Source organism: Olsenella sp. An270, assembly GCF_002159735.1.
GTDB lineage: Bacteria > Actinomycetota > Coriobacteriia > Coriobacteriales > Atopobiaceae > Thermophilibacter.
In genome coordinates this window covers 1-57,026 of sequence record NZ_NFJF01000001.1, presented here as the reverse complement: position 1 = coordinate 57,026, position 57,026 = coordinate 1, and the positions used below count along the sequence as shown (strand labels likewise).

At 69.6% G+C, this 57,026-nt stretch carries 47 protein-coding genes and 1 tRNA gene (1 of these 48 running past the window's edge); 14 read left to right on the top strand and 34 right to left on the bottom strand.

Features of this window, described 5'->3' with window-relative positions; all coding sequences use genetic code 11:
• From whiA to B5F73_RS00215, 5 genes are all read right to left on the bottom strand, one after another.
• Positions 1-761, bottom strand: the 5' portion of a protein-coding gene (gene whiA, locus B5F73_RS00235) for a DNA-binding protein WhiA (RefSeq protein ID WP_087224698.1). The gene continues 196 nt to the left of window position 1, outside the view; only the first 761 of its 957 coding nucleotides appear in the window; its start codon is at positions 759-761; its stop codon lies beyond the left edge, outside the window.
• Between the two features lie 7 nt (positions 762-768).
• Positions 769-1,695, bottom strand: coding sequence for an RNase adapter RapZ (gene rapZ, locus B5F73_RS00230; protein WP_087224695.1), 927 nt, complete (start codon positions 1,693-1,695; stop codon positions 769-771).
• 51 nt (positions 1,696-1,746) lie between these two features.
• Entirely contained in the window at positions 1,747-2,805 is a 1,059-nt protein-coding gene (locus tag B5F73_RS00225) for a Gfo/Idh/MocA family oxidoreductase (protein ID WP_087224692.1), read from the bottom strand.
• 239 nt (positions 2,806-3,044) lie between these two features.
• Complete coding sequence (uvrC, locus tag B5F73_RS00220) at positions 3,045-4,994, bottom strand: excinuclease ABC subunit UvrC (protein WP_087224689.1); 1,950 nt, start codon at positions 4,992-4,994, stop codon at positions 3,045-3,047.
• Positions 4,995-4,996: 2 nt separating this feature from the next.
• Positions 4,997-5,965: a peptidoglycan bridge formation glycyltransferase FemA/FemB family protein gene (locus B5F73_RS00215; protein ID WP_087224686.1), complete on the bottom strand. Its 969-nt coding sequence runs from the start codon at positions 5,963-5,965 to the stop codon at positions 4,997-4,999.
• Positions 5,966-6,071: 106 nt separating this feature from the next.
• Here B5F73_RS00215 and B5F73_RS00210 point away from each other — a divergent pair.
• Positions 6,072-6,146: transfer RNA gene (locus tag B5F73_RS00210), tRNA-Thr, on the top strand.
• A 29-nt stretch (positions 6,147-6,175) separates the two neighbouring features.
• Here B5F73_RS00210 and B5F73_RS00205 read toward each other — a convergent pair.
• Positions 6,176-7,900, bottom strand: a complete 1,725-nt coding sequence (locus B5F73_RS00205; RefSeq protein ID WP_239379742.1) for a hypothetical protein — start codon at positions 7,898-7,900, stop codon at positions 6,176-6,178.
• A 162-nt stretch (positions 7,901-8,062) separates the two neighbouring features.
• On the opposite strand from B5F73_RS00205, the gene B5F73_RS00200 reads away from it, so the two are divergent.
• Both B5F73_RS00200 and B5F73_RS00195 read left to right on the top strand, forming a co-directional pair.
• Positions 8,063-9,301, top strand: coding sequence for an ATP-grasp domain-containing protein (locus B5F73_RS00200; RefSeq protein WP_087224680.1), 1,239 nt, complete (start codon positions 8,063-8,065; stop codon positions 9,299-9,301).
• 120 nt (positions 9,302-9,421) lie between these two features.
• A complete protein-coding gene (locus tag B5F73_RS00195; RefSeq protein WP_239379741.1) occupies positions 9,422-10,504 on the top strand; it encodes a DegT/DnrJ/EryC1/StrS family aminotransferase in 1,083 nt (360 codons plus the stop codon).
• On the opposite strand, the gene murJ is transcribed toward B5F73_RS00195, so the two are convergent.
• The 12 genes from murJ to hisG form a co-directional block, all read right to left on the bottom strand.
• A complete protein-coding gene (gene murJ / locus B5F73_RS00190; RefSeq protein ID WP_239379740.1) occupies positions 10,505-12,157 on the bottom strand; it encodes a murein biosynthesis integral membrane protein MurJ in 1,653 nt (550 codons plus the stop codon).
• A gap of 21 nt (positions 12,158-12,178) precedes the next feature.
• Complete coding sequence (locus B5F73_RS00185; protein WP_087224672.1) at positions 12,179-13,327, bottom strand: C40 family peptidase; 1,149 nt, start codon at positions 13,325-13,327, stop codon at positions 12,179-12,181.
• A 96-nt stretch (positions 13,328-13,423) separates the two neighbouring features.
• Positions 13,424-13,741 carry a phosphoribosyl-ATP diphosphatase gene (gene hisE / locus B5F73_RS00180; RefSeq protein WP_087224670.1) on the bottom strand — a complete coding sequence of 106 codons (318 nt, stop codon included), beginning with the start codon at positions 13,739-13,741 and terminating at the stop codon, positions 13,424-13,426.
• Positions 13,742-13,743: 2 nt separating this feature from the next.
• A complete protein-coding gene (gene hisI, locus B5F73_RS00175) occupies positions 13,744-14,127 on the bottom strand; it encodes a phosphoribosyl-AMP cyclohydrolase (protein WP_087224667.1) in 384 nt (127 codons plus the stop codon).
• 8 nt (positions 14,128-14,135) lie between these two features.
• Positions 14,136-14,903 carry an imidazole glycerol phosphate synthase subunit HisF gene (gene hisF, locus B5F73_RS00170; protein ID WP_087224664.1) on the bottom strand — a complete coding sequence of 256 codons (768 nt, stop codon included), beginning with the start codon at positions 14,901-14,903 and terminating at the stop codon, positions 14,136-14,138.
• Between the two features lie 116 nt (positions 14,904-15,019).
• The gene (locus tag B5F73_RS00165; RefSeq protein ID WP_087224661.1) at positions 15,020-16,204 is read right to left on the bottom strand and encodes an aldo/keto reductase; all 1,185 of its coding nucleotides are present in this window, start codon (positions 16,202-16,204) and stop codon (positions 15,020-15,022) included.
• A gap of 338 nt (positions 16,205-16,542) precedes the next feature.
• Positions 16,543-17,289: a 1-(5-phosphoribosyl)-5-[(5-phosphoribosylamino)methylideneamino] imidazole-4-carboxamide isomerase gene (locus B5F73_RS00160; RefSeq protein WP_087224658.1), complete on the bottom strand. Its 747-nt coding sequence runs from the start codon at positions 17,287-17,289 to the stop codon at positions 16,543-16,545.
• Positions 17,286-17,936: an imidazole glycerol phosphate synthase subunit HisH gene (gene hisH / locus B5F73_RS00155; protein ID WP_087224655.1), complete on the bottom strand. Its 651-nt coding sequence runs from the start codon at positions 17,934-17,936 to the stop codon at positions 17,286-17,288. The genes B5F73_RS00160 and hisH overlap by 4 nt, the downstream gene beginning before the upstream one ends.
• Complete coding sequence (hisB, locus tag B5F73_RS00150; protein WP_087224652.1) at positions 17,933-18,520, bottom strand: imidazoleglycerol-phosphate dehydratase HisB; 588 nt, start codon at positions 18,518-18,520, stop codon at positions 17,933-17,935. Before hisB ends, hisH begins: the two co-directional genes overlap by 4 nt.
• The gene (hisC, locus tag B5F73_RS00145; protein ID WP_087224649.1) at positions 18,517-19,608 is read right to left on the bottom strand and encodes a histidinol-phosphate transaminase; all 1,092 of its coding nucleotides are present in this window, start codon (positions 19,606-19,608) and stop codon (positions 18,517-18,519) included. Before hisC ends, hisB begins: the two co-directional genes overlap by 4 nt.
• A gap of 2 nt (positions 19,609-19,610) precedes the next feature.
• Entirely contained in the window at positions 19,611-20,996 is a 1,386-nt protein-coding gene (gene hisD, locus B5F73_RS00140; RefSeq protein ID WP_087224646.1) for a histidinol dehydrogenase, read from the bottom strand.
• Positions 20,993-22,660: an ATP phosphoribosyltransferase gene (hisG, locus tag B5F73_RS00135; RefSeq protein ID WP_239379739.1), complete on the bottom strand. Its 1,668-nt coding sequence runs from the start codon at positions 22,658-22,660 to the stop codon at positions 20,993-20,995. Before hisG ends, hisD begins: the two co-directional genes overlap by 4 nt.
• A 410-nt stretch (positions 22,661-23,070) precedes the next feature.
• Between hisG and B5F73_RS00130 the strand changes: the two genes are divergently transcribed.
• The 4 genes from B5F73_RS00130 (at position 23,071) to B5F73_RS00115 (ending at position 24,556) form a co-directional block, all read left to right on the top strand.
• Positions 23,071-23,526, top strand: a complete 456-nt coding sequence (locus B5F73_RS00130; RefSeq protein WP_143803100.1) for a hypothetical protein — start codon at positions 23,071-23,073, stop codon at positions 23,524-23,526.
• A gap of 99 nt (positions 23,527-23,625) precedes the next feature.
• Entirely contained in the window at positions 23,626-23,994 is a 369-nt protein-coding gene (locus tag B5F73_RS00125; protein ID WP_087224640.1) for a ribbon-helix-helix protein, CopG family, read from the top strand.
• Positions 23,995-24,021: 27 nt separating this feature from the next.
• Positions 24,022-24,288: a DUF4160 domain-containing protein gene (locus B5F73_RS00120; protein ID WP_087224637.1), complete on the top strand. Its 267-nt coding sequence runs from the start codon at positions 24,022-24,024 to the stop codon at positions 24,286-24,288.
• A 13-nt stretch (positions 24,289-24,301) separates the two neighbouring features.
• Positions 24,302-24,556, top strand: a complete 255-nt coding sequence (locus B5F73_RS00115; RefSeq protein WP_087224634.1) for a DUF2442 domain-containing protein — start codon at positions 24,302-24,304, stop codon at positions 24,554-24,556.
• 4 nt (positions 24,557-24,560) lie between these two features.
• Here B5F73_RS00115 and ybaK read toward each other — a convergent pair whose 3' ends face one another.
• Genes ybaK through B5F73_RS00100 form a run of 3 tightly spaced genes read right to left on the bottom strand, consistent with a single transcriptional unit; the run spans position 24,561 to position 29,136 of the window.
• Positions 24,561-25,061, bottom strand: a complete 501-nt coding sequence (gene ybaK, locus B5F73_RS00110) for a Cys-tRNA(Pro) deacylase (protein ID WP_087224632.1) — start codon at positions 25,059-25,061, stop codon at positions 24,561-24,563.
• A gap of 7 nt (positions 25,062-25,068) precedes the next feature.
• Entirely contained in the window at positions 25,069-27,954 is a 2,886-nt protein-coding gene (uvrA, locus tag B5F73_RS00105; RefSeq protein WP_087224629.1) for an excinuclease ABC subunit UvrA, read from the bottom strand.
• A gap of 60 nt (positions 27,955-28,014) precedes the next feature.
• Entirely contained in the window at positions 28,015-29,136 is a 1,122-nt protein-coding gene (locus B5F73_RS00100) for an MBL fold metallo-hydrolase (RefSeq protein WP_087224627.1), read from the bottom strand.
• Between the two features lie 71 nt (positions 29,137-29,207).
• Here B5F73_RS00100 and B5F73_RS00095 point away from each other — a divergent pair, with 71 nt between their 5' ends.
• From B5F73_RS00095 to B5F73_RS00085, 3 genes are all read left to right on the top strand, one after another.
• On the top strand, positions 29,208-30,083 hold the full coding sequence (locus tag B5F73_RS00095) for an Mrp/NBP35 family ATP-binding protein (protein ID WP_087224624.1): 876 nt from the start codon (positions 29,208-29,210) through the stop codon (positions 30,081-30,083).
• 1 nt (position 30,084) lies between these two features.
• Positions 30,085-31,257: an FAD-dependent oxidoreductase gene (locus B5F73_RS00090; RefSeq protein WP_087224620.1), complete on the top strand. Its 1,173-nt coding sequence runs from the start codon at positions 30,085-30,087 to the stop codon at positions 31,255-31,257.
• 143 nt (positions 31,258-31,400) lie between these two features.
• Complete coding sequence (locus B5F73_RS00085; protein ID WP_087224617.1) at positions 31,401-33,020, top strand: FAD-dependent protein; 1,620 nt, start codon at positions 31,401-31,403, stop codon at positions 33,018-33,020.
• Here the strand turns inward: B5F73_RS00085 and B5F73_RS00080 are convergent.
• The 9 genes from B5F73_RS00080 to rpsA form a co-directional block, all read right to left on the bottom strand.
• Positions 33,017-34,243, bottom strand: coding sequence for an Mbeg1-like protein (locus B5F73_RS00080; RefSeq protein ID WP_087224614.1), 1,227 nt, complete (start codon positions 34,241-34,243; stop codon positions 33,017-33,019). The two genes, B5F73_RS00085 and B5F73_RS00080, sit on opposite strands and share 4 nt — an antisense overlap.
• Positions 34,244-34,249: 6 nt before the next feature.
• Entirely contained in the window at positions 34,250-36,481 is a 2,232-nt protein-coding gene (gene uvrB, locus B5F73_RS00075; RefSeq protein ID WP_087224611.1) for an excinuclease ABC subunit UvrB, read from the bottom strand.
• Positions 36,482-36,493: 12 nt separating this feature from the next.
• Positions 36,494-37,138: a lytic transglycosylase domain-containing protein gene (locus B5F73_RS00070; protein ID WP_087224608.1), complete on the bottom strand. Its 645-nt coding sequence runs from the start codon at positions 37,136-37,138 to the stop codon at positions 36,494-36,496.
• Entirely contained in the window at positions 37,125-37,721 is a 597-nt protein-coding gene (coaE, locus tag B5F73_RS00065; protein WP_239379764.1) for a dephospho-CoA kinase, read from the bottom strand. Before coaE ends, B5F73_RS00070 begins: the two co-directional genes overlap by 14 nt.
• A 421-nt stretch (positions 37,722-38,142) precedes the next feature.
• Positions 38,143-38,766 (bottom strand): ABC transporter ATP-binding protein, encoded by a 624-nt coding sequence (locus B5F73_RS00060; protein WP_087224604.1) that lies wholly within the window; start codon positions 38,764-38,766, stop codon positions 38,143-38,145.
• Positions 38,763-39,554 carry an ABC transporter permease subunit gene (locus tag B5F73_RS00055; RefSeq protein ID WP_087224601.1) on the bottom strand — a complete coding sequence of 264 codons (792 nt, stop codon included), beginning with the start codon at positions 39,552-39,554 and terminating at the stop codon, positions 38,763-38,765. Before B5F73_RS00055 ends, B5F73_RS00060 begins: the two co-directional genes overlap by 4 nt.
• Before the next feature lie 2 nt (positions 39,555-39,556).
• On the bottom strand, positions 39,557-40,603 hold the full coding sequence (locus B5F73_RS00050) for a PhnD/SsuA/transferrin family substrate-binding protein (protein WP_143803099.1): 1,047 nt from the start codon (positions 40,601-40,603) through the stop codon (positions 39,557-39,559).
• A 91-nt stretch (positions 40,604-40,694) separates the two neighbouring features.
• Positions 40,695-41,105, bottom strand: coding sequence for a hypothetical protein (locus B5F73_RS00045; RefSeq protein ID WP_087224598.1), 411 nt, complete (start codon positions 41,103-41,105; stop codon positions 40,695-40,697).
• A gap of 223 nt (positions 41,106-41,328) precedes the next feature.
• Positions 41,329-42,534, bottom strand: coding sequence for a 30S ribosomal protein S1 (gene rpsA, locus B5F73_RS00040; protein WP_087224595.1), 1,206 nt, complete (start codon positions 42,532-42,534; stop codon positions 41,329-41,331).
• A 243-nt stretch (positions 42,535-42,777) separates the two neighbouring features.
• Here rpsA and B5F73_RS00035 point away from each other — a divergent pair, with 243 nt between their 5' ends.
• A complete protein-coding gene (locus B5F73_RS00035) occupies positions 42,778-43,515 on the top strand; it encodes an HAD family hydrolase (protein WP_087224592.1) in 738 nt (245 codons plus the stop codon).
• 289 nt (positions 43,516-43,804) lie between these two features.
• Here the strand turns inward: B5F73_RS00035 and B5F73_RS00030 are convergent, their stop codons facing one another.
• The 4 genes from B5F73_RS00030 to gltB all read right to left on the bottom strand — a co-directional run bounded on the left by B5F73_RS00030 (position 43,805) and on the right by gltB (position 52,279).
• On the bottom strand, positions 43,805-45,895 hold the full coding sequence (locus tag B5F73_RS00030; protein WP_087224589.1) for a glutamine synthetase III: 2,091 nt from the start codon (positions 45,893-45,895) through the stop codon (positions 43,805-43,807).
• 142 nt (positions 45,896-46,037) lie between these two features.
• Positions 46,038-46,214, bottom strand: coding sequence for a hypothetical protein (locus B5F73_RS09345; RefSeq protein ID WP_158094730.1), 177 nt, complete (start codon positions 46,212-46,214; stop codon positions 46,038-46,040).
• Position 46,215: 1 nt separating this feature from the next.
• Positions 46,216-47,685, bottom strand: a complete 1,470-nt coding sequence (locus B5F73_RS00025) for a glutamate synthase subunit beta (RefSeq protein ID WP_087224586.1) — start codon at positions 47,683-47,685, stop codon at positions 46,216-46,218.
• A gap of 1 nt (position 47,686) precedes the next feature.
• Positions 47,687-52,279: a glutamate synthase large subunit gene (gltB, locus tag B5F73_RS00020; RefSeq protein ID WP_087224583.1), complete on the bottom strand. Its 4,593-nt coding sequence runs from the start codon at positions 52,277-52,279 to the stop codon at positions 47,687-47,689.
• 193 nt (positions 52,280-52,472) lie between these two features.
• Here gltB and polA point away from each other — a divergent pair, with 193 nt between their 5' ends.
• From polA to B5F73_RS00005, 3 genes are all read left to right on the top strand, one after another.
• Positions 52,473-55,157, top strand: a complete 2,685-nt coding sequence (polA, locus tag B5F73_RS00015; protein WP_087224581.1) for a DNA polymerase I — start codon at positions 52,473-52,475, stop codon at positions 55,155-55,157.
• Between the two features lie 62 nt (positions 55,158-55,219).
• Positions 55,220-55,696, top strand: a complete 477-nt coding sequence (rnhA, locus tag B5F73_RS00010; RefSeq protein WP_087225769.1) for a ribonuclease HI — start codon at positions 55,220-55,222, stop codon at positions 55,694-55,696.
• Between the two features lie 77 nt (positions 55,697-55,773).
• Positions 55,774-56,706, top strand: coding sequence for a zinc dependent phospholipase C family protein (locus B5F73_RS00005; protein WP_087224578.1), 933 nt, complete (start codon positions 55,774-55,776; stop codon positions 56,704-56,706).
• Positions 56,707-57,026: the final 320 nt, after the last annotated feature.

The window sequence follows — 57,026 nt, the reverse complement described above, 5'->3', positions numbered from 1 at the left end:
GGGGCATGCTCGGCGCGCTCGATCAGCTCGAGCTGCTCGACCGCCGCACCGGTCGAGCGGGCCTGGTTGGCCATCTCGGCGTTCACGCGGCGGTTGACGTCGTTCTTGACGGACTTCTTCGCGCGGGCCACGTCCACGAAGCGCGCCGTCCTGAGCGCGCCCATCCCGCGCAGGAGCGTGCTCACGTCGTCGTAGCTCTTCAGGTAGATGGCGAAGGCCCCGCGGCGGCGGTTGAGGCGCGCGGAGGCGCCGAGCGCGCCGACGAGGGTCACGAGGTCGGAGGCGTAGTCCTCCCCCGTCACGGCGATCTCCAGGTGGAACTCCCCGCGCGGGTCGGCGATGAAGCCGCCCGCCATGAACGCGCCGCGCACGTAGGCGGAGCGCGCCGCCGCGGTTGCGACGAGCGCCGCGGGCACGCCGGAGGCGAGCCCGCGCCCCGGCGCGAGGATGCCCATGCGGACGAGGTCGCGGTCGAGCCCCTCCTGCTCGGGGATCTCTATCAGGTAGTTGCGCGTCTTGTGCAGCACGGAGCGCCGCACGGTGAGCGAGGTCTGGAGGTCGAAGAGCTTATGCGTGAGCTTGATCACGGTGCGCGCCACGGCGCCCGTCTCCGTTGCCACGCGGATGGAGTAGCGCCCCGACCCGTGGAAGGAGAGCGTGCCGCAGATGCGCACGAGCGCGGAGAGCTGCGCGAGCTCGGCCACGGGCGAGGGGGCCTCCACGCGAGAGAGCTCGTCTTTTACCTCAGCGGTGAACGACATGGCGCCCCTAGCTCGTCCGCACGTTGGCGAGCGCGAGGTCACGGTGCGAGATGCTCACGTGATAGCCGCCCTTCTCGAGGTAGGACGCCGTCGCCTCGGCGATGGCGACGCTTCGGTGCTGGCCGCCCGTGCAGCCCACCGCGATGGAGAGGTGGCTCTTGCCCTCGGTGACGTAGCCGGGCATGACCACGTCGAGCAGGCGCTCCCAGGCGTCCATGAACTTCTCGGTGGTGGGGTTGCCCAGGACGAAGTCGGCGACGATCTGGTCCTTGCCCGTGAGGGTGCGCATCACCGGGTCGTAGAAGGGGTTGGGCAGGAAGCGGACGTCGATCATCAGGTCCGCCTCGACCGGCATGCCGTGCTTGAAGCCAAACGAGAAGACCGACACCTCCATGAGCTGCTGGTCGGTGAGCTCGGAGAACGCGCGGCGCAGACGGGAGCGCAGGTCGGCCGTGCGCAGGCGGCTCGTGTCGATCACGAGGTCGGCGGCGTCGCGCACGGCGGCGAGGCCGGAGCGCTCGCGGGCGATCGCCCGGTCGAGCGACTCGCCCGGCGCGGCCAGCGGGTGGCGTCGGCGGTTCTCGTCGTAGCGGCGCATGAGGACGTCGTCCGAGGTGTCGAGAAACACCACGGAGCAGGAGATCTCGTGCTCGCGCAGGCGCGTGACCGACTCGGCGAACTCGTCGAAGAGCCCCTGGCTGCGCAGGTCGCAGGTCACGGCGAGGTGGCGGCCCACGCCCGAGTTGATGCCCACGAGCTCGGCGAGCTGCAGGAGCAGGCGCGGCGGGAGGTTGTCGATGCAGTAGTAGCCCATGTCCTCGAAGACGTGGAGCGCCTGTGTGCGGCCCGATCCGCTCATGCCCGTGATCACCACCACGTCGGGCACGCGGGCGGCACCCTCCGCGGCGCGCATCTGCTGGCCGTCTGCTGACATGGGACCTCCTCTCGGCTGAGGTTCAGTATAGCCCGCGCCCGGGGCGAGACCCTAGCGCTCCTCGGGGTAGACGACGCCCCAGTCGGCGCGCAGGCGCGTCATGAGCTCCATGACGTCGGACGCGCAGCCGAGAAGCGCGCGCTTCTCGGCGTCCCCGGCCACGGCGGCCTCGAGGTCGGCCATCTCGTAACAGAGCGCGTAGGCCTCCTCGCCGCACGCCACGGTCTCGCGCCGTCCGTCCTCGGTCCAGACGATGGTCGCCGCGTCGGCGCGCGGGTACTCCTCGACCTCAACGTAGCAGCGGTCGAAGGAGAGCACCGCGCGCTTGGGCTGCTTGGAGTGAAGCGTGAGCGAGACCACGCCGATCTGTCCCTCGGCGTTGCGGCAGACAACGCCGCCCGCCTCGTCCACGCCGGTCGAGGCCAGGTTGCCGAGCGAGACGACCTCGGTGGGCTGGCTCTCCATGAACAGGCGCATCAGGGAGAGGGCATAGACGCCGATGTCGAGCATCGCGCCGCCGGCGAGGTCGATGTTGTAGAAGCGGTTGGTGAGGTCACCGTACTCCTTGTAGCTGCCAAAGTTCAGCTGGGCGAGGTTCATGCGGCCAAACTCGCCCGTGCGGGCCCGGCGCAGCAGCTCGACGTAGAGCGGCATGTGCAGGATCGTCGTGGCGTCCATGAGGACCACGCCGTTCTTCTCGGCCAGCGCGCGGGCCTCGTCGAGCTCGGCGGAGTTGAGCGTGATGGACTTCTCGCAGAGCACGTGCTTGCCGGCAGCGAGGGCGCCGCGCAGGTAGCGGATGTGGGTGTTGTGCGGCGTGGTGACGTAGACGGCGTCCACCGCGGGGTCGGCGTAGAGGTCCTCGAAGCTGTCGTAGACGCGCTCGACGCCGTGGCGCTCGGCGAAGGCGGCGGCCTTCTCGCGCGTGCGGTTGGCCACGCCGTGGATGCGGCGGCCGGCGAGGGCGAGCGACTCCGCCATCTGGTTGGCGATCACGCCGCAGCCAATCACGGCCCAGGTGAGCTGCGGCGCGACGAAGACGTCGTCGGGGAACGGGCGGTCCTTCGCGGCCTCGTAGGCGGCAGCGGCGGCGGTTGCGGCGTCAGGCATGGGGAGGACTCCCTTCTCGCTTGTCCTTGTCGCCCCCATGGTAGTCGATGCCCCGTCGGACACCGCATGAGGTTATGCGACATTCGCTCGGTTATGCGGCGTGCGCAGAGGGGCTCCTCCAGCTTAGCAAGGCGTCTGGCTGGGATGATGTGAAGGCGACAGACGTCGCATACCCTCGGCGATGTCGCATAACCTCTTTGGGGCGAGAAGGACAGGGCGGCGAGAAGGACGCCCGCGCGTCACTCCCCTTCCGCGGGCTTCTCGGCAAGCTCCTCGGCGGCGCGCAGGGCCTGCCAGACGGCATGCGCCACATCGGCGGGCACGCCCGGCGTCGCGGCGATCTCCTCCTCGCTCGCGGCGCGCAGCCGCTTCATGGACCCGAAGCGCCTCATGAGGGCGCGGCGCCGCTTGGGGCCGACGCCCGGGACGTCGTCGATCGCCGAGCGCGTCATCGCCTTGTCGCGCAGCTCCCGGTGGAACGTGATCGCAAAGCGGTGGGACTCGTCGCGCACCTGCTTGATCAGGTAGAGCGAGGGCGATCCGGAGGGCAGCACGACCGGCGTGTCGTCCCAGGGTACGAAGATCTCCTCGTCGGACTTGGCCAGGCCGCACACCGGGATGTCCAGCCCCAGCTCCTCGAGCTGTGCCATGGCGGCCGTGAGCTGCGGCTTGCCGCCGTCCACGACGAGCAGGTCGGGACGGCTGCCAAAGCGCTCGTCGGCCATGCGCTCGGGCGCGTAGCGCCGGCCCAGCACCTCGGACATGCTCACGAAGTCGTTGGCCTCGGTGAGCGGCGTCTGGATCTTGAAGCGGCGGTACTGCGACTTGTCGGGACGGCCGTTGGTGAAGACCACCATCGACGCCACGGTGAAGTGGCCGTGGAGGGTGGAGATGTCGAAGCACTCGATGCGCATCGGCGGGGCGTCCAGCGCAAGGGCGCTCTCCAGCTGCAGCAGCGCCTGGTTGGTGCGGTCGTCGGCGTAGCCGGTCTTGACCATGTAGCGCATGAGGGCGTGGCGCGCGTTGGCCGAGGCCATGTCGAGCAGGTGGCGCTTCTCGCCGCGGCGCGGCCTGTGGAGGTGCACGCCGTGGCCGCGCTTCTCGGCGAGCCACCCCTCCACAACCTCGGCGTCCGCGAGCTCGCAGTCGAGGTCCACCTCGGCGGGGACGTCGGCCGTCTCGTCGTAGTAGCGCTTGACGAAGCCGCCGACGAGCTCCTCCTCGCCCACGTCGAGGCCCTTGTCGAGGATGAACTCGACGGAGCGCACCGTGCGGCCCTCGCGCACCACGAAGACGCAGGCGCAGCTGATCGTCTCCTCGCGGTAGAAGCCGATGAGGTCGGCGCTCACGTTTGACGAGAAGACCACCTGCTGGCGGTCGTCGAGGGCGTCCAGACCGTCGAGCCGGGCCTTGAGGCGGCCCGCGCGCTCGAAGTCGAGGTTCGCCGCCGCCTCGCGCATCTGGTCGGTCAGCTCGCCGACGATCTCGCGACGGTTGCCGGCGAGGAAGCTCTCGACCTGGCGCACGTGGCGCGCGTACTCAACGGTGTCGATCATGCCCGCGCACACGCCGGGCCCGCGTCCCACGTGGTAGTCGAAGCAGGGGCGGCAGCGCTGCGCGAGCACCAGATTGGCGACCGCGGCCTGCGAGGGGTCGCGGTCCAGGATCCGCTTGGCGCGCTTCCACTCCGCGCAGGTCGCCGTACAGATGGGGACCACCTTGCGGAGGGTGTCGATCGTCTCGCGGGCGGCGCGGGCGTCGGTGTAGGGGCCGAAGTAGCGCGTGCCCTTGCGGTGCCTCTCGCGGGTGTACTTGATCGCCGGGAAGACGTCGGACTCGGTGATCGCGATGAAGGGGTAGCTCTTGTCGTCCTTGTAGTCGACGTTGAAGTAGGGGTGGTACTGCGCGATGAGGTTGCGCTCCAGCACGAGCGCCTCGTGCTCGGAGCCCACGACCACGTAGTCGAAGTCGCGGACCACCTGCATCATGAGCGGGATCTTCTCGCGCTCGTCGGAGAGCGTCACGTACTGGCGCATGCGGGCGCGCAGGCTCTTGGCCTTGCCCACGTAGACGACCTCGCCCTTGGCATCCTTCCACAGGTAGCAGCCGGGCTCGGTGGGAACCTGCGCCACGCGCTCGGCGAGAAGGGCGAGGTGGTCGTCGGGGACGTCGGCGGCACGGCCGGCCATGGCTACTTGAACAGCTTCCGGTACAGCTTGAGGGCCGCGTCCCACACGCGGTACAGCGGGGAGAGCGGGCGGTCGAACGAGCCGACCCACACGGTGGGCTCGTCGACGAAGAGCATCTTGAAGGTGCTCACGCCGCCCTCGAGCAGGCCGTTCAGGTCGTACAGCCGGGACCCGCCGCGCTTTGCGGTGACGATGGCCTCCCACTTGAGCAGGTAGTTCGCACGCAGCCGCTTGCCCTCGTCGGTCACGCCGCCCCACAGCTCGAAGGCCGTGCCGGACGTGGCCACGTTCCACAGGAAGGCGAGCGCCCTGCCCTCGAACTCGGCGACGAAGACCTGGTTGACGTCGTCGCATGCCGACATCGCCGTGCGATAGTACTCGTCGGGATGGAGGGCGAACTCGTCGGTGTCGGCCGTGTGGTGGTAGATGTCGAGGATGGCGTCGAGGTCGGCCTCGGTCGCCCGGCGCACGGTGACGCCGGAGCGCGCCGCCTTGCGGATGTACTGGCGCGCCTTCTTGGAGTGGAGGCCGGCCATGATCTCGTCCTCGGTGGGCGTGAGGTCGATCGCGGCGGTGCGGGGCAGCAGGACCTTCTCGGAGCGCTCCCAGCGCGCGCCGAGGGAGAGCTCGCCCTCCCTCACGGCCGGGTCGATCTTGAGGGAGACGGCGGAGAGGCTCTCGCGGCACCACTCCGCGACCGCGTCGGCCACCTCGGGCAGGCGGTCGGGGGACGCCACGGGGCCGCGGGGGGCGTAGCAGATGTGGCCGAACGGCCACGGGAGCTTGCGCACGAGCACCTGGCAGGCGCCGTCGACGCACCCGTCGCGCTCGATCACGATGCGCCGGGCCGTCCACGAGCCCGTCCTCTCCTTGAGCTCGCCCCATCCCCATGCCTGCATGGGGTGCCCGCCGCGCTCCTCGACGAGCGCGTCCCAGTCCTCAGCGGACGTGACCTCACGAAACTCCGTCATGCGCCGTATGTCCCCTCGATGTGTGGTTTAGCTGTGTCGTAACTCTACCACGGCGCGCTCTGCTTGCATCAACTCGACACACCGCTATACTGGGGCACGCTCACACGCCGATGTAGCTCAACGTCAGAGCACCGGTCTTGTTTTCCGGGGATGCAGCGTTCGACTCCTGCCGTCGGCTCCATGTTCTTCTCGGCCGCCCTCGCGGCCTTTTTATTCAGACGATGAGGCAACAGGCTCACTCACGTAGCGCCAGATCGCAACCTGCTCTCCGGTCTGGGTGGTCTCGCCGAGCGTGTCAAGACGCTCAGCGCGCACATCCGACCCCGTGTGTTCCGTGAGATACGTGGCGATGAGATCGGCTTGGCTCTCGTAGCTGGCCGTCACCATGTCCTCGCTGTCCACGAGATTGGAGAGGTAGCCGCTGCGCGAGAGGCCGGAGCGCTCGAGATAGGTCTGCCACGACGGGGTGTAGTACTCGTAACCACCAATGAACACGGCGTTGTCGGGCTGCTCCCAGGCATCAAACGCAAAGATGTCCTCGTTGGTAAGGATTCCCTGGGTCTGCGTGAAGAGCACCGTCGTGTCCGCGTTGCTTGCGAGGTAGGCCTCCGCCGCAGAGGTCATGTCGTTGGCAAGCGAGGCCTGCAGCGGCCGCACATAGGTGAGCCAGAGCAGGCCCAGCACGCCCGCATATGCCACAACCCCGGCAGCGGGCACCACCCATCCCAGGAAGACGCCCTCAGGACGCCCCTCGTCTTCCTCGGGAGCAAGGCAGCACACCACGAGCGCAAACAGTGCGACCACGAAGACCGGAAGGAACACATGGACCTTCAGGCGGGCGCGCAGGAATATGAGGAGAAACTCGAGCAGTGCGAGCACGGGCACCGAGAGCGTGAGCGCACGGGCGGCACCACGGTAACGGCGCGACGCGCAGATGAAACCCGCGGTGGCAAAAAGCACAATGACAAGGCCGAGCACGAACGCGGTAAAGGACGGTCGGGCGAGAATACCCTCGACCATCGTGTTGAGCCCGTAGCCGCTCACCACCTCTCCGACTTTCTGGAAGGTCTCCAGCGAGTAGGTGTCGGCGTCCACGAAGAGGAAGCCGTAGATCATGTCTACGTCGGTTTGCGAGAGCTCGGGAGCAACCCGTTGGATGTCATCGTAGTCCACCACAGGGTAGTCGGCGACAGCCTGTGCCGCCCTAAACGTGGGTTCGAACTCCTCCCAGCCGGGAGTGAGATGCCAGGCAAGCATGCCCGCCACCCATGAGACCCCCATCGCAGCGACTACCCCGAGCGCCATGAGCATCGTCGCGAGATTGCGGTTCCGAACGAGCGCCCAGACGAGGAAGGGTGCGAACAGGGCGAGCGCAGCGAGGCCAGACTCGGGGCGAAGCGAAAAGCCGAGAATAATGAAGGAAAATGCCAGCACGTCCGAGGAACGCACCCCCGTCGGGCGACGGAACGCGGCGCGACGAAGCACGAGGGCGACGCCCGCCGCGAGGGCAAGGAACGCGACTATCGTGTAGGTAAGGTATACCGTGACCATGATCTCGCAGAGCGAGAGCGCGCAAAGCAGAAAGATCCTCAACGGGGCGTGAGCGCGAGAGAGGAGGGTGATTACGTCCATTACCGCAAACGAAATCACAATGAGGGCGAGCAGTGAAATCGGAAACCACGGGACTGTAGGAAAGAGCGCGTAGAGCCCGGCCAGCGGGGCGCTGAAGCCCACGAGCGAGTAGAGCATCAGGAACCCGGGTGTATCGAAGTAGGCACCGCGAGCGTAGAGGTCCTGCATGAAGTCGTCAGGCATCGCATACTTGGGCACCTGAACCAAGCAGACAAGCACGACGATCGCGACGGAGACGCCCAGACAAAACGCCACCTGCCTCACGGAGGCACGACCGTCCGTCGTCTCTGACGCATCTCTCATATGCCTGCAACTCACCATGCCCGCCCCTCTCGACACACCGTCTCTCCACATCTTATCCAATCACACCGGAGTTGGTCGGCAAACTGGTCACTAGGCTACAATCGGGTGCGCAAGCACGCGCCCGTCTGGCCGGCGCGCGAACCCTCGGACGAAAGACTCCCCATGGCACCCTCGCCCACCCGCACTGACTTCCTTCCCGTCGTCCTCGGCGGCGACATCGGCGCATATGCGCTCTGCCGCGAGTTCCACGAGGCCTACGGGGTGCGCCCCGTCATCATGAGCACGGGCTTCATCGGCGCCATCGCACACTCGAAGATTCTGTCGACGCACACCGTCCCCGCGCTCACGCGCGAGGAGCTCATCTCTGGCCTTGCTCGGATCGCCGCCGAGCGTCCCGGCGTCACCCTCTTGCTCGTCGCCAACACTGACCCCCTCATCGAGCTGCTCGAGGAGGTTCACGACGAGCTGCCGGAGCAGGTCGTCTGCCCCCTGCCTCCCCGTGCCGCCTTCGACGCGGTATGCGACAAGGGCGTATTCACCCGACTGTGCGGCGAGCACGGGTTGGACACCCCACGCACCGAGGTGGTCCGCCTTGCCGGTAACGAGAGAATCGCGCCGAGCGAGCTACCCTTCCCCGTCATCGCCAAACCTGCCGTCTCCGCTGGCTACTACCCCACGCTTATGAAGGGCTTCAAGAAGGTCTACTACATGACTGCCCAGGAACAGCTCGACGAGCTGTGGCGCAACCTCAGGGCCTCCGGCTATTCCGGGGACTTTCTCGTTCAGGAGCTCATCAGCGGCGACGACACCTACATGGACTCGCTCACGCTCTACATCGGTCGCGACGGCGGCGCCCGGCTGCTTGGCGCCGCACAGGTTCTGCTCGAGGACCACGCCCCCGCCATGCTCGGCAACCCCGTGGCCATGGTCATCCGCGAGAAGCCCGAGCTGTGGGAGCGTGCCGCGGCGCTGCTATCCGAAGCAGGCTACCGTGGCTTCGCCAACTTCGACATCAAGCGCGACCCCGTAACTGGTCGCGAACTCTTCTTAGACTGCAACCCGCGCATCGGACGCAACTCCTACTATAACGTCGCGGGCGGCGTCAATCCCATGGAGGTGCTCGTACGTGACGTCATCGATGGGGAGAAGGACGAGACCCGCATTGCCGACGACGAGGCGCTCTACACGCTCGTCCCCGTCTCGTTACTGAGACGCTACGTGCGCGAAGAGGCGCTTCTCGCCGAGGTTGACGACCTGGTCGCACGCGGGAGGGTCTTCGACCCGCAGCGCTACGACCGTGACCGCGGACTGCGCCGCATCATTGACGTGGAGCTCACCGAGAAGAACCACATCCGCAAATTCGCCCAGTACTACCCCAAACCCACCGACACCTCTTTCTAGCGGGAGGAGACGCGCATGGCCGGGAAGAGCCCCAGGCTCGAGGAGCTTCGCGAGGCATTTGCCCGTAGGACACACACATCGGCTCAAGACTGGTTTCCCGTCTTCAAGGCACGCTACGGGATGAGGGAGGTCTTTCGCGCCGCCGCTGACGTCCACGGGGACGGCAGCGTGGTGACCACGCTCTTCACGGGCTGCACCGCAGTCGACTCGATCATCTCGGCTGGTCTCTCACCTCGCTACGACGCCATCGACCCGGCAACGCTTACCGTGGACACCGGAGCGCTCGTCCTGGACGCTTCCGTTCGAGCGGTGATACTCCAGAACTCCTACGGAATCATCGACGAGCGTGCGAGCGCGGAGTGTGCCGTCAAGACGCACGAGGCGGGCGCTTTGTTCATGGAGGACAGCGCGCACTGTGTCATGCGCATGGCACGCGACGCGGAGGGCCAGCCGCTCGCCGACGTCTCGATCCACTCGCTCGGCATCGAGAAGCAGTTCTCCATCGGCTTCGGCGGGCTCGTATGGGTGAACCCGGACATGCCCGACGCCGCGCTGCACGAGCGTCTCGTCTCGTCACTAAGCTCCCTCGACGAGCCGCCGGCACGACTCGGGCGCAACGCCCGTCGCTACGGCACGCAGAACCGGGTGCTCGTCCACCTGCCCGGCTCTCTCGGGAGGGCGCTGCGCGCTTGGCTGACGCAGACAGGCCGGCTCGAGCCGCCCGTGGCCGCCGTCGAGCAACGCGGTCAGCTTCCCTACCCCTCTTACCTGCCCAGCGCGGAAATCACCGAGCGAATCCTCGCTGCGGTCCCAGGCATAGATGAGGACGAGGCCATGCGACGCGTCTGGGTGAACGGATACGCCAGAGCTCTCGAGGGCCGGAAGGGGATTTCCATTCCCGCCGGGGCTCTCGGAGTGGGTCGGACTCAGCCGCTCACTCGGTTCCCGATCATCCTTTCCAGTGAGCCTCAGGCACGTGAGCTCATCGATGACCTTCGCTCCCGGGGGTTCTACTGCGTGGACTGGTATCGCGTGCCCTTCTACCCGGGCGCGACCGACCTTGCGGCCTATAACATGTCCGAGACGGACGAGGCGTATCGGAGCTTCCGGGAGACCTACGGCGGCATCGTGGGACTCCCCACCGACCTCGACCCCTCCCGTCAGAAGGACGTCGTCGAGATTGTGCTGAGGCACCTGGGCTAGCTAGCGGCGGACGCGAGCGAGAACCCGCCCCAGACGATCAAAGAGCGCGTCGAAGAAGGGTGCCTCGGAGACGTGGGCTGCGTGCGCACTTCCGTAGCAGGCCACGAGCGCGACCGAGCCGGCGACGAGCGTGTAGATTATGTTGGAGAGCATTCCCTGCGCGGCTCCGAACAATGAGCCCATACCAAAGAGGACGAGCGCTCCCGCTGCGGCACCAAGCGCCCCGAAGCCGAGGGCGCGCGCGCAGGAAACCAGGATCGAGCGCATCCCGAACGGACCGATTTCCTTTCGTACGGAGACGAAGGAGATGACGTCTACGGCAATGAACAGGAACGTAGAGCTGAAGGGCACCACATAGAGGCCGTAGAGCGGCGTGAGCACAATACAGAACGCTACCTGGATCGCCGCGGCGACGACCGTTGCCAGCGCGTAGATCCGCATGCGCATGAGCGATGAGCAGATCTTCTGGAAGTAGGTGGAGACGCCGTAGAACGGCAGGGCGATCGCCTGGAACTGGAGGTAGGTCGCCGTGAGGGCGGCGTCATGCGCGTCGAAGCCCCCGATGATCGCGATGAGATAGGGAGCGAAGACGACAAGCAACAGCGTGCAGGGAATCAGCGTGAAGGCGATCTTGCGTATGCCCGACGCGACCGTGTGACGGTAGGCGTCCATCCTGTCCGCCACGCGGAAGTTGGAGAGCTCGGTGAACATGGTGGTGGAGATGGGGATCGCCAGGATCGAGTACGGCAGCACGTACCAGACACGAGAGTAGTAGGCGATCGCGGCACCGTTGGCGGTCACCTGCAGGGCACAGGAGGACTGAACCGCGTTGGTGGGGAACGATGCGAAGGTCACGACGAGCGTCGGCAGTCCGATGGCGAGCGTCTCGCGCAGGGCGGGGTCGTGCAGGTTCACACGGAAGCGCAGGCGCACGCCGTGGCGCCTGAGCGCGGGGAGCTGGACGAGGACCTGCGACGCCACGCCGAGGGGATTGCCCACGGCGAGGACGATGAGTGCCTGGTCCCACGCCATGACCCCCGAGTTCACCAGGTAGGCGTAGATGGAGAACGACGCGATCGTGATGACGTTGTTCAGGATGGGCGCGGCGTTGCTCCAGACGTAGTCCCGCTCGGCGTTGAGGACGCCCGAGATGACGGAGGACGCGCCGTAGAGCATGACCTCGAAGGCGAAGAAGCGGAAGAACCAGACCGCGAGGTCGAAGTCGAAGTCCGCGCTCGCGCCCGCAGACTGCGTCCACACGAGCGGCACGGCGAAGACGAGGCAGAGCACCGAGAGGGCGCCCATCGCGAGAAGGACGAGCGAGAGGAGGTTGGAGGCGTAGTCCGCCGCGCCGCCGCTGCCCAGCCGGCGCCGGACGGAGAGGTAGACCGGCAGAAACGACGTGATGAGCATCCCGCCCATGACGAGCTCATAGAGGAAGTTGGGCAGCGTCGAGGCGACGGTGTAGCAGCTCGCCACCGCCATGAGCGCGCCGGAGAGGGCGTTCGCCTGCGCCATCGTCCTGCCGAACCCGGTGATGCGACTCACGATGATGAGCAAGCTCGCGCCGTTCGCCTTGCGAGCGGCGAGGCTCTCGACCTCCTCCTCGCTCTCCTCGGCAACGGCAGTGGCGCTCTTCTCTGCGTCCGTCATGTCTCCCCTCTCGCCCATGCGCTACACCGGCGAGCCGCCGCCGACGTAGTTTCCGCCCGTGCCGAGGGTGGAGGTGATCACGCCCACGCCCGGGGAGGAGGCGTGCACGTAGCGACCGCCGCCGATGTAGACGCCCACGTGGTAGATGGCGGACGCGCTGCCGCCGTTGCCCCAGAAGACAAGGTCGCCGGGCTTCAGGCTCCCGATGTCGTAGACGAGGTGGCCCTTGCGGGCGACGAGATTGTACTGCTGCTGGGACTGGTGAGGTATGCTGACGCCCACCTGCGCGTAGGCGTAGGAGGTGAGACCCGAGCAGTCGAAGGACCCGGGCCCGCCCGCAGCCCAGACGTAAGGCTTGCCCACCTGGGCCAGCGCGATGTCGACGACGCTCGAGGGCGCGTTGCCCGAGTCGGTGTTGGTGTTGCCGCTCGCGGAGCCTCCGGCGGAACCGCCCTGCTGCTGTTGCTGCAGCTCCTGCTGGCGACGGGCCTCCTCCTCGGCAATGCGGATGGCCTCCTCCTCGGCGAGCTTGTCCTTGAGGTCCTGGTCGAGCTCCTCGTAGTAGCTCTCCTGCGCGGCGACGCGCGCGTTGACGTCGTCCACGTGCGCCTGTTGCTCGGCCACGAGCTCGGACTGGGCGCTCTCCTGCTCGGCAAGCTGCTCCTGCTGCCGCTGGAGCGCGTCCTGCTGCTGCCGGAGCTCCACGCGATCCTCCTTGACCTGCTCCACGAGCTCGGCATCGTAGTCGGCGATGCGATTGGCGTAGAAGAGGTTGGAGAAGAGCTCGTCGAAGTCCGAGGAGCCGAGAACGACGTCAAGAAGCGACGTGCCCCCGTGCTTGTAGCTGTCCGAGAGACGGTCGGAGATGGCCTGCTGACCCTGGGCGATCTCACGTTCCTTCCGGGAGATCTCCTCCTCGGTCCGCTCGATCTCCTCCTCGGTCTGCGCGATCTGGCCACGCGTCTCCTCGAGCTCTGCGGTCACGGTCTGGAGCTCCCCGTTGGCGAGCTCCAGCTCCATCGTGTACTCCTGGAGCTTGGCGTAGGCCTCGTTCACGCGCGCCTGAATCTCCGCAGAGGTCTCGGCGCGGGCGGGCGACGGGAAGAGGGCCAGCGCGAGCGCGAGCGACCCGGACACGAGGGCGGCGGGCAGGGTGCGACTGAACTTCATGTGCGAACCACCTTTTCGTTTCGTTGTCGCACATCATAGCAAACCGCTCCTTCAGGGCGCCCGCCCTGGCGAGCCTCCTCAAATCGAACGGAAAGGCTAGTGACGGCGGGCGTCCAGCTCCCCGGCGAGCTCCTCGGTCGAGACGCCATAGCGCTCGAGGGTGACGAGCAGGTGGTACACGAGGTCAGCAGCCTCGTAGCGTATGTGGTCGTGGTCGTCGTCCTTGCATGCCATGACGACCTCCGTCGCCTCCTCGGTGAGCTTCTTGAGGAGGCTGTCCTCCTTGCCCGAGAGCAGGCGCGCCGTGTAGGAGGTCTCCGGCGAGGAGCCCCTCCTGTCGCGGATCACCGCAGCGAGGCCGGAGATGGTCTCCCCGAGGTCCCCGTTGACGACGTTCTCAGTGCGCTCACCCATGCCTACTCCCCGTCCCTCTCGGCCGTGCCCGCCATCTCTCGGAAGAAGCAGCTCCGGTGTCCCGTGTGACAGGCAGGGCCCGGAGAGTCCACCTCGACGAGCAGCGTGTCGGCGTCGCAGTCAACCAGGACGCGGCGGACATGCTGCATGTTTCCGCTGGTCGCTCCCTTGTTCCAGAGCTCCTGGCGACTGCGGCTCCAGAACCACGTGGTCCCGGTCTCGAGCGTGAGGGCGAGCGACTCCTCGCTCATCCACGCGACCATGAGGACCTCGCCGGTTCCCTCCTGCTGCACCACGGCGGGCACGAGACCGCGCTCGTCGAACCGCACGCTCGCGACGTCGACGCCCAGCCGCTCGACCTCCTCGCCGGCGTACCTCTCGGCCATCATTCCCCCTAGAAGTCCAGGCGCACCGGGATGCCCTGGCTCGCCATGTATTCCTTGACCTGCCTGATCGTGAACGTGCCAAAGTGGAAGACGCTCGCGGCGAGCACGGCGTCCGCCTCGCCCTCGAGGATGCCCTCGGCGAAGTGCTCGAGCGTGCCCACGCCGCCCGAGGCGATCACCGGGATCGGCACGGCACGCGAGACCGCGCGGGTGAGCGCGAGGTCGAAGCCGTCCTTCGTGCCGTCTCGGTCCATGCTGGTGAGCAGGATCTCCCCGGCGCCGCGGCGGGCCGCCTCCTCCGCCCACGCGACGGCGTCGATGCCCGTGGCCACCCTGCCGCCCGCGAGGTAGACCTCCCAGCGGTCCTCCCGACCCACACGCTTGGCGTCGATCGCGCAGATGACGGCCTGGCTGCCGAAGGCTGTCGCCGCGGCGGTGATGAGGCTCGGGTCGCGCACGGCGGCCGAGTTGAGCGAGACCTTGTCGGCGCCCGCCGCGATCATCGTGCGACACCCCGCGACGTCGCGGAAGCCGCCCCCCACCGTGTAGGGGATGCGCAGCTCGGCCGCGGCGCGACCGGCCAGGTCGATCGTGGTCGCCCTGTCATCGGAGGTGGCGGTGATGTCGAGGAACACGATCTCGTCGGCGCCCTCGTGGTCGTACTTGCGCGCGAGTTCAACGGGGTCGCCGGCGTCGCGCAGGTCCACGAAGTTGACGCCCTTGACCACGCGGCCGTCGTGGACGTCCAGGCATGGTATGACGCGCTTGGTCAGCATGGCTTCCTTTCGTCGATGCCGGCGAGCCGCCGCCCCAGGCGGAGGGTCCATGCTGGCAAGCTTACCGCGAGATCGGGGCGGGCGGCCCTCTTGCACACGGGTCGTAACATGGGCGGCTAGCGCAGACGCGACCAGGCCTTGAGGGCCCAGCCCACGGGACCGGGCTGGAACCGGCGGCCGACGTCGGCGAGGCGCGCGGGGATGTCGATGTGCTGGGGGCACTTGCGCGCACAGGCGCCGCAGCGCACGCAGTTGCTCACGAGCTTGGGCTCGCTCGTGCGGACGGCGCTCGCGGCGTAGTACTGCCACGCGCCCGAGAACCAGCCGTGCGCGTAGCTCGCGTTGTAGGCGGAGAACGAGCCAGGGATGTTGATGCCCTGCGGACACGGCATGCAGTAGTTGCAGCCCGTGCATCTCACGCGGTTGGCGCGCTCGAACTCGGCGACCACCCGCGCGACCACCTCGTGCTGCGCCGGCGTGAGCGAACCGGGGAGCGCCCGCTCGGCGATTGCGGCGTTCTCGTCGACCTGCTCGGGCGCCGCCATGCCGGAGAGCAGCATCGTGACCTCCGGATGGTCCCAGACCCAGGAGAGCCCCCAGGCGGCCGGCGTCTCGAGCCCGGGCTCGGAGGCGTCGTCGAGGATGCGCCGGGCCCGGTCGGGCAGGCGATCCGCCAGACGTCCGCCCAGCAGCGGCTCCATGACGAACACGGCGAGGCCGCGCGCGGCGGCCGCGCGAAGGCCCGCCGTCCCCGCCTGGTAGCTCTCTCCGACGTAGTTGTACTGGATCTGGCAGAAGTCCCAGTCATAGGCATCCAGGACGACGGGAAAGTCCCCGGCGCTGCCGTGATAGGAGAAGCCGACCTGCCGGATGCGGCCGGCGTCGCGCTGGCGGGCGACCCACCCCTCGATGCCGAGCTCGCGCAGGCGATCCCACTGCCCGGGGCTCGTGACGTTGTGGATCAGGTAGTAGTCCACGTGGTCGGTGCGAAGGCGGCGGAGCTGCTCGTCGAGGATGCGGTCGAGGTCGGGGGCGCCACGGACCGAGCCGTGCGGGAGCTTGGTGGCCACGAGCACCCGGTCTCGCACGCCCAGCTCCTCGAGGGCGGCGCCCACGCAGGCCTCGTTGCCCGGGTAGAGGTAGGCCGTGTCAAGGTAGTTGATGCCGCGCTCGACGGCACGGGAGATGATGTCGCGGGCCTGGCGCTGGTCGGGACGGCCGAGCGCCCCGGGGAAGCGCATGCAGCCGAGACCGAGCGCGGATATGCGCTCTCCGTTTTTGGGGTTCACGCGATACTGCACGGCGACCTCCTGTCGCGTCGAAGACCCGTCCCTCGTGAAGCGGTCCGGCGTCAGTTTATCGCACCATACGTCTGGCCTCTCGCCGCCGGGCGTCAGATGACGGGCTTATTCGCGTCAAAACGGTCGCTCGTGCTGCATTCAGGGTGGTCGCGGGATCAAAAACGTCGTTCGTGTAGCGTGTTTTTGTCCAGTTTCGCGGAATTGATTCGAGTCTTTATTTCCTTATATGGGCAAACGTCGATTATCAAAAATTGAAGGCCGGTTTTTTCGGAAAACGACGCTGCACGAACGAGGGTTTTGATCTTCGGAGTCGCCCAAATGTCGCACGAGCGGGCTTTTTATGCACCGCGGGACCCTGAGACGGCGAGCGCGTCGGCGAGAGAGAACGATCCCTCGTAGAGGGCGCGTCCGGTGATGGCCCCTTCGACCACGTCCGGGCCGAGGTCTGCAAGCGCGCGCAGGTCGTCCAGGCTCGCGATGCCGCCCGAGGCCACGACGGGAAACCCCGCCACCCCGGCGACGTGGCGGTAGGCGTCGGCGTCGATGCCGCACCGCATGCCGTCACGCGCGACGTCGGTGAACACGAGGTGGCGGTAGCCGAGGTCGGCGAGGCGCGCCACGAGCTCGTCGGCGGAGAGCGAGGCGCCCTCGCGCCATCCGTTCACGCGCACCTCCCCGGCGCGGGCGGCGACGTCCGCGACCACGAGCTCGCTGAACTCTCGAGCCGCCTCGGCGGCGAAGGACGGGTCGCGCACGAGGGCCGTTCCGATGGCGATCCGGCGCACGCCGAGACCTGCGAGGCGCTCGACGGCGCCCATCGAGCGCACGCCGCCCCCCGCGTCCACCGAGATGCCGTCGACGACGCATATCGCACGGATGGCGGCGTCGTTGGCCGCGCGGGCGGCCTCGTCCTCCTCGAGCGTGGCGGAGAGGTCGACCACGTGCACCCAGCTCGCGCCGGCGTCACGGAACTCCTCGGCGACCGCCGCCGGGTCGTCCGAGTAGACGTCCATGCGGGAGCGCTCTCCGTTGGCGAGCCGTACCACGCGTCCGCCCACCAGGTCGATCGCCGGAAAGAGGATCATGCGGCACCCCCTGCCAGACGCACGAAGTTGCGCAGGATCCGAAGGCCCACCGCGGAGCTCTTCTCGGGGTGGAACTGGACGCCGTAGGTGTTGGCGCCGTCCCAGACGGCGGAGGCGAAGCTGCGCGCGTAGTGCGTGCGCGCGGTGACCACCTCGGGCGGGACGTCGTCCGCCAGGGCGAAGGAGTGCGTGAAGTAGACGTGCGCGCCCTCCGCGACGCCATCGAAGAGCGGGCACGCGCGGCCGCGGGGCGTGAGGTCGAGCTGGTCCCAGCCCACGTGGGGAACCTTGAGTCGGGGGGACTCGAGCCGCGTGGCGGAGCCGGCGACCACGCCCAGGCCCTCCTCCCACGAGCCGTCGCCCGTCTCGTTCCCGCGCTCGAGGAGGAGCTGGAGGCCCAGGCAGATGCCCAGGAACGGCACCCCCCTGCCCAGCGCGGAGAGAATCGCCTCGCGCTGCCCGCTCTCGCGCAGGTACGCCATGGCGTCACCAAAGCTCCCCACGCCGGGGAGCACCAGGGCGTGCGCGGAGGCGATCGCGGCCGGGTCGTCGGTCACGAGGGCCGACCCGCCAGCCTCGACCAGGCCTCGCTCGACGGAGCTGAGGTTCCCCTTGTGGTAGTCGATGACGACGATCGGCGCCGTCACAGCGAGCCCTTCGTGGAGGGCACGCCGTCGACGCGCGGGTCGCTCTCGACGGCCTCGCGCAGGGCGCGCGCCGCCGCCTTGAACGTGGCCTCGATGATGTGGTGCGCGTTCTCGCCAGTGACGAGCCGCAGGTGCAGCGTGATGCCGGCCTCGCGCGCGAGCCCGACGAAGAACTCCTTCGCGAGCTCGGTGTCGAAGGTCCCCACCTTGGAGGGGCCGATCGGGACGTCCCAGTAGAGCTCGCCGCGACCGGAGAGGTCCACGGCTGCCATGACGAGCGCCTCGTCGAGCGGGACCATGACCGAGCCAAAGCGGCGCACGCCGCGCCTGTCGCCGAGCGCCTCGCGCAGCGCCTGGCCGAGTGCGATGCCGGTGTCCTCCACGGTGTGGTGGTCGTCCACCTCGGTGTCGCCCTTGACGCGCACCGTGAGGTCGACGAGCGAGTGGCGCGCGAGGGCGTCGAGCATGTGGTCGAAGAAGCCCACTCCCGTCTCGACGTCGGCGACCCCGGTGCCGTCGAGGTCCACGGAGAGGCCGATGTCCGTCTCCGAGGTGGCACGGACGACCTTGGCGGTCCTTGTCATGATTCCTCCCTTGTGAGCACCGCGAGCGCGTCGAGGAGGGCGTCGTTCTCCTCCCGCGTGCCCACGGTGAGCCTGAGACAGTCGTCGAGCCCCGGCGTGGACGAGAAGTCGCGCACCAGGATCGAGCGCTCGTCGCGCAGCCGCTCCCACGTGCGGTGGGCGCCCGGGACGCGCGCCAGCACGAAGTTGGCGGCAGAGGGCCACACGCGCACGCCGGGCAGCGCGGAGAGGCCCGCCGCCAGACGCTCCCGCTCCGCCACGATGTCGGCGACGACGGGCGCGAGGAGGTCGCGGCGCTCCACGAAGGCGAGCGCGACCGCCTGGGCGAGCACGTCTACCGAGTATATCTGGCGCACGGCCCCCAGGGCGTCCACGACCTTGGAGTCCGCCACGAGGTAGCCCACGCGCAGGCCGGCGAGGGCGAAGGCCTTGGAGAGCGTCCGCAGCACGATGAGGCGCGGCCTGTCCGCGACGAGCGGCACGAGGCTCGCCTCCTCGCCGGCAAACTCCACGTACGCCTCGTCCACGAGCACGAGCGCCTCGGTCTCGGCGAGCAGCCGCTCCACGAGGCCACGGTCGACGAGGCCACCCGTGGGGTTGTTGGGTGAGGTGAGGATCACGAGGGCCGCGTCACGTGCGGCGGCGAGAAGGGCATCGGCGTCCACGGAGAAGTCCTCCGTGTCGCGCGGGACGGCCACGACGGGCGTCTCGCACATCGCGGCGAAGTTGGCGTACTCCGCGAAGTCCGGCGGGCAGGTGACGACGGCACGCCCGGGCCCGCCGAAGGCGAAGAGCAGGTTGAAGAGCAGCTCGTCGCCGCCGTTGCCCACGATAACGTGGGCGCGGTCCGTGCCGTGGCGCTCTGCGAGGGCGTCACGCAGGGCGTTTGCCATGGGGTCCGGGTAGCGGTTGAGCGGCGTGGCAGCCGAGGCCGCCGAGGCCGCCTCAGCGAGCTCCTCCGGCAGCGGGTGCGTGTTCTCGTTCGCGGAGAGGTTCACGCGCACGGGCGAGAAGCGCGGGTCATAGGGCTCGAACCCACGCAGCGCGGGACGCAGGCGCGCCGTCACGTCGAGGGTCTTATCGGCCATGGCTAGCCCCTCCGCTCGAAGCCGGGCAGCGGGACGCCCGCCGGCGCGGGCAGCGCCTCCGGCCAGGCGACGCGCGCCACGTCGCGGACGTCGACCTCGGCGCCCTCCGCGGCGCGGCGGCGCAGGCCGACGGAGAGGGCATGGGCCCAGAGTCCCTCGGCCTGGGCGATGGTCTGCGTTGCGGGGGCGTCCGCGAGCAGGCCCTCGGGCGTGTAGCAGATCACGCTCGAGCGCTTCTGGAAGTCGTAGACGCCGAGCGGGTTGGCCCAGCGCGCGGTGCCGCCCGTGGGCAGCGTGTGGTTGGGGCCGGCCACGTAGTCGCCCAGCGGCTCGGAGCTCCAGGGCCCCACGAAGATCGCGCCCGCGTTGCGCACGCGTCCGAGGAGCCCGAGCGCGTCCGCACAGTGGAGCTCCAGGTGCTCGGGGGCGATCACGTTGATCGCGTCGACGGCGGCGTCGAGCGTGTCGCAGACCACGACCACGCCGCGGTCGTCGAGGCTCGCGCGGGTTATCTCCTCGCGCGGGCTCTGGGAGACGAGCAGCTCGACGGCGGCCAGGACGCGCTCGGCGAGCGCGGTGTCGCAGGTCACGAGGTAGCAGCTCGCCATCGGGTCGTGCTCGGCCTGTGCCATGAGGTCGGCGGCGACCACCTCGGGCGCGGCGTCGGCATCCGCGAGCACGCACACCTCGGAGGGGCCGGCCACCATGTCGATGCCCACGTCGCCGGAGACGTAGCGCTTGGCAGCGGCCACGTAGGCGTTGCCCGGGCCCACGATCTTCTCGACCGCAGGGATCGACTCGGTGCCGTAGGCCACGGCGGCAATCGCCTGGGCTCCGCCCACGGCGTAGACCTCGTCCACGCCGGCGAGCGCCGCGGCGGCGAGGGTGTAGGCGGAGAGCGTGCCGTCCGCCTGCGGCGGGGTGACCATGACCACGCGCTCCACGCCGGCCACCTTGGCCGGCATCGTGTCCATGAGGACCGTGGAGGGGTACTGCGCGCGCCCACCGGGCACGTAGACTGCGGCGGAGGCAACAGGCGTCACCTTCACGCCGAGCATCGTGCCGTCCGCGCGGGTGGTGAACCAGGACTGCTCGCGCTCGCGCTCGTGGAAGTCGCGGATCTGGTCGCGCGCCCGGGTGAGCGCGGCCAGAAACTCGGGCGGCACGAGGTCGAGCGCGCCGGCGACCAGCTCGTCCGGCACGCAGAAGTCCCGCGGGCACGCGCCGTCAAAGCGCAGGCAGTACTCGCGCACCGCGGCGTCGCCGCGCTCGCGCACGTCGTCGACGATCTTCTCGGCCGCGGCCATGACCTCGGCGGGAAGGACCCCCGAGCGGTTGAGGTCGGCCTGCGTGAGGCGCGCTCCCCCTTCGAGCGTTACCGTCCTCATGACGCACTCCCCTTCCTGACCTCGGCGAGACGAGCCGCGAGGTCGCGAATCCTCTTGTCGCAGCGATACGCCGCCGGCCCCGCGAAGAAGCGCGCCGAGCACTCCATCACGTCGTCGACGATCACGAGGTCGTTCTCGGCGAGCGTGGTGCCGGTGGCGGTGATGTCCACGATGCGGTCGGTCATGCCCACGATCGGGCCCAGCTCGATGTTACCGTGCAGCGTGACGATGTCCACCTGCTGGCCTATGGAGTCGTAGTAGCGGCGCGTGATGCGCGGGTACTTGGTGGCCACGCGCACGGTGCCGCGCCAGGCGTAGTTGCGCTCGGCCTCGCCGGCGCGGCCCGCCGGCTCCGCCACGACGAAGCGGCACGCGCCGTAGCCCATGTCCACGAGTTGGAGCAGGTCGAGGTCTGCCTCCACGAGCGAGTCCGTGCCGCAGAAGCCGCAGTCGGCGCCGCCGTGGCCCACGAAGGCCGGCGCGTCCTGCGCGCGCACGATCACGTACTCCACGTCGCCCTCGCGCACGACGAGGCGGCGTCCCGGGTCCTGAAGCTCGGCGGTGGGCAGTCCGGCGGCGGCGAGGGCGCGCACCGTGTCGGCGAAGAGCGAGCCCTTGGGCACCGCGACGCGCAGCGGGCGCTCCGCCAGGCGCACGCCCGGCGTCACCACGCCCGACTCCCCCGGCTCCCCGAGCACCTCCTGGAGGCGCTCGAGCGAGAGGGCGAACCCGCAGGCGACGAGCCCCGGGCGCCCCAGGTTGGCAAGGACCGCGTCGTAGCGGCCGCCCGAGGCGAGGCTCGCGGCGATGCCCTCGGCATAGCCCTTGAAGATGATGCCGGTGTAGTAGTCGAAGGAGTTGATGATCGAGAAGTCAAAGGAGACGCGACCCGCCTCGAAGAGGTCCGCGAGCTCGGCGGCGAGCGCCGCGAGCTCGGCGGTGCCGCGACACGCCTCGGGCACGCCGGCGCCGGCGAGAAGCGCGTCCAGCCGCGCGATCACCTCCGTCCCGCCGCCCATGCGGCAGACCTCGGAGAGGGCGCGCGCGGCCGCGGGGTCGAGGTCCTTCTCGGCCGCTATGACCTCGTCGAGCGTGACGAGGTCGGAGTCGTGGACGAGCGCGCGGACGCGCTCGGAGAACGCGGGGCTCGGCGAGCAGGCGTCGAGCAGCGCGGTCACGGGCACGGGCGAGCCGAAGACGATGCGCCACGCGGGGACCTCGAGCGTGGAGAGGGTCTCGGCGAGCAGGCGCACGACCTCGGCCTCCGAGGCGGTGCCGTCCGTGGCCACGAGCTCCACGCCCAGCTGCGTGAACTGGCGCGGCTGGCCGCGCAGGCTCGGCTCCTCCCGGACGACCGGGGCGCTGTAGCGCAGGCGCGCCGGGAGGTCCCCCGACGCGACGCGCCCGGCGACGAGACGCGCCACGGGCAGCGTGAGGTCGGGGCGCAGCATGAGCAGCGTCTGGTCGGTGTCGAAGAGCTGGAAGGCTGAGTCCTTGATGCGACCGCCGCGCTCGAGGGCGGAGCGGTCCTCCAGAAGCGGCGTCTCGACGGGCAGGTACCCGTGCGCCGAGAAGCATTCCCGCACCACGTCGCAGATGCGCTCGCGGGCGAGCGCCTCCCGGGGAAGGATGTCGCGGAATCCGCGGGGCGTTCTTGCGATCACGTTGGCTCCCTTCGGCCTGCCCGCTCGTCGGGCGTTGCGTCGACTACTTTAGCACACTAAAGTGCCGACGCAAGGCCGGGGTCGTTTCGCACGACTCCCCGCTCCGATAACACGCAGAATCCAATTCGATTTCATATACAACCAGTTGGGATTTAGAAAGAAGTCGGATTCTGCGTGTTATATGGGTCTCGAGACGCACCGCGCCACGGAAACGCCTCGTAGGAGCGAGCCGAACGCACGAAGGACCACCTGCGGGCGAGAAGGACCCTCATGCCGATAGATCGTCGAATCGACAGTCGTCCCCGACCCCTTCAGCTGGGGCGTCAGCTAGGTGTCAGGGACGTGCAAGACAGCGCCGACGCCTCCCCTGCTACGCTCGGCACCCCGTTGGCGAGAGAAGGGAGACGCACATGGCACTGCACTGGGAAGAGGCTCGGGTGATCGTGACCTGCGGCGACATGAGGGAGCTGGGGGAGGTGCCGGACGACGCGATCGTGCTCACCCTCAAGCCCGAGGAGGTGGACGACCCGGAGGCGGTCGAGGCCGTGCGCAACCTCGTGCTCGACCGGACGATCGAGCGGCGCCGCCAGGTCCTGAGCGATGTCTACGAGCTTGGGCTGTCCATGCCCGAGCCCGTCACGGACGAGGTCGAGGGCGAGCCCGACGAGGCCGCGCTCGCCGAGCAGAGGCTGCTCGAGAACCTGAGGGAGCGCGAGGAGGACGTCGAGGACGACCTGGGCGACGAGCACGACTGGGTGGGACCGCGGCCCTCCCTCTCCGAGGGAGGCCTGTGGCTCGGCGCCGACGCCGGGAGGGGCGTGAGGATCTTCATCAGCCACGTCGAGGAGCTCGTGGTGCACAACTGAGACGGCGCCCGGCGGGCGGCGGCGACTCGCCGCCCGCCAACCTGCACCTTGCACCTCCCTCTATTTACGTATAACGTTTTGTTTAACGAAAGGTGCGCCATGAGGAAGGTCCCCATCCGGATCCATGAACGCATCCATCGTCGACATCCGGAGCTCTCCGCAGCCGACGTGCTGACGAACTATGGGAGGTGCAACGTGAAGTACGTCACACAGGGAGGCGACGTCCTCACCGATCAGGACATCGAGGAGATCGCCGAGCGCCTCGAACGCGGAGAGCTCCCCGGGAAATGGGGCCGTATCCTAGTGGGGCGCCCGCGCATAAGCTCCGAGCAGCTCAAGCTCATCGGGGTCAAGGTCCCCGTGTCAAAGGTGCAAGCCTTTGACGAGAAGGCCGCTCGAAACGGACAGACGCGCTCGCAGCGGCTCCGTCAGCTCATCGAGCGCGACCTGGAGGAGGACAGCGCCTAGTCAAACAAGCCCAGAGGGGACGCGCGCATGCCAGTACTCAGCATGTTCTTTGGGATCATCGTTCGCATGTACCGTGAGATAGGGGGTCGTCATAACCTTCCGCACATTCACGCGGAGTTCTCGGGAGACGAGGTGGTCGTCGCGCTCGACGGAACGGTTCTTGAAGGCCTTCTCCCTCGTAATAAAATGAGGTTGCTTCTTGCTTGGATGGAGATTCATCACGACGAGCTGGAGGCAAACTGGTCGCTCCTCGAACGGGGCGAGCAGTTCTTTCGCATCGACCCCCTCTCGTAGGAGGACGCCACTCATGCTGCAGCCTCGTCTGACCTCCGTGAAGCCCCTCGACACGCTTCGCCTCCTGCTCGTCTATGAGGACGGGGACACCCGCGAGTTTGACGTGGCCCCCTACGCGAACGGACCTTGGTACGGGGAGCTCGCTGACGCCGCATACTTCAGGAGCGTCCGCATTTCCGACGGAGGGACGGGCATCGAGTGGCCCCACGGGCAGGACATCGCCCCCCATGAGCTCCACGACCTGAGCAAGCCGGTTACGCAGTCGTGACGCCCTAGTCCCGGACGATGTCGGCGAGGGTGGCGTCGCAGAAGCCGACCAGGTCGTCGGGGGCAATCACGAGGCTGAGGCCGCGCCGGCCGCCCGAGACGTGGATCTCGTCGAAGAGCTGGGCCGTCTCGTCGATCAGCGTCGGGAAGCGCTTCCTCATGCCTACCGGCGAGCAGCCGCCGCGGACGTAGCCCGTCACCGGCTCGAGGTCGCGTACGTGCATGAGCGAGAGGCTCTTCTCGCCCGCCGCCGCGGCCGCCTTCTTGAGGTCGAGCTCGTCGGCCACCGGCACGCAGCAGACCACGTGCTCCCCCGCCGGCGTCACGCACACGAGCGTCTTGAAGCTCGCCGCCGGGTCCTCGCCGAGCATCTGCGCGATGTGCAGGCCGAGCTCGCTCGACGTGTCCGTCTCGTCGACCTCGTAGGTCTCGTACGAGAAGGGCACGCCGGCGGCCTCGAGCTCGCGCATGGCGTTGGTCTTCTGGAACTTGTCCCTGCGCGCCACGGTGCCCCTACCTCAGCTCGTTCTTCGCCCGGTCGCGGGCGCGGTCCCGCGCGAGGACGTCGCGGAGGAACTGGCCGGTGTAGCTCTCCGGCACCCGCGCGACCTGCTCGGGCGTGCCGTAGGCCACCACGGTGCCGCCGCCGTCGCCGCCCTCGGGGCCCATGTCGAGCACGCGGTCGGCCATCTTGATGACGTCGAGGTTGTGCTCGATGACCAGGACGGTGTTGCCGGCGTCGACGAGCTTCTCGAGCACGTCCACGAGCTGGCGAACGTCCTCGAAGTGCAGGCCCGTGGTGGGCTCGTCGAGGATGTAGAAGGTCTTGCCGGTCTGCTGGCGGTGCAGCTCCTTGGCGAGCTTGACGCGCTGCGCCTCGCCGCCCGAGAGCGTCGTGGCGGGCTGGCCCAGGTGGATGTAGCCGAGGCCCACGTCGTAGAGGGTCTGGAGCTTTTTCTTGATGCGCGGGATGTTGGCAAAGAAGGCCAGCGCCTCGTGGACCGTCATGTCGAGCACGTCCGAGATCGACTTGCCGTGGTAGAGCACCTCGAGCGTCTCGCGGTTGTAGCGCTTGCCGTGACAGACCTCGCAGGGCACGTAGACGTCCGGCAGGAAGTTCATCTCGATCTTGATCTGGCCGTCGCCCTTGCACGCCTCGCAGCGGCCGCCGGGCACGTTGAACGAGAAGCGCCCCGGGCTGTAGCCGCGCGCACGGCTGTCCGGCAGCGACGCGAAGAGGGCGCGCAGGTCGTCCCAGAGCCCGATGTAGGTCGCGGGGTTGGAGCGCGGGGTCCGGCCGATCGGCGACTGGTCGATGTCGATGACCTTGTCGATCTGGTCCACGCCCTCGAGCTTCTTGTACGGTCCCACGACGCGCTTGGAGCGGTGCACGGCGTTGGTGAGTGCGGGCGCGAGCGTGTCGGTGACGAGCGAGCTCTTGCCCGAGCCCGAGACGCCGGTGACCACCGTGAGCGTGCCGAGCTCGATCTTGGTGGAGACGTTCTTGAGGTTGTTGGCGGAGGCGCCGGTGATCTTGATCTGCCCCTTGCGCGGGTTGCGGCGCTTCTCGGGCAGGCGGATCTGGCGCTCACCGGTGAGGTAGGAGCCCGTGATCGAGTCCGGGCAGGCGGCGATTTCATCCGGCGTTCCCGCAGCGACCACGCGCCCGCCCAGCTCGCCGGCGCCGGGACCCATGTCGATCACGTAGTCGGCGGCGCGGATGGTGTCCTCGTCGTGCTCGACCACGATGACGGTGTTGCCCTGGTCGCGCAGGCGCTTCAAGGTCTCGATCAGGCGGTTGTTGTCGCGCTGGTGCAACCCGATCGAGGGCTCGTCCAGGATGTAGAGCACGCCCATGAGGCCGGCGCCGATCTGGGTGGCCAGGCGGATGCGCTGGGCCTCTCCGCCGGAGAGCGTGGCGGCCGCGCGGCTGAGCGTGAGATAGTCCAGGCCCACGTTCACGAGGAAGCGCAGGCGGGCGACGATCTCCTTCACCACGGCGCCGGCGATGAAGCGCTGGCGGTCGGTGAGCTCGAGGGCCTCGAAGAAGGCGAGCGCCTCGCGGCAGGAGAGCTCGCAGACCTGCCAGATGTTCTTCTCGCCCACCGTGACGGCCAGGATCTCGGGCTTGAGGCGCGCGCCGTTGCAGGTGGAGCACGGCACCTCGCGGATGTACTTCTCGAGGTGCGTCCTCATGGTCTCGGAGGTGGTCTCCTGGTACTTCTCGAAGAGGATCTTGCGCACGCCGGAGAAGGTGGTGAACCAGTGCGTGTTGCGACCGTCGCGCGTGAGGTAGTCCACGCGGACCTTGGTGGCGCCCAGGCCGTCGAGAAGGGCGGACTGGACCTTCTTGGGGAGCTCTGCCCACGGCGTCTCCTCCGAGGCGCCGAGGTGGCGGCAGACGGCGGCGAGCACCTGCGGGTAGTAGTTGGAGTGGCCGAAGAGGCTGCCGAAGACGCCCCCCGCGACGGAGAGCGTGGGGTCCTCGATCAGCGCCTCGGCGTCCACGACCTTGCGAAATCCCAGGCCGTCGCAGTCGGGGCAGGCGCCGTAGGGGGCGTTGAACGAGAAGTCGCGCGGCTGGAGGTCGTCCATGGAGTGGCCGTGCTCGGGGCAGGCGAGCGCGAGCGAGTAGCTGATGAGCTCGCCGGGCAGGCGCTCCGGGTCGTCGCGGTCGGGCAGGAGGTAGAAGCCCACGCGGCCGGCGGCGAGCTTGGTGGCCTGCTCGACGGCCTCGGCGATGCGGCCGAGCGAGTTCTCGCGCACCACGATGCGGTCGACGACGACCTCGACGTTGTGGCGGTTCTTCTTCTCGAGGCGAATCTCCTCGTCGCCGAGCTCGCGCACCTCGCCGTCGATGCGCACGCGCGAGAAGCCCTCGCGGCGCAGGTCCTCGAAGAGCTTGGTGTACTCGCCCTTGCGGTCGAGGACCACGGGGGCGAGCACGAGGGCGCGGCGGCCCTGTGCGCGCTCGAGGACCTTGTCGGCCACCTGGTCGGTGGTCTGGCGCTCGATCACGCGGCCGCACTCCGGGCAGTGGGGCGTGCCCACGCGCGCGAAGAGCAGGCGCAGGTAGTCGTAGATCTCGGTCACGGTGCCCACCGTGGAGCGGGGGTTTCTCGACGTGGTCTTCTGGTCGATGGAGACCGCCGGCGAGAGGCCGTCGATGGAGTCCAGGTCGGGCTTGTCCATCTGGCCGAGGAACTGGCGCGCGTAGCTGGAGAGCGACTCCACGTAGCGGCGCTGGCCCTCGGCGTAGATGGTGTCGAAGGCGAGGCTCGACTTGCCCGAGCCGGAGAGGCCCGTGATGACGACGAGCCTGTCGCGCGGTATGTCGACGTCGACGTCGGCGAGGTTGTGCTCGCGCGCGCCGCGGATGACGATCGAATCGTGGGCCATGGGACCCTCCTCGGATGTGCCGGCCGGACCAACCTTTTGATTGTATCCCGCGCGCGGCGCCTAGCCCACGGCGACGTAGCGGTTCACGCCGGCACCATCGCGCTCGCGGCGGACGGCGCCCGTCGCAACGAGGTGGTCGAGATGCGCGATGCTCTCGGAGACGAGGAACCAGCGCGTGAGCGCCGGCGTCTGCGCCCAGTGGTCGAACGGGGCACGCCAGCCCATCGCCGGCACGAGCTCGAAGCCCGTCTGGCCGGGCGTCTCGCGAATCGCCGCCAGGGCGCGGGCGCTGCGGCGCTCGTGGTGGGCGGCGTTTGCGAGGCAGCGCTCGGCCACGCTCCCCTCCTGCAGGCCGTGGCCCAAGAGCGCCCGCTCGATGCCCGTCCCCGCAAGGCGCCGCAGCGTTGCGAGCTGCTCCCCCATGGGGTCCTCCCCCTCGCCCCAGAAGCCGATGCACGTGGAGCACAGGAAGAGCACCGCGTCACCGAGAAACGCCGTGCGCGTGCGCGGCTCCCAGAGCGCGCAGTGGCCCGGGGTGTGACCCGGGGTGGGGACGACCTCGAGGGACCAGCGACCGCAGCGGAGCGCCTCGCCGGCGGCGACCGTCGAGAAGGCGATCCTCTCGGTCTCGAAGTTGACCGCGTGGTCCCAGATGACGTCGGCGAGCTCGACGGACTCCGTCGCGCCCACGCCCTCCGCGCTCATGCGCGCCACCATCTCGTCGCGCCACGCGGGGACCGCGAGGCGACGCATGTCGGAGAGCACGCCCTCCGGGACGACGGCGCGGACGCCCGCCTCCGTGAGCTCCCGGGCGAGGCCGGCGTGGTCCATGTGGGCGTGCGTGCAGACCAGCGTCGTGCGCTCGGGGTCCACGCCCAGGCCGAGGAGCGCGCGCATGAGGCGCGTGTCGTTGAAGTCGTCCGAGGTCCCCGCGTCCACGACGAGCGTCTCGTCGCCGTCGCGCAGCACGAAGGCGTTCACGGAGGGCAGGAACGTGTCATGCATGAGCAGCTCGACGCGCCAGACCTCGGGCTCGTCGAGCACGCGGCTGCAGGTGAAGCCGTCTCCGTCGAGCGTGAAGCAGTTCTCGCCGCAGCCCTGGCCCCACGTTCCGTCGAGCGCGTCGCCGCCCATGTGCGCCTCCCTCGCAGCCGTCCCGTTCTTCTCGCCAGTATGAACCATCCGAGGGCGCCTCGGGTAGAATCAACACGTTGCCAAACTTCGCCCCGAGGGGGCGCGTCGAGAGGAAGGCCATGGACCAGAACGAGCAGGACAAGCTCCGCCAGGAGGTCGACGAGGTGCTGCACGGCCAGAGGCAGCCCGAGCCTCCCGCCGGCTTCCAGCAGAACGACTACTCCAACATCCACCACGTCATCGGCGTGATGTCGGGCAAGGGGGGCGTGGGCAAGTCGCTCGTGTGCGGCATCCTGGCCGTCGAGCTGGCGCGCCGCGGCGCCCGCGTGGGCATCCTCGACGCCGACATCACCGGCCCCTCGATCCCGCGCATGATGGGCCTCGCGGGCGCGCGAGCTCGCGGCGTGGACGAGCTCATCGTCCCCGTGCTCACGCGCGGCGGCATCGAGGTCATGAGCGCCAACCTCGTGCTCGAGCACGAGAGCGACCCCGTGATCTGGCGCGGACCGGTCGTGGCCGGCGCCATCAAGCAGTTCTGGGAGGACTGCGCCTGGGGCGAGCTCGACTACCTGCTCGTGGACATGCCCCCGGGGACGGGCGACGTGGCGCTCACCGTTTTCCAGTCTCTGCCGGTGGACGGCGTGGTGATCGTGAGCTCGCCGCAGGACCTCGTGCAGATGGTCGTCGGCAAGGCCGTGAACATGGCCAACATGATGAACGTGCCGGTGCTCGGCCTCGTGGAGAACATGGCCTACGTCGAGTGCCCGCACTGCGGCGAGAAGATCTATCCCTACGGGCCGTCGCGCCTGGAGGAGACCGCCAAGGCCTTCGACGTGGAGGCGCTGGGGCAGCTCCCGATGGACGCCGCGCTCGCGGAGGCATGCGACACCGGCACCTTTGAGGGGAAGCTCCCCGAGGGACTCCTGCCCGACGCCGTGGACGTCGTCGTGCGCACCGCCGAGTTCATGGACGCCCTGCACGGCCAGGGCGCGTAGCGTGGCGCGGGGGCCGAGAAGACCATCGAGGTCGCAGGCGCGCGAGGCGGCCCTCGCCGCCGCGGCCTCCGTGCGCGTGCCCGCGCGCTGTGACGTCTGCGTGGTCGGCGGCGGGGCCGCCGGCCTCGCCGCGGCGATCGCGGCCGCCGAGGGCGGGGCGTCCGTCGTGGTGCTGGAGCGCGCCCCCGAGTGCGGGCGCACGATCCTCGCCACCGGCAACGGGCGCTGCAACTTCTCCAACGCGCGGCTCTCGTGGGAGCGCTACAACGACCCCGCCTTCGTCGAGGCGGTCTGCGGGCCGCGCTTTGGCGAGAACGTGCTCGCCTTCTTCGAGGGCTGCGGCCTGGCATGGGCCGAGGAGGGCGGGAGGCTCTACCCGCTCTCGCGGCAGGCGGCCTCGGTGCGCGAGGTGCTGCTCGCCCGAGCCGGGAGGGCGGGCGTGACGCTGGCGGCGGCGCGCGAGGTGGGCGGCATCGCCCGCGAGGCGGGATCCTGGCGCGTGACGTTTGCGGGCGCGACCTCGGGCGAGCTCGAGGTGCGCTCCGTGGTGCTCGCGGTCGGGGGCGGCGAGGGTCTCGCCCGCTCGCTGGGGCTTGCGTGCGCGCCCTTCGAGCCGGTGCTCTGCTCGCTCGCCTGCGAGGCGCCCGAGGTCGTATCTCTCGAGGCGCTCGACGGTCGGCGCGCCCACGCGGCGGCACGGCTCCTGCGCGACGGGACCGAGGTCGCGCGCGAGGAGGGCGAGGTGCTGTTCCGCGGCTACGGGCTCTCGGGGATCGTGGTCTTCGACCTCTCTCGCGCGGCGCGGCGCGGCGACGTGATCTCGCTCGACCTCACCTGCGGGCTCGACGAGGGCGTCGCCCGGCACCTCGCCGAGACGGCGGGTGGCTGCGCCGGGCTCCTGGACCCCCTGATCGCACGCGCGCTGGGCGACTCGCTCGACAGGGCACGCGACCTGCGACTCGTTGTGCAGGGGCCTGCCGATCCCGAACGCGCCCAGGTCACGAGGGGCGGGCTGCTCACCAGCCAGTTCGACCCCGCCACGCTGGGGGCGCACGGGCTGCCCGGGTTCTTCGCCTGCGGTGAGGCGCTCCATGTAGACGGGGCCTGCGGCGGCTTCAACCTCGCCTGGGCGTGGAGGAGCGGCCTCGTGGCGGGCGCCGCGGCGGCACGGTGAACCCAAAGCTCGCCCTCTGGCACACCCCCTCTCGCGGTTTGGGTTCGCGCGGCTGCGGTTTTTGCGCGACGCCCCCGGAATGCGTCGCATAATGAACCCAAACCGGAATTGGGTTTGGGTTCAGGGTCATAAGAAGGGCATCCATGATCGAGGTCTCCGGCATTCGAATCCCGCTCTCCGCGCTGGACGGCAGCGACGAGCGCGAGCTGGCGGCGTGTCGCCGCGCACTGGCGCGCAAGCTGCACGTTCGCGAGTCGGACATCGAGCTCCTGGAGCGGCGGCGGCGCTCGATCGACGCCCGGAAGCGCGGCGACGTGCAGCTCACGTTCACGCTGCGCGCCGAGCTCGCCCCGGGCGCGCGCGTGCGTGCCGACAAGGGCGTCAAGCTCGTCGACGAGCGGCCCTTCACCTTCCCCGCGCCCGTTGCGCATACCGGGAGCAGGCCCGTCGTCGTGGGCGCGGGCTGCGCGGGGCTCTTCTGCGCGCTCTCGCTCGCGCGCGCCGGGCTCGAGCCGCTGCTCGTGGAGCGCGGCGATGACGCCGCCCGTCGCGCCGAGGCCGTGCGCCGCCACAACGAGACCGGCGAGCTCGACGTCGAGAGCAACATCCAGTTTGGCGTGGGCGGGGCCGGGACCTTCTCCGACGGCAAGCTCCAGACCGGGACCAGGAGCCCTGCGCACCGCCTCATCCTCGAGACCTTCGTCGCGGCGGGCGCTCAGCGGCAGATCCTCTGGGATGCCAAGCCCCACGTGGGCAGCGACGTGCTCCCCCGCGTGGTGACCGACATCGTGCGGCAGATCGAAGAGGCGGGCGGCGAGGTCCGGACTCGCTGCCGGATGAGCGACCTCGACGTCACGGGCGGCCGGGTGCACTCGGTCACGCTCGCCACCACGGGCGACGACGGCGTCGAGCGGGAGGAGCGCGTCAGCGCGAGCTGCGTGGTCCTCGCCTGCGGCCACTCCGCCCGCGACGTCTTCGAGCTGCTGCGCGACCGCGGCGTGGCCCTAGAGCGCAAGACCTTCGCCATGGGCGTGCGCATCGAACACCTGCAGGCGGACATCGACCGCGCCCTCTACGGGCCGGCGGCCGGGCATCCCGCCCTCGGGGCGGCGCCCTACGGCCTCTCCTGTCACCTCCCGTCGAGCAGGAGCGCGTTCTCGTTCTGCATGTGCCCCGGCGGCTACGTGGTCTCGGCGGCGAGCGAGCGCGGCGGCGTCTGCACCAACGGCATGAGCCTCTCCGACCGGGCCGGCACGAACGCCAACGCGGGTCTGCTCGCCAACGTCTTCCCCGAGGACCTCCCCGGCGACGACGCACTCGCCGGCGTCGAGCTGCAGCGCGCGTGCGAGCGAGCCGCCTTCGCCGCCGGCGGCGGGGCCTACGTCGCCCCCGCCCAGCTCGTCGGCGACTTCCTCCAAGGCGTGCCCTCCAGCGCGGGCGGACGTGTGCGCCCGACCTACCCCCGCGGCGTGAGCTGGGGCGACGTGGCGACGTGTCTGCCTCCCTATGTCGCCGGGACCCTGCGCGACGCCATCCCCGTGCTCGGCCGCAGGCTCCGCGGCTTCGACGCGGCGGACGCGGTGCTCACCGGCGTGGAGACGCGCTCGAGCTCCCCGGTGCGCGTCACGCGCGGGGACGACGGCCAGAGCGTGTCCGTGCGCGGCCTCTGGCCCGTCGGCGAGGGGGCGGGATACGCGGGCGGCATCATGAGCGCCGCCACCGACGGCATCCTCGCGGCCCAGAAGATCGTGGGGAGCCTCTAGCCCTCCGACGGGGGCGTCGGGTTGGAGAGCTGCGCCATCCTCTCCTCGAGCGAGGTCATCCTCCCCTGCTCGAGTGCGGCGAAGTCGGGGAGCTCGAACTGCGGGAGCTCGAGCTCGGGCATCTGCGGCAGCTCGAAGTCAGGCATGACGGTGCGGACGAGAAGGGCGAGGGCGCGCGTGATGTTGGCGCGCTCCTCTGGCTCGAGCTTGCCGAGCTCGCGAAGCATCGCGGGCACCGTGGTCTGCCAGTTCTCCCCCAGCTCGCCGAAGGTGTCCTTGCCTCCCGCCCCGATGACCGAGAAGAGCGTGTCCACGAACCCCGCGCGCTCCTCGTGCGTCATGCTCGCGATCCACTCGTTGAGCGTCTTGTCCACGAAGCTCGCGCCCCGGCCTATCCCCTCCGCGTAGGAGAAGTCCGTGCCCTCGACGACCCACGAGAACGGGTTGTGCTGCATGAGGCCGCTCGTGGAGGACTCGACGACCGCGTAGTCCTCCTGCCGCTCGAAGAGCATGCCGATCACCGATGAGCGCGGGACCGTCTTGGACACCAGGTGGGCGCGGTCCAGCCAGCCTGCGTCCGACAGCGCTTCCTCGGTGAAGCCGGGGCCGTCGTGCGAGAAGGCCCGTGCGATGCGCGCGGCGACGCGCCCCGGGCAGCGTGCGGTCGCGCAGACGGCGAGGTTGCCGCCCTTTGAGTGGCCGCCCAGGTAGATCGGGCCCTCCACCAGGGGCTCGACGAGCTCGAGGTAGGAGATCGCGGCGTACTGCGAGGGCACGCCCGTCTCGAACGCCATGTTGAAGTCCTCCTTCCACCCCACGACCGTGTTGTCCGTGCCGCGGAAGGAGAGGTAGGCGCCGCCCGAGGGGAGGCGCAGCGTGCAGGCGGAGAACTGCTTCTCGGCGGTCTCGTCGAAGTCGTCGACGTAGCAGCACACACGCACGTCCCTGAAGCGTGGGCTCGCCGCGACGGCCGTGAGCAGGCGAACGAGCCCCTCGGGGTCCCAGAGGCCGCGGGTCATCTCGTCGAAGCACTCGGCGCGGAAGAGCTCGCGCACCGTCACGCCGTCGCGCCCGCGCACCTCCTCGCCCGGCCAGCGATAGTACGAGAGACAGGCGAGCACGAGGCTGTCCACCTCGGCGAGCGGCCGCTCGTCGAGCGTCTCGAACTCCCGCGCGAGATAGCCGAAGAGGTTCTTCTCGTCCTGCGACGCGTTGGCTCCCATGGCACCCTACTTCCTGCGCGGGCGGTAGCGACGACGGGTGGCGTGTGCGCTCCCCTTGCGCGCGCCGGCCTTGAGGCGTTCGATGACCTCGTCGGCGCTGCCGCCCTCGACCCTCGTGCGAATCTCGACGATCTGGTCGCGGATGCGCGCCGCGGCCTCGAAGTCCATGGCCTCGGACGCCGCGGCCATCTCCTCCTCGAGGGCGTCGAGCACGTCCGCGAGCTCCTCCTTGGAGAGGCTCGCCAGCTCCTCGGCGACGGAGCGCGCCGTGGTCTCGCTCTCCTCCCGCGCCGAGAGACTCTCGAAGGCGCCATGGCTGCCCGTTCCGTGACGGTCGCGCGTCTTGCCCTCGAGCGTGGCCTCCGCCTCCGAGATAAACGACGAGACGTCCGTGATGGACTTCTTGACCGTGCGCGGCACGATGCCGTGCTCCTCGTTGAAGGCCTCCTGCAGGGCGCGCCTGCGGTTGGTCTCGCCGATCGCGGCGCGCATGGAGTCGGTGATCGTGTCGGCGTACATGATGACCTCGCCCTGGGCGTTTCTCGCCGCGCGGCCCATGGTCTGGATCAGCGAGCGCCGGTTGCGGAGGAACCCCTCCTTGTCGGCGTCCAGGATCGCCACGAGCGAGACCTCGGGGATGTCGAGGCCCTCGCGCAGAAGGTTGATGCCCACGAGCACGTCGATCTTGCCCACGCGCAGGTCGCGGATGATGTCCACGCGGTCGAGCGTTGCGGTGTCGGAGTGCATGTAGTTCACGCGGACGCCCTCGTCGAGCAGGTGGTCGGTGAGGTCCTCGGCCATGCGCTTGGTGAGCGTGGTCACGAGCACGCGCTCCTTCTTGGCCACGCGCTCCTTGATCTCTGAGATGAGGTCGTCGATCTGCCCGTTCACCGGGCGGACGTCCACCTTGGGGTCGAGAAGACCGGTGGGGCGGATGATCTGCTCGACCTGCTGCTGGGTGACCGACTCTTCGTAGTCGCCGGGGGTGGCCGAGACGTAGATGAACTGCGGGACGCGCGCCTCGAACTCGTCGAAGCGCAAGGGGCGGTTGTCAAGCGCCGAGGGCAGGCGGAAGCCGTGGTCGACGAGCGTCACCTTGCGCGAGCGGTCGCCCTCGTACATACCGCGGATCTGGGGCACCGTGACGTGTGACTCGTCGATGATGCAGACCATGTCCTTGGGGAAGTAGTCGATCAGCGTGTACGGGGGCTCGCCGGCCTTGCGGCCGTCGAGGTGGCGCGAGTAGTTCTCGATGCCGTTGCAGTAGCCCATCGTCTCGAGCATCTCGAGGTCGTAGCTCGTGCGCTGGGCGAGGCGCTGGGCCTCGAGCAGGAGGTCGTTGGCCTTGAGCTCGGCCACGCGCTGCTCGAGCTCCTCGTTTATCGTCTCGAGCGCGTGCGTCACCTTGGGGCGCTCGGTCACGTAGTGCGACGCGGGCCAGATCGGGATGGCGTCGAACTCGCGCACCAGCTCGCCGGTGACGCTATCAACCTCGGCGATGAGCTCCACCTCGTCGCCGAAGAACGAGATGCGCAGGGGGTTCTCGGCGTAGGGCGGAAACACGTCCACGGTGTCGCCGCGCACGCGGAAGGTGCCGCGCGAGAGGTCGTAGTCGTTGCGGTCGTACTGGATGTCTATCAGGCTCTTGATGAGGTCGTCGCGCTCGAGCGGCTCGTCCTTGCTCACGTTGGGCGCGAGCCCCGCGTAGTCCTGCGGGCTGCCGATGCCGTAGATGCAGCTCACCGACGCCACCACGATGACGTCGCGGCGCGAGAGCAGGCTCGAGGTGGCCTGGTGGCGGAGCTTCTCGACCTCCTCGTTGATAGAGGCGTCCTTCTCGATGTAGGTGTCGGTCTGCGGGACGTAGGCCTCGGGCTGGTAGTAGTCGTAGTAGCTCACGAAGTAGACGACCGAGTTGTTGGGGAAGAGCTCGCGCATCTCGCTCGCCACCTGCGCGGCGAGCGTCTTGTTGGGCTCCATGATGAGCGTGGGGCGGTTGAGCCGCTCGATGGTCTTGGCCATGGTGTAGGTCTTGCCCGAGCCCGTGACGCCCATGAGCGTCTGGTAGCGGAGCCCCCGCTCCACGCCCTCGCTCAGCTTGTCTATGGCCTGGGGCTGGTCGCCCGCGGGCTCGTAGGGGGAGACCACGCGGAGCGGCTCGCCGGCGCCCTCGCGCCCAAAGCGCACGAGCTCGCCGCCGACGCGCTCCGGGCCCCGGGCGCCTCTTTCGTCTGCCATCGCTCTCCCCTCTCAGTCCCCCGTGATGCCGTTCGGATAGCTCTGTCGGTAGCCCTCGTAGGCGCGCCGCACGTTCTCCAGGTAGGCACGCGTCTCAGCATACTCCACGTCCTCCGGGATCGACCCGCCCTCGGCGAGCCATCCCTGGACCGTGCCGATCCCGGCGTTGTAGGCCGCGACCACCTCGTCGGTGCTCGAGAGCTGCCCCTGCAGGTATCCCAGGCAGGCGACGCCGTACTCGATGTTCACCTCGGGGTCGGTGAGGTCCTCCGGGTCCCAGCGCCCGGCGTCGACGACGCCCAGGGCGGAGAGGCTCTCGGAGGTCTGCGGCATGAGCTGCATGAGTCCCACCGCACCCGCGGCGGAATGGGCGTCCTCGTCCCAGTCCGACTCGCACTTGATGACCGCGCAGGCGAGCAGCGGGTCAACGCCATGGCGCTCGCACGACGCCTCGATCGCCTCGGCGTGGCGCACGGGATGCAGCGCGCGCCCGAGGCCCGTAGGGTTTGCCGCGACGACGCCGACCAGCAGGAGCGTGAGGGCGAGAAGGGCCACGGGCACCACACGGTACCAGCGAACGAGGCGCTCGTGTCCCCGGGCGGCGCGCGGGGTCTCCCGTCGCGCGCCCTGTCGCGGCGTCGGCCTACGCCCAGCCATGCGCGTCCCACCAGGCGCGGACCCGCACGAGCAGGTCCTTCTCGTCCCCCGTGTTGTCGATCACGGTCGTCGCATGCGAGCGCAGATACTCGTCGGAGGGCTGGCGCGCCACGCGTCGGTCGAAGTCCCCCACGTCCATGCCGCGACCCCGTGCCCGCTCGCGGCGCACCTCCAGCGGGCAGGCCACCACCACGACCTCGTCGGCGAGGTCGACCATCGACTCCACCCGGTCGAGCAGTGGAACCTCCACCACGCAGCACGCCGGCTCGCGCTGGCCGCAGATGCCGGACGTGAGCATGCGGACGAGCATGGCGCGGATGTGCGGGAGCTCGATCTTCTCGAGCAGCTCGGCGGAGGGCTCGTCGGCAAAGGCGCGTCGGGCGAGAAGGGCGCGGTCGAGCATCCCGGTCTCGGGGTCGACGAGGTCGTCGCCGAACGCGGCGCACACCTCGGCCACGCAGGGCTCCCCGGGCGCGAGCACGGCGCGGGAGAGCTCGTCGAGGTCGATGCGCCACGCCCCGAGCCGCTCCAGCTCGCGCGCGACCGTCGACTTCCCCGACGCCGTCCCCCCTGCCAGAAACACCGCGTACAACCCAGGCTCCCCTCGCCGATCCTCAACCCATCATCGCACATGCGACGGCCCGTTGGGACGTCTAGAGTTCGCCGCCCTTGTCCGGACGCACTCCAAGGATCGCTGTCCTTGTCCGCCCGCGATCCAGCAATCGCCGCTCTTGTCACAAAGGGTTCTAGGAATAGCTGCCCTTGTCGCCGGCCCTTCTAAGAATCGCCGCCCTTGTCCGGTTGAAACGGTCACGACGCGGACAAGGGCCGCATTTTTTAGAGCGCCTCATGACAAGGACGGCTTTTCTTAGAGTGACACCGGACAAGGGCGGCGATTCTTAGAAGGGCCGGCGACAAGGGCGACGGTTTCTAGAAGGCGTCGCGACAAGGGCGGCGATTTCCGGATCGCAGGCGGACAAGGGCGGCGATTCCTGGAGACGCTCCTACGAGCACGAGATGACGCGGCCGCCCTCGACGCGCCAGAGGACGGGGTCGTCGAAGCGGGAGAGCTCGCGCTCGTCGTGGGTGACCCAGAGGGTCGTGCGGCCAGCGAGGCGGGGGAGGACGAAGTCCATGACGGCGTCCACGGTCTTCTCGTCCATGCCCTTGAGCGGCTCGTCGAACAGGAACGCGTCGGCGTCGGCCAGGACGCACCGCAGGATCGAGACGCGTCGGCGTTGGCCGCCGGAGAGCTCGCGGACCGGCCGCGCGTCGCAGGGCAGACCCACGGCCGCACACGCCTCACGCTCGAGCTCGAGGAACGCTGCACGCTCCGCGCCGCGCAGACGGGCGTGCGGGAGGCGGACGTTGGCCGTGACCGTGAGGTTGTCGCAGAGGCGGTCCTCCTGGAACGTCATGGCGAGACGCTCGACGCCCGAGCGCCCCACCTCACCCGCGTCGGGCGTCTCCAGGCCGGCGAGCAGACGCAGCAAGGTGGTCTTGCCGGAGCCGGAGGGACCCATCAGCACGTGGGTGCGGCCAGACTCGAAGCACGCCGTCACTCCCGTGAGAACGGAGATGCCGCTGTAGCCCTTCTCGACGTTTGTCAGCGAGAACCCGCAGCTCATGGCCTCGCCTCCCACCGCACCACGACACGGTCGAGCAGACGGCGGACCACCGTCTCGAGCGTGACGGAGACGACGACGATCGCCACCGTCCAGGCAAAGAGGTCCGGCGTGTCCAGATAGACCTTGGCGTCGTAGAGGTGCTCGCCGATCGTGAAGTCGGGAAGCCCGATCACCTCGGCGGCGATGCCCGCCTTCCAGGCGAGGCCGAGCGCGAGCGTCACCGCGACGCGGAAGTACGGCAGCACCTGGGAGGCGTAGACGAGCCGCACGCGATCCCAGCCGAGCACACCAAAGACGTCGCACATCTCGAGCAGGCCCGGGTCGGTCTGGAGGATGCCCTCGAGCACGTTGGTATAGACGATGGGCAGCGCCATGACGAGCGCGATCACGACCGAGAGGTAGCTCGACGAGACCCACAGCAGCACGAGGATCACGAACGACGCCACCGGCACGGCCTTCATGGCCCCCATCACCGGGGCGAGCAGCTCGCGGACCACGGTCACGCGACTCGCGAGCGCGGCGAGGGCCGTCCCCGCGATGACCGCGGTAAGAAACCCGACGCCAATACGCCCGAGCGACACGCCCACCGAGGCCCAGAACTCACCGGTCGTCGCCAGCTGGGCGAGACGGGCCAGCACCTCGAGCGGGCCTACGAGGATGATGCGCGCGTCGATCGCCCGCGCACCGAGCTCCCAGACCACGAGCCAGAAGGCGACGCACGCGAGACGGACGGCCCACGTCCGGAGCCGCCCGTCCTTCTCGGCACCTCTCTCGCCCGCGCGCGCCAAGCCTACGCGCCGTAGTAGAAGTCGTCGCCGGGAACGGCGCCGCCCACGGCCTCGGCGTTCTGGTCGGCGAGGACCGCGAGGTAACCGGAGAGCCGCTCCTTCATGTCCTCGCCGGTCACGCAGACGATGTTGCACTCGGGCAGGGCCTTCTCGGCCACCTGGGCCGGCACGATGTCGTAGCTGCCCACGAGCTGCGCGGCGTCTGCCACGTTCTCGTTCACGAAGTCGACGGACTCGGCGTAGTGCTCCAGGAACGCATCCACGGCGGCGGGGTTCTCGTCGGCGAAGGCGGAGCGGACGACGGCGACGCCGGTGATCATGGAGCTCGTCTCGTCACCGGTCTGGACGCGGTCCCACTCCTCGGTGAGGTCGAGCGCCACGCGGATCTTGTCGTTCTGCGCCTGTGCGGTGGTCACGAAGGGCTGCGGCAGCATCGCCACGGCCTCGCCCTCGGCGGTCGCGAGCGCCTGGACGCACTCGGCGTGCTCGCTCTTCCACTCGATCTGCACGTCCTCGCCCACGGTGAGGCCGTTCTTCTCGAGCACGTACTGGAGGCCGTACTCGGGCGTGGAGCCCTTGCCGGAGGCGTAGATCGTCTTGCCGCGCAGGTCCTCGACGCTTCTGACGGTGTCGCCCAGCTCGCAGATGTAGAGCACGCCGAGCGTGTTGATCGCGATGACGCGGACGCCGCCCTCGGTCTTGTTGTAGAGCGTTGCCGCGAGGTTGGCGGGCACGGCGGCGACGTCGACGCCCTCCTTGGCGATGAGCGGGGTAATCTCGTCCGGGGCGGCGTAGATCTCGAAGGTGTAGTCGTTGTCCGCGAGGTTGCCGGCGTCGACCTCGCTCATGAAGCGCACGAGGCCCATGGCGGTCGGGCCCTTGAGGGCGGCGGTGCGCACGGCGACGGGCTCCGCGTCGGCCGCGGGCTCCTCCTCGGCGGGCTCCTCCTCGGCCGCGGGCTCCTGGGCGGTCGTGCCGCAGGCGGCGAGCGCGAGCGACGCCGAGCCGGCGCCGGCGATCTTCAGGAACGTCCTTCTGTCAACTCTCATGGCGAGCCTCCCTATCGTCGATATGCGATAAAGACGATAGCACTACGAGGCTGACGCCGACCGCTGGTCGGTCCGGGGGCGCCGAGCGGCCCTACGAGCGGACCTCGAACTTGGTGCCGCACTTGGGGCACGTCACGCGCAGACGCCCCTTGCCGCGCGGGACGCGCACCTTCTGGCGGCACGAACCGCAGCGGACGTGCTTGTAGGCGCGCAGCTCGCCCCACGCCGCGCGCGGGTTCTGGAACCAGGGGCGCGCCGGGCCGAGCGCCTTGAGGAAGGCCTCGTTCTCGCGGGCGCGGGCGCCGAGGTTCTTGGACTGGATGCGGAACACCGAGTACGCCACGAGCAGAAGCGCCGTCCAGCCGAGCCAGCTCGTGCGCAGAAACGCGTTCACCAGGAGGACCACGATGGCGAGGTTCACGCAGAATACCGCGAGGTCGTCCGGACCCTGTCTCCCGCGGAGCCACTCCGCCACCTTGCGCTGCCAGTCACCCGACGCCATGTCGCTCCCCTCTCGTTGGTCAACGTCTCTAACATACCCAAAATCGCCTGACGAGCGCCCCATGGCCCGTCCTTCTCGCCGAGACAGAGAAACGGCACAGAATCGCCCTCCTGGGATGCCTCTTCTGTGCCGTTTCTCTGTCTCGACGAACAGCGCCGTCACGCACGAGAAAAGCGGGGCCACCGGAAGGTGACCCCGCTCTCAGACGCGTTGGCGAGAAGGACTACTCCTCGACGGTCTCCTCGGCCTCGACGGCCTCGGGCTCGGCCTCGACCTCAGCCTCGGCCTGCTCGCTCTCGGGGAGCGGCTTGACCTCGACCTCGGTGCCGAGGGTCTCGGCGGCGGCCTTCATGGACAGGGAGATGCGACGACGGTCGAGGTCGATCTCCATGACCTTCACCTGGACGGTGTCGCCCACGGCGCAGACCTGGGACGGCTGGTCGACGTGGGTCTTGGCCATCTCGGAGATGTGCACGAGACCCTCCACGCCCTCGCCGAGGTCGACGAACGCACCAAAGGTGACGAGCTTGGTGACGGTGCCCTCGACGATGGCGTCGATCGGGTACTTCTTGACGAGGGAGCGCCAGGGGTCCTCGGTGGTCTGCTTGAGACCGAGGGAGATGCGCTCGCGGTTGAGGTCGACGTCGAGCACCTGGACCTCGACCTCCTGGCCGACCTTGACGACCTCGGAGGGGTGGTTGACGTGGTTCCAGGAGAGCTCGGAGATGTGGACCAGGCCGTCGATGCCGCCGAGGTCGACGAAGGCGCCGAAGTCGACGATCGAGGAGACGGTGCCCTTGAGGCGCATGCCGACCTGGAGCTTGGAGAGGATCTCCTGGCGCTCGGCCTTGCGGGCCTCCTCGAGGACGACGCGGCGGGAGAGGACGACGTTGTTGCGGTTGCGGTCCATCTCGATGACGCGGGCCTCGATGCGGGTGCCGAGGTAGGCGTTGAGGTCCTTGACGCGACGGAGGTCGACGAGGGAGGCGGGCAGGAAGCCGCGCAGGCCGATGTCGAGGATCAGGCCGCCCTTGACGACCTCGATGACCTCGCCCTCGACGGTCTCGCCGGAGTTGAACTTCTCCTCGACGGCGTTCCAGGCGCGCTCGTACTCGGCGCGCTTCTTGGACAGGACCAGACGGCCCTCCTTGTCCTCCTTCTGGAGGACGAGCGCCTCGATCTCCTCGCCCATGGAGACGACCTCGGCGGGGTTGACGTCCTTGCGGATGGACAGCTCGCGGGACGGGATGACGCCCTCGGACTTGTAGCCGATGTCAAGCAGGACCTCGTCGCGCTCGATCTTCACGACGGTGCCGGTAACCAGACCGCCCTCGTCGAAGTCGGTCACGGTGCCGTCGATGAGGTTGCTCATCTCCTCGTCGGAGATGTCGTCCAGCGCGAAGATGGACGAGTTCTGAATCTCACTCAAAAGTGGACCCCTTTCGAACTTTCGGGGCCCCGGTCGTCATGGTCGCTGCCTGCAGTGCCTAAATCGTGGCGTCTACGTGGAAACTTGCATGCTCTCGGGGGCCGACAGATACGGTTGTGCGGGCCCTATGCCCACACGCGCATTAGAATAGCGTTTGTCTCACCGGTTTTTCAAGCACGGGGAACGGGTATTCTCTAATTTCCGCAAGACGTCGGCCGAGAAGAACGAGGGGGTGATGCGCGCATGATCAAGGCGGTCCTCTTTGACCTTGACGACACGCTGCTGCGCCTCAACCTCACCGCGTTCATCGCCCGCTACGTCTGCGGGGCCACGCGCCTGCTCGCGAGCGCCGCGCGGACGAGCCCCGCCGCGCTCGGGATCCCCTACGTGCGGGCGTTTCTCGCCATGGACGCCCAGGACCGCGAGGACTCCCTCACCAACGAGCGCCTCTTCAACCAGACCTTCCTCGCGTCCACGGGCATCCCGCTCGACGATCCCGTGATCGCCGACCTCATGACCTACTACGAGGAGCAGATCGTCCCCGGCTTCTCGGGCGGCATCGTGGCCGCGCGCCCCGTCCCGGGCGCCCGCGAGGCCATCGAGGCGGTGCACGACGCCGGGCTCCTCTGCGCCCTCGCCACCAACCCCACCTTCTCGCTCTCCTGCGACCGCGCCCGCATGGGCTGGGCCGGCGTTGGCGAGGACGACTTCGCGCTCGTCTCGACCTACTCCAACTCCACGCGCTGCAAGCCGAGCACGCGCTACTACCAGGAGTTTGCCAACCAGCTGGGCGTGCGGCTCGAGGAGTGCCTCATGGTGGGCAACGACGCCGTGCGCGACATCGTGCGCGACGGCTGCGGGCTGCGCACGGCCTACGTCGGCCACGCCCGGCCCAAGGACGCCGTCTGGCGCGGCCCGATGGATCGCCTCGCGCGCGAGCTGCCCGACCTTATCGCCCGCCTGGACGAGCGGGACGGGTAGGCCCACCCTGCCCGCGCCCCATCCCACTCCCGCCGTGCCTCGCTCCTCGGCGAGTGTACGAGTTTCGCGTCCGTTCTTCTCGCTTGTTTAGTCTTTAGATTAACAAATATAAGCGTTGAGGTCCTCTGGATGAGGAAACTCGTACACTCGATCAGGTGCGCGGCGAGGCGCGGCTGTCGGGCGAGAAGAACAGGCGCGCGGCGAGGCGCGGCGACCGGGCGAGAAGAACAGGGCGCCCGGCACGCGACGCACGGCGTGCCGGGCGCCCTGCGAGGGCTGTGAGCTGCGACTACACCCAGAAGAGCATCTTGTTGTAGGTGGGCACGGGCCAGTAGTCGGCGCCGCAGACGCGCTCCATCGCGTCGACCGGGGCGCGCAGGGCGTCCATGGCCGGCAGGACCTCGTCGCGGTAGGCGTCGCAGCGCTCCTGCGGGTCGGCGACCTCGCGCGCGGCGGCGTTGGCCTCCTCCAGGGCGTGGGCCGCCTCGTCGATCTGCGCGATCCCCTCGGTGAGCGTGCGCACGAGGTCCTTCTCGACCTTGGCCTCGATGCCGATCTCGGCCTTGGTGGCCACGCTCGTGGCGAGGTCGCCCGAGTAGTCGGAGAGCGCGGGCACGTAGAGGTGGCGCGCCATGTAGACCATCGTGTTGGCCTCGATGTTGAGGAGCTTGGCGTACTGCTCGGCCTTGGAGACGTAGCGGGCGTGGATCTCGGCCTCGTCGAGCACGTGGTAACGCTCGTAGAACGCCACGTTCTCGGGACGGATCATGCACGGCAGCGCGTCCGGCGTGGTCTTGAGGTTGGGCAGCCCGCGACGCTCTGCCTCGGCCTCCCACTCCTCGGAGTAGCCGTTGCCCTCGAAGAGCACGCGCTGGTGGTCGCGCAGGGTGTGGCGCACCCAGCGCAGCGCGAGGTTGGTGAACTCGTCGCCCGTCTTGCCCTCGAGCTTGGTGGCAAAGCGGTCGCACTGCTCGGCCACCGCGGTGTTGAGGACCACGTTGGGGTCGGCCAGGTTCTGCTGGCTGCCGCACATGCGGAACTCGAACTTGTTGCCCGTGAACGCGAAGGGCGAGGTGCGGTTGCGGTCGGTGGAGTCGCGCAGGAGGTCGGGCAGGGCGGGCACGCCCAGGTCCATGACCTCGGCCTCGTGGACCTCGGGCTCCTCCTTGTTGATGAGGGCCTCCACGATGGCGTGGAGCTGGTCGCCCAAAAAGACCGAGATGATCGCCGGGGGCGCCTCGTTGGCGCCGAGACGGTGGTCGTTGCCCGCAGAGGCCACGGAGGCGCGCAGCAGGTCGGCGTGCTCGTCGACGGCAGCCACGAGGGCGGCGAGAAACACCAGGAACTGCAGGTTCTCGCTCGGCACCGCGCCCGGCTCGAGCAGGTTCTTGCCGTCGGCGCAGATGGACCAGTTGTTGTGCTTGCCGGAGCCGTTCACGTACTCGAAGGGCTTCTCGTGCTCGAGGCAGGCCAGGCCGTGACGGGTGGCCATGAGCTTGAGCTTCTCCATCGTGAGGAGGTTGTCGTCGATGGCGAGCGACCCCTGCTCGAAGATCGGCGCCAGCTCGTGCTGGGACGGCGCGACCTCGTTGTGCTTGGTCTTGACCGGGACGCCCAGCTTCCAGAGCTCGTCGTCGACCTCCTTCATGAAGTCGTTGACGGTCGGGCGGATGGCGCCGAAGTAGTGCTCCTCGAGCTCCTGGCCCTTGACCGGCTCGCAGCCAAAGAGCGTGCGCCCGCAGTAGACGAGGTCGGGGCGCGCCTCGTAGTCCTCCTCCTTCACGAGGAAGTACTCCTGCTCGGGGCCGATCGTGGTGAAGACGCGCTTGGGCTCGCGGCCAAAGAGCGCGAGCACGCGCTTGGCCTGCTGCTCGAGCACCACCTGCGAGCGCAGGAGCGGCGTCTTCTTGTCGAGCGCCTCGCCGGTGTAGGAGACGAAGGCCGTGGGGATGCAGAGGACCTCGTCCTTGATGAAGGCCGGGCTCGTGGGGTCCCAGGCGGTGTAGCCGCGGGCCTCGAAGGTGGCGCGCAGGCCGCCGCTCGGGAAGGAGGAGGCGTCCGGCTCGCCCTGGACGAGCTCCTTGCCCGAGAAGGACATGAGGATCGTGCCGTCGTTGATCGGCGTGAGGAAGCTGTCGTGCTTCTCGGACGTGATGCCCGTGAGCGGCTGGAACCAGTGCGCGAAGTGCGTGGCGCCCTTCTCGAGCGCCCACTCCTTCATCGCGTGCGCGACCTCGTTGGCGATGTCCAGGTCGAGCGGCTTGCCGTCGTCGATGACCTGACGGAGCTCCCGGTACGTCGGCTTGGGGAGCCTCTCCTGCATCACGGCGTCCGTGAACAGCAGGCTTCCGAACTCCTGAGAGACCTTGTCCTTGCCCATGTGCGCCCTTTCTCCCGGCGTTGTGGCTTACGGTCGACTACTCTACGGGCCCATTGTTTCACAGCCGTTGCGCCAACGTGAAGCGCGGGGCATGGTTTGGTTGCATCTTCAGGGCCATTTCATGGCGAGAAGGACACGGGCCTCACAGCCAGACGAGCTCGGCGGGGCCGTCCTCGTCCGGCTCGGGCTCGTCCTCGGAGCGCGTCCCCCACTCCAGCGACTCCTCGAGCCACGGACGCGAGGGCGCCGCCGGCTCGAAGGCGGCCTCCCGGCCGTCCTCCAGCCAGACGATGCCGTGCCTGTCGTCCGCCTCGCCCATGTCAGAGCCCCAGCGTCTTGGCAACCTCGCCCGCGCAGGCCATCGCGTCCGCGATCGCGCTCACCACGAGCGAGGAGCCCGTGCGCACGTCGCCGGCGAGAAAGACCGGGGCACCCGCAGCCGTCTCGGCGCGGTGCGAGCCCGCGGCGACGACCGGCAGCCCGCGCTCCCCCACGCCCACGCCCAGCGCGTCCAGCACGCCGCGCTCCGGCCCCGTGAAGCCGCAGGCCACGAGCACGAGCTGTGCGGGGATCTCGCGCTCGCCGCCCGTCACGCGCTCGGGCCGACCGCCCGACCAGTCGAGGTCGGCGACGGCGAGGCCGCGCACCGCGCCCGCCTCGTCGAGAAGGACCTCGAGCGTGTCGACGCCCCAGGCGCGCATCTCGCCGCCCATGAGCTCGATCGCCTCCTGCTGCCCGTAGTCGGTCTTGAGCGTGGCGGGCCACTCGGGCCAGCGCGTGACGCCCGGCCCCGGCTCGGCGGGGCGCGGCAGGAACTCGATCTGCCGCACCGACCGGGCGCCCTGGCGCACGGCGGTGCCGAGGCAGTCGTTGCCCGTGTCGCCGCCGCCGATCACCACGACGTCGAGCCCCTCGGCGCTCACGGCGGGCTCGCCGCCGTCGAGCAGCGAGCGCGTGGAGGCCGTGAGGTAGTCCACGGCCCAGACCACGCCGCCCGAGGCGAGACCCTCCTCGAAGCCCGCGACGGAGAGGCCCCGGGGACGACGCGCGCCCGCCGCCACGACCACGGCGTCGGACTCCGCGAGCAGCGCGGAGGCCACGTCCTTCTCGGCCGCGTCGGTGCCCAGGCGAAACTCGACCCCCAGCTCCTCCATGAGGGACACGCGGCGCGCGACCACGTCCTTGGGGAGCTTCATGTTGGGGATGCCGTAGGTGAGAAGACCGCCCGCCCGGTCGGCGCGCTCGACGACCGTCACGCGGGCCCCGCGCCGGGCGAGCTCCCAGGCGGCCGCGAGCCCGGCGGGGCCGGAGCCCACCACGGCGACGCGCGGGGCGTCCGGCGCGGCGGGCGAGAAGCGCCGGGGCCCGCCGTGCGCCCACTCCCAGTCGGAGATGGCGCGCTCGTTGTCGTGGATCGTCTCGGGCTCGTCGTGGCAGCCCAGGTTGCACGACGCCTCGCACAGCGCCGGGCACACGCGGCTCGTGAACTCCGGCAGGGGCGACGTCAGCGCCAGCCGGTCCGCCGCCTCGCGCCAGAGCCCCCGGTAGACGAGGTCGTTCCACTCGGGGATGAGGTTGTGGAGCGGGCAGCCGCTCGGGCGCGCCCCGCCAAACGAGATGCCCGCCTGGCAGAACGCGACGCCGCAGTGCATGCAGCGGCTCGCCTGCGCGCGGCGCACGTCCGCGGGCGGCTCCTCGTAGAGCTCCTCGTAGTCGCGCACCCGGTCCTCGACCGCGCGCAGCTCGTGGGCGCGGCGGCCCACCGTCAGAAACGCTCCCGGCCTGCCCATGCTAGCCCTCCCTCATGACGTCGAACGCGCGCTCGAGCGCGGACTCGTGGGTCTCCCCCGCCGCCTCGGCCTCGGCGACCAGGCCGAGCACCCGCTCGTAGTCGCGCGGTATCACCTTCACGAAGCTGCGGCGCGCCTCGTCGAACTGGTAGAGCAGCTTGATGCCGCGCGGGCTCGCCGTGCGGCGCACGTGCTCCTCCACGAGCTCGCGCACGAGCGCGAGGTCCTTCTCGTCCGGCTCCTCCAGGTTCACGAGCTCGCGGTTGCAGCGGCTCGCGAGCGTGCCGAAGCGGTCGTAGACGTACGCCACGCCACCCGACATGCCGGCCGCGAAATTGGGGCCCACCTCGCCGAGCACGACGACCGTGCCGCCGGTCATGTACTCGCAGCCGTGCGCTCCCACGCCCTCCACCACCACGGAGGCGCCGGAGTTGCGCACGCAGAAGCGCTGGCCGGCGAGGCCGTTCACGAAGGCGCGGCCTCCCGTGGCGCCGTAGAGGGCAACGTTGCCCACGATCACGTTCTCGTCGAACTTGTAGGTGGCGCCGGGCGAGGGGCGCACCGAGAGCACGCCGCCCGAGAGACCCTTGCCAAAGTAGTCGTTGGCGTCGCCGGCAACGTTGAGCGTGACGCCCGCGGGCAGGAACGCCCCGAAGCTCTGACCCGCCGAGCCCGCGCAGTCCACGGTGACCGACCCCTCCGGCAGGCCCTCGGGGTGCGCCGCCGTCACGCGGCTGCCGAGCATCGTGCCCACGCAGCGGTTGACGTTGTCGATGTCCGCACTCAGGCGGATCGGCTCGAGGTGCGCTCGGGATCGCTCGGTGTAGGGCACGAGCAGCGTGGCGTCGAGCGTGCGGTCCAGCTCCAGGTCTGCGGCCATCTCGGGCAGGAAGCGCGGGGCGTCCGCCCCGGGGATCTGCTGCCCGTACTCGCAGACCGGCTCGGCGAGGAGGTCGGAGAGGTCCAGGCGGTTGGCCTTCCAGTTTGCCTCGCCGGCGACGGGGACCTGGCGCAGGCAGTCCGCGCGGCCCACCATCTCGTCGACCGTGCGGAAGCCCAGCGACGCCATGATCTCGCGCAGCTCCTCGGCGACGAACGTCATGAAGTTGACCACGTGCTCGGGCCGGCCAGCAAAGCGGCAGCGCAGGCGCTCGTCCTGCGTGGCCACGCCCGCCGGGCAGGTGTCGCGCTGGCAGTCGCGCTGCATGAGGCAGCCGCAGGCGATGAGCGGCATCGTGGCGAAGCCAAACTCCTCGGCGCCCAGAAGCGCCGCGATCGCCACGTCGCGGCCGCTCATGAGCTTGCCGTCGGTCTCGAGCACCACGCGCGAGCGCAGGCCGTTGCGCACGAGCGTCTGCTGCGTCTCGGCGAGGCCGATCTCGAACGGGATGCCGGCGTGGTAGATCGAGTCGCGCGGGGCGGCGCCGGTGCCGCCGTTGTGTCCCGAGACGAGGATCTTGTCGGCCCCGCCCTTGGCCACGCCTGTGGCGATGGTGCCCACGCCCGCGAGCGAGCAGAGCTTGACCGAGACGCGGGCGCCGGGGTTGGCGCACTTGAGGTCAAAGATGAGCTCGGCGAGGTCCTCGATCGAGTAGATGTCGTGGTGGGGCGGCGGAGAGATGAGGCTCACGCCGGGCGTGGACTGGCGGACCTCCGCGATCCACGGGTAGACCTTCTTCCCGGGGAGGTGGCCGCCCTCGCCGGGCTTGGCGCCCTGGGCCATCTTGATCTGGATCTCCGTCGCGGAGACCAGGTAGCGGCTCGTCACGCCAAAGCGGCCGGATGCCACCTGCTTGATCGCGGAGCGTGCGGAGTCGCCGTTTGCGCGAGGCGTCTCGCGCGCCGGGTCCTCGCCGCCCTCGCCCGAGTTTGACCGTCCGTGCAGGCGATTCATCGCGACGGCCAGGCACTCGTGCTGCTCGCGGGAGATCGAGCCGTAGCTCATGGCGCCGGTGTTGAAGCGCCTCACGATCTGGCTCGCGGGCTCGACCTCGTCGAGCGGGACGGGGTCGGCGGCGGGCGACAGGTCCATGAGGTCGCGCAGGGTGACGGCGCGGCCGGGTCGGTGCACCCAGGCGGCGTACTCCCTGAAGAGGTCGTAGTCGCCCTCGCGACAGGCGCGCTGAAGCAGGTAGATGGCCTTGGGGTCGATGAGGTGCTCCTCGCCGGACGGCCGCCATTTGGTGAGGCCGAGCGTGGGGAGCTGGCCCGGCGCCGGCGTGCGCCCGAGCGCGAGCGCCGCCGCGTGGCGCTCGTCGAGCAGGCGCTGGAGGTCGTCCACCGTGAGGCCGCCCACGCGCGTGGCGGTGTAGGTGAAGCAGCGCTCCACAAGCTCGTCCGCAAGGCCCACGATCTCGAATATCTGCGCGGAGTGATAGCCCTGCATCGTGGAGATGCCCATCTTGGACATGATGGAGACGATGCCGGCCGTGACCGCGCGGTCGTAGCTGGCGCAGGCCTCCTCGGGGTCGGACTCGAGCTCGCCGCGGGCACAGAGGTCGCGGACGCAGTCGTGTGCCAGGTAGGGGCAGATGCCGGAGGCCGAGAAGGACACGAGGCACGCGAAGTCGTGCGCGCTGATCGCGTCTCCCGTCTCCACGACGAGGTCGACGAGGGTGCGAAGACCGCGACGGATCAGGTGGTTGTGCACGCAGCCGAGGGCGAGCAGCGAGGGGACGGGTACCTCGCCGGCCGCCGCGCGGTCCGAGATCACCACGATGTTCGCACCGGCGCGCACGTCCTTCTCGACCTGCTCCGCCAGCTCGGTGAGGGCGCGGTCGAGCGCGTGGGGGCCGCCCGCCAACGGGTAGGTCGCGCAGACGCTCGCCACGCGGAAGCCCGGCCGGTCGATCGCGCAGAGGCGACGGAAGTCGTCGTCCGAGAGGATCGGCGACGGGAGGCGCACGAGGCGGCAGCTGTCGCGGCAGTCCTCGAGCAGGTTGCCGTGGTTGCCGAGGTAGAGCTTCGTGCTCGTGACGACGCTCTCGCGCAGCGCGTCGATCGGCGGGTTGGTCACCTGCGCGAAGAGCTGGTGGAAGTAGTCGAAGAACGAGCGGTCGCGCGTCGAGAGGCACGCGAGCGGCGCGTCCACGCCCATCGAGGCCAGCGGCACCGCGCCCTTCTCGGCCATGGGTCGCACGACCTCGTCCACGTCGTCGTAGTGCCAGCCGTGCTCCGCGAGAGACCTGACAAAGGTGCCCGGCACCTTCGTCAGGTTGGCAAAGGTGCCGGGGTCCTCCGTCGGGGGCAGGTCCGTGAGGTCGATCGTCTCCTCGTCGATCCAGTCGCGATAGGGCTTCTCGCCCGCCAGGCGGTCGCGGATCTCGTCGTTGCCGATGACCCGTCCGGCGACCGGGTCGACCTCGAGCATCTCCCCGGGACCGAGGCAGCCCGCGCGCAGAACGTTGGCGGGGTCGACGTCGATGGTGCCCACCTCGGAGGCCAGGATCAGGCGGTCGTCGCGCGTCACGTAGTAGCGCGCGGGACGCAGGCCGTTGCGGTCGAGCGCCGCGCCCAGCATGCGGCCGTCCGTGAACACGATCGCCGCCGGGCCGTCCCAGGGCTCCATGAGCATGGACTGGTACTCGTCGTAGGCACGGCGCTTCTCGCCGAGCGCGGGGTTCTTGTCCCAGGGCTCGGGCATCATGAGCGTGACCGCGCGGTCGAGCGGCCGCCCGTTCATGACGAGGAACTCGAGCACGTTGTCCAGGATCGCGGAGTCGGAGCCCTCGCGGTTGATGATCGGCATCACGCGCTCGAGGTCGGCCCCCAGCACGGGCGAGTAGAGCCTGGGCTCGCGGGCGCGGATCCAGCTCACGTTGCCGCGCAGGGTGTTGATCTCGCCGTTGTGGATGAGGTAGCGGTTGGGGTGGGCGCGCTCCCAGGAGGGCGTGGTGTTGGTCGAGTAGCGCGAGTGCACGAGGGCGAGCGCCGTCTCCACCGCGGCATCGTTGAGGTCCAGGTAGAAGCGGCGCATCTGGGTGGCCACGAGCATGCCCTTGTACACGATGGTCCGGCTGGACATGCTGCAGACGTAGAAGATCTTGCCGGCGAGGGCGGGCTCGGCGTCGGCCGCGCGCTCGACCGCGCGCCGGGTCACGTAGAGACGGCGCTCGAAGTCCTGGCCGCGGGGCACGTCGTCCGGACGACGCAGGAACGCCTGGCAGATCGTGGGCATGCAGGCCCGCGCGGTGGAGCCCAGGTCGTGCGGGTCCACCGGGACCTCGCGCCAGAACATGAGCGGAAGGCCGCACTCCGCACAGCCGCGCTCGAAGACCTGGCGCGCGGCGCGCACGCCGGCGGGGTCGTCATGGGGCAGGAAGAGCATGGCCACGCCGTAGTCGCCCTCGTCGGGCAGGATCTGGCCCTCCTTCTGCGCCTCCTTGCGGAAGAAGCGGTGCGGCACCTGGAAGAGCACGCCCGCGCCGTCGCCGGTGTTGCGCTCGAGGCCCTTGCCGCCGCGGTGCTCCAGGTTCACGAGCACCGAGAGCGCGTCGTCGAGCGTCTGGTGGCTGCGCCTTCCGTGCAGGTGCGCGATCGCCCCGATGCCGCAGGCGTCGTGTTCGTAGCTCTCCCTGTAGAGACCGCGCTTCATGGGACTCCCCTCGTTCGACTTCAAGGGGCAGTCTACGGCGCGTCCCGGGCGGGCGAGAAAAGCGAGACGAACTCGCTACGCGCTCGCCACGCGCGCGTTTCTCGCCTGCCATCCGCGCGACGCGGACCGGAAACGACTGAGAAACGCACGGCGCTTCTCGCCTACAATCGAGGGGCAACCACAAGGAGGCCCCATGGCAGAACCCACCCGCACCATCGCCGTCATCGACGGGAACTCGCTCATGCACCGCGCGTTCCACGCGATCCGCCAGCCCATGAACGCGCCGGACGGCCGCTCCACGGGCGCGCTCTTCGGCTTCTTCAACATGTTCATCAAGATGGTGGACACCTTCCACCCCGACGGCGTGATCTGCGCCTTCGACAAGGGCAAGCCGCGCGTGCGCATGGAGATGCTGCCGCAGTACAAGGCACAGCGCCCGCCGATGGACCCGGCGCTGCACGAGCAGTTCCCGATGGTGAAGGAGCTCCTGCGCACGCTCGACGTCCCCGTGGCCGAGCTCGAGGGCTGGGAGGGCGACGACATCCTCGGCACCCTGGCGCGCCGCGGCGAGGCGGCCGGCTACGAGATGTTGCTCTTCACCGGCGACCGCGACATGTACCAGCTCTCCACCGAGCACGTGAAGATCGTCTCCACCCAGAAGGGCGTGAGCGAGGTCAAGATCATGGACCCGGAGAGCGTGGAGGACCTCTACCACGGCATCACGCCCGAGCTGGTGCCGGACTTCTACGGCCTCAAGGGCGACTCCTCCGACAACATCCCCGGCGTGCCGGGCATCGGCCCCAAGAAGGCCGCCGCGCTGATCGTGCAGTACGGCAGCCTGGACGAGGTCATCGCGCACGCGGACGAGGTCCCCGGCAAGATGGGCGAGAACCTCCGCGCGCACGTGGACGACGCCCTGCTCAGCCGCCGCGTGGCCACGATCCGCACCGACGCGCCGATCGAGCTCGACCTCGCCGACGCGCGCTTCCCCACCTTCGACCCCGCCGAGGTGGCCCGTGCCTTCTCGGCCCTGGGCTTCACCGGCATGACCACGCGCCTCGTGCGCCTGGCCGGAGAGGGCGCCGAGGCGGCCGCCCGCGCGGCGCTGGGCGAGGATGAGGCCGCGGCCGAGCCCGCCGCCCCGCTGCCCGCCCCCCTCGTCGGCGAGGACGCCGCGGCGGCGCTCGACGCCGCGATCGCAGGCGGCGCGTGGGTCGGCTGCGCGCTCGACGACGACCGCCAGGAGGGCGCCCTCTTTGGCACGGCGCACACCCTCTGGGCGGCGACGGGCGAGAGCGTCTGCCGCTTCGACGACGCGGACGCCGACGACGCGCTCGAGCGGCTCCTTCGCGAGGGGCGGCTCGCCGCCGGCGACGTGAAGGCGCTCCTGCACGTGCTCTCCCCCGTCGACTCCAGCGAGGCCGAGCGCCTCGCCCCGCGCGAGGTGGACCCGGCGCGCATCTTCGACGTGGCCGTCGCGGCATACCTGCTCGACTCCGAGCGCACGTCCCTCTCGCCCGCGGAGCTCGCCGAGGCCTACCTCAGCCGCGTGCTGCCCGCCGCCACCGAGGAGCTCCCCGAGGCCGCGCTCGACGCCGTGCGCGCTCGCGACCTGGTTGCCCCCCTGCGCGAGCGCCTGGGACAGGACGGGTCGGAGCGGCTCTTCGACGACATGGAGATGCCGCTTCTGCCCGTGCTCGCCGAGATGGAGCGCGTGGGCCTGTCCGTGGACACACGCGTGCTCGCGGCGCAGTCGGCCGAGCTCGGCGCCGAGGTCTCCACGATGGCCGAGAGGATCCACGCGGCCGCCGGCGAGCCCTTCAACATCGACTCCCCCATGCAGCTCAGCCACGTCCTCTTTGACGTGCTGGGCCTGCCCACCTACGGCCTCAAGCGCACGAAGCGCGGCTACTACTCGACCAACGCGAAGGTGCTGGCCGACCTCGCCGCGGAGCACGAGATCGTGGCCGACGTGCTGGACTACCGCGAGCGCTCCAAGATCAAGAGCACCTACCTCGACGCCCTGCCCGCGCTCGTGCGCGGCGACGGCCGCGTGCACACCACGCTCAACCAGACGGTCACGGCCACCGGGCGCCTCTCGAGCTCGGACCCCAACCTGCAGAACATCCCCACGCGCTCGGAGCTGGGCCACCGCGTGCGCCAGGCGTTCACGGTGCCCGAGGGCAGCGTGTTTCTCGCCTGCGACTACTCGCAGATCGAGCTGAGGCTGCTGGCCCACCTCTCCGGGGACGAGCACCTGATCGCCGCCTTCTGCGAGGGCCGCGACTTCCACGCCGCCACCGCCGCGCGCGTCTTTGGCGTGCCGCTCGACGAGGTCACGCCGCAGCTGCGCAGCCGCGCCAAGGCCGTGAACTTTGGCATCGTCTACGGCCAGCAGGCCTTTGGCCTGTCGAGCTCGCTCAAGATTCCCCGCGCCGAGGCGCAGGAGATGATCGACCGCTACTTTGCCGCCTACCCCGGCGTGCGCGCGTTCCTCGACGAGTCGGTGCGCCTCGCCCACGAGCGCGGCTGGGCCGAGACCATGTACGGCCGCAAGCGCCACATCCGCGAGTTCCAGCAGCGCAATCGCCAGCTCGTGGCCTTTGGCGAGCGCACGGCGATGAACCACCCCATGCAGGGCACCGCCGCCGACATCATCAAGATCGCGATGGTGCGCGTGGAGCGGCGCCTGCACGAGGAGGGCCTCGCCTCCAAGCTCGTGCTGCAGATCCACGACGAGCTGGACCTCGAGGTCCCCGAGGCCGAGGTCGAGACCGTGAGCGCGCTCGTGCGCGAGACGATGGAGGGCATCGTGGAGCTCAAGGTGCCGCTGGTGGCCGAGGTCTCCTACGGCGCCAACTGGGCGGAGGCCAAGTAGTGGCGAGCTGGGAGGAGTTCTCGCGCACGGCGGGCGAGAAGGTCGCGGCAGCGGGCCCGCTCATGCGCGTGGAGGCGTGGTCGGACGGGTCGTCGCGCGGCAACCCGGGGCCGGGCGGCTACGGCGCGCTGCTGCGCTACACCGGGCCCGACGGCGCCGTCCACGAGCGCGAGCTCTCCGGCGGCTACCGGCGCACCACCAACAACCGCATGGAGCTCATGGGTGCGATCGCCGCGCTCGAGGCGCTGCGACGCCCGTGCGCGGTGACCATGACGACCGACTCCCAGTACGTGTGCAACGCCTTCAACCAGAACTGGATCGGCGGCTGGCAGCGGCGCGGCTGGAAGACCGCGAGCAAGCAGCCCGTGAAGAACGTCGACCTCTGGCGGCGGCTGCTCGCAGCCTGCGAGCCGCACGAGGTGACGTGGGTCTGGATCAAGGGGCACGCGGGGCATCCCGAGAACGAGCGCTGCGACGGGCTCGCCACGGGGGCCGCCGACGGGTCGGACCTGGCGGAGGACGTCGGCTTCGACGGGTAGTCCCTCTCGCCCGCGCGCGCCCCTTTGCGCTACCCTTAGGGCACTGCCGAGAAGGACCGCGCACGCAGGGAGGGGCCATGCCCGCGCTCATCACGCATCACATATTTGGCGAGGACATCCTCTCCGAGCTGCCGCGCGGCCTCGTGGAGGGCGAGGAGGAGCTCCTCGCGTTCCTGCTGGGCAACCAGGGCCCCGACCCGCTCGCCGCCCGGTTCTCGACGCTCCCGTCCCGCGCCGCCGTCTGCCACGACCTCGGCCGAAAGATCCAGTCCGGCCACGTCACGCGGGCCCTGCTCGCCCTGCGCGACGGCGTGGGCCACCTGCCCGCGCCCGACGAGCGCGTGGGTCGCGCCTTCGCGCTCGGCATCCTGGGCCACTACGCGCTCGACCGCGCCGCCCACCCGTTCGTGGTCGCCCAGCAGCGGGCGCTCTGCGACGTCGAGCCCTCGCTCGCCGGGCTCGAGCGCGAGGTCCACGCCGTCATCGAGAGCGACCTCGACTCCTGGATCCTCTGGGAGAAGCGGCACGCCACCATCTGCGAGCGCCCGTCGTCGACCAACCTCATGCGCACCGCCCGCACCGAGCGCGTCGCGGGCGCCCTGCTCTCGCAGGTGGCACTCGGCGTCTTTGGCGTCGCGATCGACGCCCGCGAGTACGCCGCCGCGGTCCGCGACTACGAGGTCGTCTACCGCCTGATCGAGCCGGCCGGCACGCTGCGCGCCCGCGGCGCCGCGCTGGCAGAGCGCGCCCTGCGCGGGACCGGGCTCACGACGGCATGCACCCACTACGTACGCCGCTCCGACGAGTGCCCGGCCGCCAACCTCGAGCGCCACCCGTGGACCCACCCGTTCACCGGCGAGGTGCGCACCGACAGCGCCGCCGACCTCTTCGACGAGGCGCGTCTGGCCTATCCCGGGCTCGCCGAGGCGTTCGTCCGCGGGGACGAGGCCCGTCTGCGCGCGCTCGTGGCCGGCCTCGACTTCTCCGGCCGGCCCGGGACCGACGACTAGCGCCGTGCTGGCCGCCTCGACTCGATCCGAAACTCGGCGGGGTTGTCACTGGGCCGTCTAGGAATTCGCGCTCTTGTCCTGAGCGCCTCCAGGAATCCCCGGGGTTGTCCCAACCCGATCCGGTTATTCTCGCCCTTGTCGCCTTTTCTTCTAGGAATCGACGGGGTTGCACCGTGGTGGGGCGGCCATGCCGTACAAGCCCCCCGATTTCTAGAAGCCCCCATGACAAGGACGGCACTTTCTAGATCGGACGAGAAGAGCCGGCGGGCGAGAAGAACGCTCACAGCCCGCTCGGGCGGGGCGGGCGGTCGTCGTCGGAG

Bases quoted from the DNA above. Each gene is read 5' to 3' on its own strand.
- rapZ (WP_087224695.1), bottom strand. From the start codon at position 1,695: ATGTCAGCAGACGGCCAGCAGATGCGCGCCGCGGAGGGTGCCGCCCGC.
- B5F73_RS00225 (WP_087224692.1), bottom strand. From the start codon at position 2,805: ATGCCTGACGCCGCAACCGCCGCCGCTGCCGCCTACGAGGCCGCGAAG.
- uvrC (WP_087224689.1), bottom strand. From the start codon at position 4,994: ATGGCCGGCCGTGCCGCCGACGTCCCCGACGACCACCTCGCCCTTCTC.
- B5F73_RS00215 (WP_087224686.1), bottom strand. From the start codon at position 5,965: ATGACGGAGTTTCGTGAGGTCACGTCCGCTGAGGACTGGGACGCGCTC.
- B5F73_RS00205 (WP_239379742.1), bottom strand. From the start codon at position 7,900: ATGAGAGATGCGTCAGAGACGACGGACGGTCGTGCCTCCGTGAGGCAG.
- B5F73_RS00200 (WP_087224680.1), top strand. From the start codon at position 8,063: ATGGCACCCTCGCCCACCCGCACTGACTTCCTTCCCGTCGTCCTCGGC.
- B5F73_RS00195 (WP_239379741.1), top strand. From the start codon at position 9,422: ATGAGGGAGGTCTTTCGCGCCGCCGCTGACGTCCACGGGGACGGCAGC.
- murJ (WP_239379740.1), bottom strand. From the start codon at position 12,157: ATGACGGACGCAGAGAAGAGCGCCACTGCCGTTGCCGAGGAGAGCGAG.
- B5F73_RS00185 (WP_087224672.1), bottom strand. From the start codon at position 13,327: ATGAAGTTCAGTCGCACCCTGCCCGCCGCCCTCGTGTCCGGGTCGCTC.
- hisE (WP_087224670.1), bottom strand. From the start codon at position 13,741: ATGGGTGAGCGCACTGAGAACGTCGTCAACGGGGACCTCGGGGAGACC.
- hisI (WP_087224667.1), bottom strand. From the start codon at position 14,127: ATGGCCGAGAGGTACGCCGGCGAGGAGGTCGAGCGGCTGGGCGTCGAC.
- hisF (WP_087224664.1), bottom strand. From the start codon at position 14,903: ATGCTGACCAAGCGCGTCATACCATGCCTGGACGTCCACGACGGCCGC.
- B5F73_RS00160 (WP_087224658.1), bottom strand. From the start codon at position 17,289: ATGATCCTCTTTCCGGCGATCGACCTGGTGGGCGGACGCGTGGTACGG.
- hisB (WP_087224652.1), bottom strand. From the start codon at position 18,520: ATGACAAGGACCGCCAAGGTCGTCCGTGCCACCTCGGAGACGGACATC.
- hisC (WP_087224649.1), bottom strand. From the start codon at position 19,608: ATGGCCGATAAGACCCTCGACGTGACGGCGCGCCTGCGTCCCGCGCTG.
- hisD (WP_087224646.1), bottom strand. From the start codon at position 20,996: ATGAGGACGGTAACGCTCGAAGGGGGAGCGCGCCTCACGCAGGCCGAC.
- B5F73_RS00130 (WP_143803100.1), top strand. From the start codon at position 23,071: ATGGCACTGCACTGGGAAGAGGCTCGGGTGATCGTGACCTGCGGCGAC.
- B5F73_RS00125 (WP_087224640.1), top strand. From the start codon at position 23,626: ATGAGGAAGGTCCCCATCCGGATCCATGAACGCATCCATCGTCGACAT.
- B5F73_RS00120 (WP_087224637.1), top strand. From the start codon at position 24,022: ATGCCAGTACTCAGCATGTTCTTTGGGATCATCGTTCGCATGTACCGT.
- B5F73_RS00115 (WP_087224634.1), top strand. From the start codon at position 24,302: ATGCTGCAGCCTCGTCTGACCTCCGTGAAGCCCCTCGACACGCTTCGC.
- uvrA (WP_087224629.1), bottom strand. From the start codon at position 27,954: ATGGCCCACGATTCGATCGTCATCCGCGGCGCGCGCGAGCACAACCTC.
- B5F73_RS00100 (WP_087224627.1), bottom strand. From the start codon at position 29,136: ATGGTTCATACTGGCGAGAAGAACGGGACGGCTGCGAGGGAGGCGCAC.
- B5F73_RS00095 (WP_087224624.1), top strand. From the start codon at position 29,208: ATGGACCAGAACGAGCAGGACAAGCTCCGCCAGGAGGTCGACGAGGTG.
- B5F73_RS00085 (WP_087224617.1), top strand. From the start codon at position 31,401: ATGATCGAGGTCTCCGGCATTCGAATCCCGCTCTCCGCGCTGGACGGC.
- B5F73_RS00080 (WP_087224614.1), bottom strand. From the start codon at position 34,243: ATGGGAGCCAACGCGTCGCAGGACGAGAAGAACCTCTTCGGCTATCTC.
- uvrB (WP_087224611.1), bottom strand. From the start codon at position 36,481: ATGGCAGACGAAAGAGGCGCCCGGGGCCCGGAGCGCGTCGGCGGCGAG.
- B5F73_RS00070 (WP_087224608.1), bottom strand. From the start codon at position 37,138: ATGGCTGGGCGTAGGCCGACGCCGCGACAGGGCGCGCGACGGGAGACC.
- B5F73_RS00060 (WP_087224604.1), bottom strand. From the start codon at position 38,766: ATGAGCTGCGGGTTCTCGCTGACAAACGTCGAGAAGGGCTACAGCGGC.
- B5F73_RS00050 (WP_143803099.1), bottom strand. From the start codon at position 40,603: ATGAGAGTTGACAGAAGGACGTTCCTGAAGATCGCCGGCGCCGGCTCG.
- B5F73_RS00045 (WP_087224598.1), bottom strand. From the start codon at position 41,105: ATGGCGTCGGGTGACTGGCAGCGCAAGGTGGCGGAGTGGCTCCGCGGG.
- B5F73_RS00035 (WP_087224592.1), top strand. From the start codon at position 42,778: ATGATCAAGGCGGTCCTCTTTGACCTTGACGACACGCTGCTGCGCCTC.
- B5F73_RS00030 (WP_087224589.1), bottom strand. From the start codon at position 45,895: ATGGGCAAGGACAAGGTCTCTCAGGAGTTCGGAAGCCTGCTGTTCACG.
- B5F73_RS09345 (WP_158094730.1), bottom strand. From the start codon at position 46,214: ATGGGCGAGGCGGACGACAGGCACGGCATCGTCTGGCTGGAGGACGGC.
- B5F73_RS00025 (WP_087224586.1), bottom strand. From the start codon at position 47,685: ATGGGCAGGCCGGGAGCGTTTCTGACGGTGGGCCGCCGCGCCCACGAG.
- gltB (WP_087224583.1), bottom strand. From the start codon at position 52,279: ATGAAGCGCGGTCTCTACAGGGAGAGCTACGAACACGACGCCTGCGGC.
- polA (WP_087224581.1), top strand. From the start codon at position 52,473: ATGGCAGAACCCACCCGCACCATCGCCGTCATCGACGGGAACTCGCTC.
- rnhA (WP_087225769.1), top strand. From the start codon at position 55,220: ATGCGCGTGGAGGCGTGGTCGGACGGGTCGTCGCGCGGCAACCCGGGG.
- B5F73_RS00005 (WP_087224578.1), top strand. From the start codon at position 55,774: ATGCCCGCGCTCATCACGCATCACATATTTGGCGAGGACATCCTCTCC.